The sequence below is a fragment of the Pedobacter sp. BS3 genome, from assembly GCF_008274585.1.
Lineage (GTDB): Bacteria > Bacteroidota > Bacteroidia > Sphingobacteriales > Sphingobacteriaceae > Hufsiella_A.
Genome location: NZ_VTRT01000004.1, coordinates 1 through 57671 on the forward strand (window position 1 = coordinate 1; position 57671 = coordinate 57671).

A 57671-nucleotide genomic window follows, 5' to 3' on the forward strand; every position below is an offset into this window, starting at 1 on the left:
TTAAGCCCGCCAGAGCCGATGGTACTGCCGTAACAGGTGGGAGAGTAGGTCGGTGCCACCCCTTTTTTTGAACGCCTTACAGCTAACCCTGTGAGGCGTTTTTGTTTGGTAAAAACGCTTTACCAAAAATCAGTTAAATAATGTTAATCACTTTTGCGCTTTAACATATTTGTGTATCTTTCAATATTTTCCTGATAAAAGAAATCAGGTTGTTAATAATACATTAAAACTATCATAATGATACTATACAGGCGTTTACTGCTTCTTTTTTTACTAATATATAGTCCTTTTATAAGCCGTTCACAAAGTAATGACTCGCCAAAACCAAACTGGCAGAATCTTGATCTTTCTCAGGATGGTGTTTTTGGTATCAGCACGGAAAAAGCCTATGAAACCTTGTTAAAAGGTAAGAAAAGTAAAACGGTGATCGTTGCCGTAATAGATGGCGGTGTGGATGTAAATCACGAAGATTTAAAGAATATGATCTGGGTTAATCCGAAAGAGGTTGCAAACGATGGTAAGGATAACGATAAGAATGGATATATAGATGATATTCATGGCTGGAACTTTATTGGTTCTGCTAAAGGCGATGTTCATTATGACAACCTGGAAATGACCCGCCTGGTTCGGAAGCTACAGCCTAAGTATGCCAGTGTGCTCAACTCAACTCCTCTTACTCCGGAAGAACGGAAAGAATTCGGTGAATACAAAAAGATAGTTACCGAATACATGGATAAGCTACAGAACGCACAGTTGGGCGAGGCCAATATTTCTGCTTTAAAAAAGTATAGCGATGAAATTAAAGCTAAGATCGGTAAAGATGAGCCAACACTGGCAGATTTTGAGGCTTATACGCCGGCGAATGATCTGCAATCAAAAGCATTAAAAGTAATCAAGTCATCTTTAAAGAAAGACCCGAGCTATAAGAAATTCGAGGAAGATCTGAATGATGCCTACAAATATTACACTGCAGAGGTAAATTATCATCTCAACATGGATTTTGATCCGCGGGATGCCGTGGGAGATAATTACGATGATAAGCTGGAACGCTATTACGGTAATAACGATGTAAAAGGCCCCGATGCCATGCATGGTACACATGTGGCCGGAATTATTGGCGCCGTACGCACCAACAACATCGGGATAAAAGGCGTTGCAGATAATGTGAAAATTATGTGCGTACGCACTGTTCCGGATGGTGACGAGCGGGATAAGGATGTTGCCAATGCCATTCGTTATGCTGTAGATAACGGGGCAAAAGTGATCAACATGAGTTTCGGTAAGTCCTATTCTCCCGATAAGGCCGTGGTTGATTCGGCGGTGAAGTATGCCGTATCGAAAGACGTGTTATTAGTGCATGCGGCGGGTAATGACACAAAAAATACCGATAAGGAATCTAACTATCCTAACCGTAACTACCTGGATACGGCCGGTGTGGTGAAGGGAACAGTAAATGATTGGATCGAAGTAGGCGCCAGTAGCTGGAAGAATGATGACAGCTTAGTTGCCGGATTTTCTAACTATGGGAAACGGGCGGTAGACGTTTTTGCACCCGGTGTAAAAATTAACTCTACTATTCCCGATTCAAAATATAAAGAACTGGAAGGAACCAGCATGGCCTCGCCGGTAGTAGCCGGATTAGCAGCGCTCATTCGGTCGTATTATCCAAAGCTCAGCGCAGCACAGGTTAAAGATATTATCTTGAAATCGGTAGTGAAAGTTGATCATAAGGTTAAGGTTTCTATAGATGGTAGCAATCAGCGGGTAAACTTCTCTGATCTGTGTACTTCCGGCGGAATTGTTAATGCCTATAATGCCTTATTGCTGGCATCAAAAACCAAACCGGAGTAAGTTCCTTTAGGTTCGGATGATAAATCCGCAGTTATACCATCCCAATTATAAAATCCGGATGAGCAGTGTGTCAAAATTTTGGCGTCATTTCGACGATGAATGAGAAGACCACGAAGTAGCTACGAAGTAAATCTGCTGCAGAAGTGCATTTGAATGAGATTTCTCACCGCTCCGCCAACTGCGGATCCGTTTCGAAATGAAGGCTTTTGGGACAGCCCCTTTTATCGTTTTAATGTATCCTCCGGGTTTTAAAACCAGATGCCGGCTTTCACATTGATATATTTGCCTTCATTTGAGATACCATAAGATCCGGAGAGAATAAATAATTTGTACAGGTTTAGCCAGAGGCCAGGGCCATATCCCGAATGCCATTTGGCAGATTCGGGTACATCGCTGTAAACTCTTCCCGAATCAAAAAAGCCGAATATGCCGATGTTGCCGCTTAACAGGTAATTCCTGAAATCTGTTACCGGAAAACGCAGTTCGGCATTCTCATATAAATAGCTCCGGCCAGAGAACCGGTAATTGCGGTATCCCCTGAGGTTGGTATTTCCGCCAAGTGCATTTGCCTGAAAGAATTTATAATTGCCAATATTGCCGGTACCGCCTAAACGAAGCGCTGCCGTTACCGGGAATTGAAAGTTTGGTGTAAAATAAAAGGATACAGCGCTTTTTAGCTGCAGGAAATGATTGTTGCTATGGCCTAATCCATGAAAATAGTTCACTTCATTGAGCCATTTTACGCCTGAGCCCGGAAACTGTGGATTATCCGTTACATCTAAAATAGCGTAATAACGACCAGTTAAGTATCGATGAGCGGATCCAACATCAGCTTTGTCGGGGAAAGTTTGAGCATTAACAAATCTGTTTGGCGTATTGATGATGTTAATATAATCAAATCCCGGCCCTATGCCCATACTAAAGGCTTTATTGAACCGGTATTGAATATAAGGCGATATACTGAAATTTTTGGAGCGTACCCGGTAAAATAGATTGGGATCGCCGGGATTAGCCGTAGAATTTCCCTCGCCGTAATAGTTAAACACATTTTTAGGCCCGTTTAAATGCGCATTGATAACCAGATCGGTATTCTGGCCAAAGAGGGAATAGAATAGACTACTACCTTCTATCACATAAGATGCATTTTTCAGGGAGATCAATCCTTTCAGCTTATGGATTGCAACATAGGGTTTATCCCTGAAACCATATTTTTTATAATTGTAGCCCAGGCCAAGTATCAGGCCGTCATCCTGGTTTAAATCGGCATCAGGAAGAATTGATGTCGCGTTGTACGAAAACGGATTAGTGGAATACTCAATAATATTCCGGTTGCTGGTTTTTACAATGCGGGTATCTGCTGTTTTCTGCAACGCCAGGTCTGCCGATTTTGAGGTGTAGACCATCATCCTGTTTTTATTTTCGGAAGTGATGATCTTACTCTTACCATCGCCGTCAACAATACGCACCTTAACGGGATGTGTATCAGAATACCCCTTAATAATAATGCTGTCTTTTCCTTTAAGCGGATAAATGTTCAATTGTGCGGTTTGCCGGTTTAGGAATGTCCGGTTATAAATTTCCCGGTCAACGTTTCTGTGCTTATCGATTTTATTTACGGTTAACTGCGTGGTACTGTCAGACCGGGTAATTGTAAATAATTCATTTTTGTCCGTACCGGCAACAGTAACCTCGCGGGCTAAAATGTTATAATATATTTCCGCTACTTTATCCAACCCGTTCCGGCGTGATTTCAGTTTCGTGATCAGTTCTTCGCCGGATAACCGGAATGCTTCTGCGGGCATTTTATGAACAGCATTACTGATCACTTCATCGGTGAGTTTGGTTTGCATATCCCGGCTGATACGCTGCCAGTCTTCAAGTGATAATTTGTTCAGAAAGTTGCGGTCGAGGTTTCGGGCGGCAATGGACAGCTTAGCAGGATCTTTGATCTCCGTTTCAAACGATTGCAGATCCGGAACAACATGGCTCATTAATCCGGGTAAAATGCCATCGTACTTTGCAAATGCCTGGTCTCTGTCGCGGGGTATCGGACGGTATATTGAACCTTTCTCCTTTTTAAATTCGGCCCAACGCCACTGATCTTCGTGCCGGTCCCAATCGCCAATCAGCATATCAAATAACCGGCATCGTAAAAACATTTCCTGGTCAACCTCGTCATCATTGTCATCCTGAAGCTTTTCGTACAGTTTGGGTGTTCCGATAGCGTTTTTGGCATTGCCGAATGAGTTGAAATCGGAAACATCTTCGTCCGGGCGGGCTTCGATATAGCCCAATTTACCCCCAACCTGTTGTATATAAGGACCCAGCAAAGGACTGTAAGGCATGTATACCAGCTTGGGTTCCGCATAGTAAATGCCGATTGCTTTTGCCATGTCGGGGATAATAAGCGCTCCATACGGGTGGGCTGACGATATCTGGTCTTGCATCAGGTCATCGGCAAATGTTTTACGTAAGCCCTCTGGTAAAAGCTGGGCCGGGTCTTTTTCAATCGAGCGGAACTGGTAAACATTGCCATCTTTTCCCTGCAATTGTAAAGAAGTGGTTTGATGGCCGCCGCCCATTTTAATGGGAGTAAGTCCACCGGCATAAGTGCTTAAATCGAGGTAAGGTACATTCACCGGAGCCGCCCAAACATCACGATAGTGCTTGCCGAGCCAGCGTTGTTTGGCTTTGCCGGCTTTATATTCCTTGCCGGGCGCTAAAATTTTGGAACTGTCTGCATAGTTGATGCTTTTTTCCTGTGCTATAGCCGTGGCTTTTTGTGGCGGTATGGCATACAGCGGAGCCCGGAATACCAGCTTGCCATCAGCGCCATCGCCAACAGGCTGCCAGAACTCTACCCAGCATTCGCCATTGTCGTAATAATTTAACCGTGAAAATCCTTTGGTGCCATAAGCGAATAAAGCGCCGTTGCCGTGAACTACATTGTTTGATTTGCTGCCGGCGCCACTAACAATATGGTTAATGGAACCGTAACGGTTTAGCTGTAAGGCATGCTCGTGGCCAGCCGCTATAACTATGCTTTTTTCGTCCTGCAAAGCGGCCAGTAATCCGCGTTTTAACTGCTGGTATTTTTTATTGGAAATATCCTGCCGTGAAACGCCATATTGACGCAGGAGCGGATAGACGGAGCCTATTACAGGTAATGGAATATACAGGTTATCGCGAACCAGCGTTAAGGGAAATATCCAGTCTTTAACACTGAAATGTCCGCCGTGTATGCCGTTGCTGAACAAAGGGTGATGTTCCGCAAGCAGGATGTTTTTGCCTTTATTGCGTCGTACAATATCTTTTACCTGGTTAATAATGTCAATTGGCGTGGTTGCTGTGCAGTCTGTAGGTTTCTGTTGCTTGCTTAGCCACCATTCGCTGTCAAGAATAATGACTACAAGGTTATCATTTACCGCTAATTCTACCGGGCCGGGACATCCGTTGAGCGGAAGAAAAACGTTTGGCTTATTGTTAAGGTAATTGGTGATAAATTCCTGCTCCCGAAGTACCGCTTCAAGACCTCCCGCCCGGCTTTCATTCCAGTCATGGTTGCCCGGAATAAAAATAACCTGTCCGCCGAAATTTTTCACAGCGTCCATTTGAGCTACAATGCGACGTTCTTTCTCTTTACGGTCGGGCGCATTGGGTTCGGGCATGCCGGTTTCGTAAATGTTATCGCCCAAAAACAGTACTAAATTTTTATTCGCTGATTTTGCCTCCTGGCTTACCGAATCGCTATAGCTAAGCTGATGCTGCAATAACTTTAATGTTGGCTCTTGTCTGCCTGCATCCGGATTACCGGCATCGCCGATAAGGAAAACAGAATATTTCAGATGAAGACTATCCGGGGGAACGGCCTGCTGCTGCCAGTGTTTATGGTTTTTATCATAATAGGGCTTCCGGCTGGCACAGGCACAGCATAGGCTGAGAAAAATGATAACGATACAGCGGAGGGTATTACTACTCATAGGCTATTTCAATAATATTTGCCGGATGCTTGTTGCCTTCATTAGAAATAAATAATCTTCCGTCTGAAGTAAACGCAATTCCTTCGGGCTGGCTAAATTCTTTGCCTGACAGTTTTATAATCTGATTGATGGTTCCATCGGGTTTCATTACTGCAATAATATTGTTAATGGAAGACAATATGAAAAGCTGCTGGGTCTCAGGATGTACTGCCAGCGCTGATGTACGGAAAATCTTGTTCATATTTTCATTGCCCAGGGCCTTCAGGAATTTTTTAGAAGCCTCTTCCAAACCGTCGCCTTTAAAAAAGGCGGCAATTTTATCCAGATCGATAGTATGTATCGGCGTAGTATTAACCTGATGCTGGGGCAGGCTGATCTCATAAACATCTTTTAATTCTTTCTTACCGGCAACCAGTCCCTTATCTTTCGGAGCAATTAACAGCCGGTTGCTGGCTCTATCGTATGTAAGTCCTTCAATATTGTTTTCATCGTTAAACGGAGTTTTAACCTCGGTGATCTCACTGTTGAACTTGCGAAAATCTTTAATCTGGTACAGCTTGCCATTGCTTTTTACCACGTAAATATCGTTGCCAACTACCGTCAAATCTTCATAATCGCCATCATTGGCAAAGGTTTTGGTGCCTGTAATTTTTTTGTCTTTGAGGTTATAGAAGTAAATTATTCCGTTTTCGTCCTCAACCGCGGCAATAGTAATACTGTCAATGAACGCGATGCCTGATATCTCTTTTAGCTCGGCAGGCATTTCATAAAGCTGTAAAATACGGGCTTCTTTTACAGCGCTGTTGCTTTTGCCGGCGAATATATCCTGTTTGGTATCCTTGTTTTTAGATTTGCTGCGAACGCAGGCCCAACTGAGCAATATTGCCATCAGCAAAAAAGTAAAGAGTCTGTTCATAATACCTAAGTGTAACAGCTATAACCAAGTTATTATTTATTGGTTTGATATATCAGCCTGATTTCTGAAAATAGTTGCCGTTGGGATATTTAACAAAAGCAATACCCTTATGATAAACTGATTGTCATATCAGGACATCATAAGGGTAATAATATCAGAATTTAACAGGCCGAATGAAACGATTACCGGATAAGCCTATTTGGCATTTTTAACATACTTCTCCAGCCATTCATTTTGTTCCCAGAGCATGTGCAGCAGGTTTTCTTTGCCACGGTAGCTGTGAGCTTCGTATGGTAGAAAAACAAAACGGACAATACCGCCATTTCCTTTTATGGCATTAAATAAACGTTCGCTGTTAATAGGGAATGTACCCGGATTATCGTCAGCATCACCATGGATTAAAAGGAGGGGCGTTTTTATTTTATCAGCATAGCTGAATGGACTCATTTCATAATAGAGTTGGGGAGCTTCCCAATAGGTACGGTCTTCGTTCTGGAACCCAAACGGTGTTAATGTACGGTTGTAGGCGCCGCTTCTTGCTATTCCGGCTTTAAACAGGCTGGTGTGGGCCAGTAAGTTGGCGGTCATAAATGCGCCATAGCTGTGTCCGCCAATGGCCATTCGGTTTTTATCGCCAACGCCAAGCTCTGATAGTTTGTTAATGGCCGCTTCGGCATTTAACCGCAGCTGTTCAACAAAGGTATCGTTGGGTTTTTTGTTATCTTTTGCCACAATAGGCATTTCAGCATTATCCAGAACGGCATATCCCTGGGTTACCCAGAAAATGGGTGAGGCCCAGCTGATGGTGGTAAACCGGTATTTTGAGCCTCTGACCTGTGCCGCATCAGCCGCCGAATGAAATTCTCGGGGATAGGCCCATATCAGCGTGGGAAGGGGGCCATCTTTTTCTTTGGAATAACCTTTGGGCAAATACAGGTTCCCGGTCAGGTCAACGCTATCGGTACGTTTGTATGAGATCTTTTGCCTGGTAACGCCTGCCAGTTGTGGATAAGGATTAGCAAAATCTGTTATAGGTTTGCCGGCTGCTCTTGAGCTTAAAGCCTTGATATAATAGTTGGGTACTTCGGTTTGCGATTCCTTCCTGGTAAGCAATACCAGTTTTTTAGGATCGATCACCTCGCTTACATACTCGTAATATCCTTCGGCACAACGCCACAGGATAGTATTTTTTTTAGTTTTTAAGTCAAACTTTGCCAGAAACGGAAGATCTCCCTTGGGCGAGGCGCCTGTAGTATTGTTCATTAGCAGCTTAGTATTGTTGTCGAGTGTTAAAATGACGTATCTGCCAAATTGATTTTTGGTTTTTACAGGCTCTCCCGGATCATGATAAGCATCGGTGGTGTTACCTTCATAAAGTGTTTCGAGTTTGCCTGTTGAAGGATTATAGCGGCTAACGGTATACGTTTGTTTGCTTTGCAGTCCTTCTTCAACCAACGCAAGCGAGGCATTACCCCATTGAGTTCCACGGTAGCGGGTTGTAGTTTTAAATAGCTCTTTGGGTGGGCCTGTAAATGGGGCGGATAAAGCATAAACCACATCATGGAACGGAACTTTTTGTTTTATCAGCCCGCTGTCTAAAGGCTGGCACCAGGTAATTGTTGCCGGTTCGTCATCACGCCAGTCGAAGCTGCGGGGTATATTCTGAACATTATCATATCCCGATGGTTTGCTTTCTGCAGAAGGAAGACGGGCCAGTGTTTTAACCGTCTTGCCGTTTATATCGGCTATGCTTACCACCGATGAGAACCCGTAAGCGGTAACCAGGTATGAAAATGGTTTTTGAAGGGTGCGTATAAGCAAATAATTTTTATCCGGCGATAAGGTTACCGAAGAATACATAGCCGGATCGCCAATTTTTGTCTCGATGCCATTTTTGTTTTGCACCAGTTGCGATGTAGCGTAAAATTCAAATAACTGCTCGTCGTAAGGGTTTTTGATCAGATCCTGGTACGTTCTGCTCGGAGCGGCCTTGCCCAGGTTTTGCTGGATAGCAGGGCCTTGGGGTACCGGCGGCCTTGCCGGAGCTTCCGAAGCATCTTTTATCACGGTTCTGTATATCAGCGTGTTATCGTCTATCCACGAAATGCCGCTGCTTAAAACTATGTTTAGCGGTTGTTTATTTATCCGCGTGGCGGTATGGGCAGCCACATCAATAATATACAGGTCAACCCTGTTCCGGCTTGTATTGATAAAAGCTATTTTAGTTTCAGACGGGCTCCAGCTAATATTTCCTGCATACAGGGGCGAGGGAAGCCCGGTTACCTGGAATACGTTATTGCTTTTTATGTTTTTTAGCGAAAAGTTATTGATAAAGGTTTGCCGGCTGGGAGCAAAATTGCCGGGATTGATACGCAGGCCGGCAATCCGGTATTCGGGCCGGGCCAGTTCTTCAACCGAAGGATAAGAATTACGCTCACACAGCAACAGCCATTCGGCCTTGCTGCCCACGCTGATCGAGGGGGTGGGCGGTGCAAGTAACAGATCGGCAATAACCTTTGGAGGCATTTGATAATTAACTGCATCCTGGGCAAATAAGCAGCTAAAAAAAAGCAGGAGAAATGTTGATAATATTGTTTTTTTCATAACACCGAATTAAATTATTCTAATAAAAAAAGTCCCGGAGTAAAGTACAGAATTGATATTTTTTAATAAGAAGCAGGATGTATTTTTAATACATCGTAAGCAGCGCTGTGCGATAAAAAGACTAAAGCATATCCGGCTAAACGTTACTGTTGCCCTGGCAGACTAACCGTAACAGCATGCAATTATACTAATTATTTCGTCCTGATAAAATGCACGGCGGAAAAAGGAATAAAAAGCGCTAATATCCAGGTTGTTCGTGGTGAACGTAATACGTTTTGGAGCATGTTTCAATTTCATAGATGCGGTTTGTGCATGGACGGTGAGAACATGATCTCATAAAATTTAAACAGTTTCTAAATACTATGCGGATATTGCTTTTTTTAGAATAAATAGTCATATTGCAGTGAGTATTTGTCCATTTAATGATTCAGCGGACTAAAGAGTGAGGTTAAGATGGGAGTTTATAATTTAACATTTGAAAAAAAACTCCTTGAACAGATTGCAGCAGGTGATCAGGCTGCATTTAAGCTTGTTTTTGATACCTATAAAGGCAAGATCTACACCTTTGTACTCAGCTTCATCCACTCGCCGGTAGATGCAGAAGAAATTGTACAGGAGGCTTTTGTATCGTTATGGCAACAGCGGGATAAGCTGCTTGCGGTTGAGCATCCCAGAAATTATATCTACACCCTGGTGCGCAATAAAACCCTGCGTTATATTGATAATGTTATACGGGATGAAAAAGCCCAGCGGGTGATCTGGGCCAATATGCAAATGGAGGTTAATTATACGCAGGAGGCCATAGAATTCCAGGAAAGTATGCGGTTAATTAACCAGGCCTTATCCATGCTGCCCGAGCAGAAGCAGAAAATTTTTAGAATGTGCCGTAACGAGGGGCTAAGTCATGAAGAGATAGCGGCACAAACCGGGCTCTCCAAAAGCCGGGTTAAAAACATCATGGTAGAGGTGTTAAAGTATCTTAAAGTCTTCATTGCAGATTCAGCAAAGCTGTTAGTCATCCTGCTGTTGAAATTTTTTTAAAAATATTTTCCTGCACCCGGTCCTTTCCCTAAGGTTATGTAACTATAAAAAACAGGTACATCAACGCAAGTTGTTATAGCGCAATTATGGATACACAACAGGAAAGGTTTACATTTCTTTTAGACAGGTATTTGAAGAAAGCATCGACCCTGGATGAACTGCGGGAGTTTTTTTCGTTGCTTAAACAGCAAAGGTTCAGGGACGAGTTTGAAGCTGCAATGAAAAACGGTTTTGATGCTGCCGTTCCCTGTGCCGAAGTGCATGCTGTTGACTGGGATGAAATGTACGCCAGCATCATATCTCAACCACATAAAACCGTGAAACCCGTATGGGGTAATTGGGCCAGGGTAGCAGCCGTGCTCCTGGTAATATGCGCTACATCCATAGTATTATGGCGTGTAAGGCAAAACACCGGACCGGTGAAAAAAGATATGGCCTCTGTACAAACGGATATAGAACCCAGTAATAAAAAAGCGATACTCCGTTTAGACAATGGGCAAACTATTATGCTTGATGGTAAGGGGGTGCTGGAGAGCCGGGGCGGAAACAAGGTCAGGAAAACAGCTTTAGGGATACAACTTTATTTTGATAACACTGCAGATAACAAGTTGGCCGAAGTGCATACCGTTACGTTAACCACGGCTACAGGAGGGCAGTATATGCTTATTTTGCCCGATAACAGTAAGGTGTGGTTAAATGCCAACTCTTCCATTTCATTCCCGTCGGCTTTTACCGGCAATGAACGCGATGTAGAGGTTAGGGGCGAGGCCTATTTTGAGGTTAGTAAAGATAAGGAGCATCCTTTCAGGGTAAAAAGCGGTAATTCTACTGTTACCGTTCTGGGAACACATTTTAATGTTATGACCTATGATGATGAGCCAAGGTCGGAAGTTGCCCTTGCCGAGGGTTCTGTCAGGTTAGATCTGGGTACAAGTTCATGTGTTCTTAAGCCCGGGCAGCAGGCATCGTTCAGTAACCGGTCCGATCATATCAGGATCAGCCCGGTTAGTATAGAGGATATTGCCGGGTGGAAAGACGGGTTATTCCAGTTTGATAATACGCCGGTAACACAGGTAATGCGCCAGCTACAAAGGTGGTATGATGTAAAAGTGGCCTACGAAGGTGGCCAGCCCGACATTGCAATTACTGCGATGATATCCAAAACCAACAAGATCTCTAAGATACTTGATCTGCTTACTGAATCCAGCGGATTAACTTTCGAAGTAAAAAATAAGATAGTCACAGTAAAATCACAAGCACGAAGGGAGGCCGGAATGAAAAAATAAATACATGGAAGCAATAGCGCTTTGCCTTATCATGAACCGATGAGCATGACATAGGCTGATCTATAAAACAGGAGCAAGTAATAAAAAACAAAGGGAGCGCTGGCACGCCCCCCTGAACAATTTGAGCCTGTTTACCTACAAGCAATTAACGGCATAATAAACTTTAACTCAAACAGTCAAATGTATGAAAATTTACACGCATTGTAAATGTGGCTTACGGTACAATAAACCAAACAAAACACTGCTGATTATGAAATTAACCCTTGTTTTTATGGTCGCGGTATTCTTACAGGCGCATGCCATAGGATATGCCCAAAAGGTGACCATTTCAAAGGAAAATACCAGCTTAAGAGACCTGTTCAAAGAAATAAGAAAACAGACCGGCTACGATTTCATTTTTAATAGTGAAGTAATTAACGAAAAAGGCTTATTCTCCGTACAGGTAAAGAACAAAGATCTTTCAGAAATGCTTACAGACCTGTTAGCGCCAAGTCATCTTACGTTCTCCATTAAAGATAAAAATATTATTGTAAAGCAGGCTTCGTATGTACAGCCCGATCGTGTTATTTCGGGTAGAGTGGTTTCAGAGAGCGATGGTTTGCCGCTGCCGGGCGTTTCTGTTAAAATAAAGGGAACCCTTACCGGAACGTCTACCAATGCTAACGGGGAGTTTAGCATCCGGGTATCAGATAACGATGTGCTGGTGATCACCATGATCGGTTTTAAAACCAAAGAAGTGCTAACTGCAAATGTAAACACGTTTAACATTAAGCTGGCAGAAGAATCTAAGGCCCTGTCTGAAGTGGTTATTACAGGGTATCAGAATATCGAGAAAAAACTGTTTACCGGGGCCGCCACAAGTATTAAAGGTGCCGATGTAAAGCAAGACGGTGTTGTAGATATAAGCCGTATGCTGGAAGGCAAGGTAGCCGGGGTATCGGTACAAAATGTTTCAGGAACATTTGGCACGGCTCCTAAGATACGCGTTCGTGGGGCAACATCCATTTCCGGCGAGAATAAGCCCTTGTGGGTAGTTGACGGCGTGGTGCTTGAAGATATAGTCAATATATCGAACGATCAGCTTTCGAGTGGCGATGCCCTTACCCTGATCGGCTCATCGGTTGCCGGTATCAATGCCAATGATATTGAGAGCCTAAATATCCTGAAAGATGCCTCGGCAACTGCCTTATACGGTGCAAGGGCCATGAATGGTGTAGTAGTTATTACCACTAAAAAAGGCCGTTCAGGTAATACCCAGATCAACTATAACGGAAATTATTCTACATTTCTTAAGCCCGACTACAGTACCTACAACATCATGAACTCTGCAGACCAGATGTCTTTATATGCAGAAATTTATCGTAAAGGCGGGTTAACAGCAAATATTGTAAATGGAAGAGACGGAGGCGTATTTGCCAAAATGTACCAGGAAATTAACCGTTACGATGCTACTACCGGCCAGTTTGGTGTAGAAAACACGCCCGAGGCCAGGGCCGCATTTTTGCAGCGTTATGCCAGGGCCAATACCGACTGGTTTGGCTTACTTTTCAGAAATTCATTTGTGCAGGAACACTCGCTAAGTATTACATCAGGTTCTGAAAAATCACAGCATTATTTCTCTATGGGATATTATGATGACAACGGGTGGTCTATTGCAGATAAAGTTAAACGCTATACCATGAACCTGCGGGGAAACTATAACGTGTCTCCTAAAATAAACGCCGGTATACTGGCAACAGGGGCCTTCAGGCAGCAGCGGGCTCCCGGTACGCTGGGCAGAACAAGCAATGTGGTAGAAGGTAAATACACCCGCGATTTTGATATAAACCCCTTTAGCTATGCCCTGAATACCAGCCGTACCATGACCGCCTACGATGAAAATGGTAACCTGGAATATTTTACCCTGAACTATGCCCCCTTTAACATCATCAATGAACTGAACAATAACTACATTGACCTGGATATGCTGGATATGAAGCTTCAGGGAGAGCTCAGCTATAAATTTATTAAAGATTTCCAGTTCAGGTCGCTGGGCGCCATCCGTTACGTAAAAACCACGCGTGAGCATAAGATCACCGAATATTCTAACATGGCTACAGCATACCGGTATGCACCAAACAGTACCATTGCCAATGCCAATATCTTCCTGTACGATGATCCCGATCACCCGGAAATTACCGACCGTGAAAGTGTATTGCCAAAGGGTGGCTTTTACAATCGTAATGATGATAACCTGCTTAATTTCAATGTGCGCAACCAGGTTGACTGGAGCCATAAATACGGCAAAAATTATGTAAGCGGATTTATAGGGCAGGAAATAAAGTTTACTAACCGCCAGAACTCTTTTAACAACGGGTATGGTTACCAGTATGATAAAGGCGGTATTCCGTTTACAGATTATAGAATTATCAAGATGCTTTTAGAGGCAAACTATAATTATTACGGAATGAGCCAGCTTTATGACCGGTATGCGGCTTTTTTCCTGAACGGGCAGTATGCCTATAACTCGAAATATATATTTAACGGAACGTTCAGGTACGATGGCAGTAACCGTATGGGCGAAAGCCGTACCGCAAGATGGTTGCCAACCTGGACAATAAGCGCTGCCTGGAATGCCGATGAAGAGCCGTTCATAAAGAAGATCAAACAGATAAGCTACCTTAAAATAAGGGCTGGTTATGGTTTAACGGCCAGCATGGGTAGTGCCACAAACTCTTCTGTTGTGCTTACCAACAGTACTACGCTGCGCCCTAACCTGTCTGAAGTTGAGCCCCGTATTGTGCTTAGCAACTTAGAGAACTCTGAGCTAACCTGGGAAAAGCAATATGAAGCTAATGCGGGTTTTGATATGGGATTGTTAAACAGCCGCTTAACACTCAGTGTAGATTATTATAACCGCCGTGGTTTTGACCTGATCGGCGATGTGCGAACATCGGGAATAGGAGGCGAATATACCAAAGCAGCTAACTATGCCGATATGAGATCGCATGGTATTGAATTTACAGTGGGAGGCACAGCCGTAAAATCGGCCAATTTTAGCTGGTCGCCGCAAATAACCTTTGGTTACAATACCAATAAAATAACCAACCTGAAAAGCACACCGCGTATTTATGATCTGATCATCCCGGAAGGGGGAGCAAAAGAAGGCGGCGCTGTCCGCGGATTATACTCCATCAATTTTCAGAAACTACAGCAGGTTGGAGTGCCTACATTTATTGATGAGAACGGCGATATCTCAAGCAATGTATACGTACAAAGTGTAAACACAGATTACCTGATCTACGAGGGGCCGGTTGATCCTACCATTACAGGCGGATTTAACAATAGCCTGAAGTATAAAAATTTTTCACTGTTGTTCAATATCAGCTACCAGGCCGGTAATAAGATCAGGCTGAACAATGTATACAGCACCAGTTACGACGATGTGGATGCATTGCCCAGGGAATTTTTAAACCGGTGGACGCTTCCACTGGACGAAAATTATACCAACTCGCCTTCGCTGGCAGATTACCTGCTGAAAAAGGAATTGAAGGACATCTATCCGTATACAGCTTATAACTATTCGAGCGATCGTGTTGCCGATGGGTCTTTTGTCCGGTTAAAATCAGCAGCGCTGATGTATAATTTCCCCGCCAAATTCACTAACCGTATTGGTTTACATACCGCCTCGCTTAAATTTCAGGGTAATAACATCTGGCTGATCTATGCAGATAAGAAGCTGAAAGGACAGGATCCCGAATTCTTTAGTTCTGGTGGAGTAGCCTTGCCTGTTCCGCGTCAGTTTACCTTAACGCTAAATGTTGGAATTTAAAACTAAAAGAAAATGAAAAAAACAGCGCTATATATTCTTGTCATCATGGCCTCTTTTAGTACAGGATGTGAAAAATATCTTGAACATGCGCCAGATCAGCGTACTAAATTAAATACGCCCGAAAAGGTATCTGAGCTATTGGTTACAGCCTATCCGTACGGAAGTTATATTTTACTTGCCGAGTCTATGTCAGACAATCCTTCATTTAACAGTACATCGGGCGATGACCGTGAAGTTATCCGTGAGGGTTATTTCTGGAGAGATATTTCAAGCACAGCACAAGATACCCCAACGTATTACTGGAACGGCTGCTATGACGCTATAGCAGCAGCCAACCAGGCCCTGGACGCCATCAGTAAGGCTCCCGATCCTGAAAATTATACGGCACAAAAAGGTGAGGCCCTGGTTGCAAGAGCCTACGCCCATTTTATGCTGGTAACATTTTATGCAAAAGTGTACGATCCTGAAACTGCAGCCACCGATCCGGGTATACCCTATGTGCTTACGCCAGAGTCGGTTGTGTTTAAGCGTTACGACCGTAAAACCGTGGCTTATGTATATGAGCAAATTGAAAAAGATCTGCTGGAAGGTATTCCCCTTATCCGGGATAATAGTTACACCGTGCCGGCATATCATTTTACCAAAAAAGCTGCTTACGCCTTTGCCACACGTTTTTATCTCTTTAAAAGGCAGCCTGAAAAAGTGATAGAATATGCTAACCTGGCTTATCCCGGTAACAATTTTGCAGCCAATGTAAGGCCGTGGTTATCGTATGCCGGTTTTGCCGGCTCAACAGAGATCAAGCAGGCCTTTACCAGTGCCAGTAATCCCGGTAATATTTTGCTGGGCGAAACAATTTCATGGGCGTCCAGGTATTATCCGCAAGCGATATATTCATTCTCACAAAACAGGTTAAACAGCATTACAGCCCCGGTAGGTGTGTCGTTCTCAGCTTACCGTAAATATTCATATTCCAGTACCTTTTACTATGTACCTAAGCTGTATGAGCATTTTGTTCGTACCAGCATTAACGCTACTACCGGTAAAGGGTATAATATGATACCACTGTTAACAACCGAAGAAGTATTGATGAACCGGGCCGAAGCATATATTATGCAGGGAAATTATAGCGATGCTTTAACTGATTTCAACACACTGATCAGCACCCGCGTAACAAATTACTCGCCAGGCACGCACAACCTTACCGATGCGAAGATAAAAAGTTATTATGCCTCAAAAACAGAAGATACCAAAGAGGCTTATACCATGGCTTTGCTGGATATTAAACGGGCAGAATTTATATCAGAAGGTATGCGGTGGATGGATATACTGCGCCATAAGCTGCCGGTAACCCATATTATTGACCCGGATGGTCATTCCATTGAGTTAGGTGCCAATGATAACAGGCGGTTATGGCAGTTGCCGGCAGAAGTAGTATTATCTGGTGTTGCCCAGAATCCACGTTAATTATTAATCGTTAACTTAAATAGTAATGAAAAGATTTAGCTTAATATTCGCGGCAGTGGCCATACTGGTTTTTCATGGCTGTAAAAAAGATGAAAATCTTGATCGTGAAATAGTAGGCCTTGGCGGCGATACCTGGCCGCAAACGCCGCTTGATGAATGGTTATATGCCAATTTTACCCAGCCTTACAATATTGGTGTCAAGTATCGCTGGGATGGTACAGAATATGATAACAGCAAAACCCTGGTGCCCCCAGAGGTATCAAGAGTACAACCGTTAATGGAATTGGTAAAAACAGCCTGGATCGATCCCTATGTTGATCAGGTTAATCCCGATTTTATTAAAACATACGCTCCTAAAAACTATGTGTTGGTTGGCAGTTTACAATATAATGCAGGTGGTACGGTAACGCTGGGAGAGGCTGAGGGAGGCATCAAGGTTACATTATATAATGTAAATAACTTTACAAACACTGATCGAGCAGTTTCCAAGCGTGTGCTTAAAACCATTCATCACGAATTTACACACATATTAAATCAAACCATTATGTATCAGAAGGAGTTTCCTTACATTACTCCCACAGGATACACTGCAGATTGGAACAATAGTTCTGCTTATGCGGCAAATGGCTTTATTTCACAGTATTCGCAGGCATCTCCTGTAGAAGATTTTGCCGAGATGACCTCGATTATGCTTACAGAAGGGAAATTAGGTTACGAAACGCTCATAAAATCATATTCATCTACAGCATTAGCTTCTGTCAGGAAAAAAGAAGAGCTGGTAATAACTTATTTTAAACAAGTTTGGGGAATTGATTTTTACGCACTGCAGAACCGGGTGCAGGCAGCTTTGAACAGCACCGCTCCCGAAGATATTACCGCCTATTTGGGAGCAGGCAAAATGTACACACTGCTAACGCCTAATACCACCATTGGTATGTCGGCAGACTTCACACAAGTATATAATGCGACTAAAACCGGTTTATTTGGCTATGGGAGCCGGGTATTCAACAACTTTACCCTGGTTTATAGTAATGCCGGCCAGGTAATATTGCGGATAAATTATACCAACTCTTCCGGCTCAGTTTTAAATGCCAACTTTACGTACGATATAACAACCAATGCCAATGGTCGCTTTACGTTAACATTAAACAGCCGGGATGGTAATGCCAACGGTATTGCCCCGTATGTTACGGCCCTGACCGATTATTTAACGCAAAACCAGTTCGTATACCGGTACTTCTACAGTAACGATTATGTGAACATGTACATAGGTTTGGCAAAAGCCAATGACAGCAGCTCATATTTTTACGGAACAGCAGGAAATTAAACAGGTTATTATGAAAAAATTAATATATATCATGCTGGCTCTATTTGGTTTTATAGCCGGCTGCAAAAAAGATGAAGATCCGATATTTGACGACCCGGATACCAGGCTGGCTGCGGCTCTTGCCGATCACCAGGCAGAACTGCTGTCTGCTTCAAACGGCTGGAAAGCTACTATTTATCCCAAAGGAGGGAAAGGGTTCTTCTATTACTTTAAGTTCACGGCCGATGGTAAAGTAACCATGCTTTCTGATTTTAATACCACTACGGCCACTACCCCGAAAGAAAGTACATACCGGTTAAAAGCGCTGCAGCGCCCCACCCTGATCTTTGATACCTACAATTATATTCACCTCATTGCCGACCCCGACGCGAATGTGAGCGGCGGAAGCAATGCCACCGGGCTGACCTCCGATTTTGAATTTGCCTTTACCGGCAGCTCCGGCGACAGCCTGAAGTTTGAAGGTACGTTTAATAAAAATGCTATGGTAATGGTTAAGCTCAGCAGTGCCGAAGAACAAAATATTCTTGGTGGAGGGATTAAGAAGATACTGGATGAAAGCACTTTGGCGGTTTCAGGTAAAATACTTTACATTATGCTTAATAACAAGCAGGTGCCCGTTTCTATGAGCATGACCGGCAAAAGCTTTTCCATTGCCGGGCAATCCAGTTCTCCATTCTCATTTACGCTTGACGGATTAGAATTAAAAACACCTGTTACTTATAGTGGTATTACATTCAATAAAGTTTATTGGAATGCAAGCGGTAAATATTTCTATTTGTTAAATGGAACAACGGAAATTAAAATAGAGATATCTCCGTCGCCATTACCTTTAGATATTACACCTGCCCTGCATACGGTAATAAAAACTCGGTGGACTTCTATGCGAATAAATGTTGCTGATCTTCCGGATCTGTCAGCAGATTTTATGACCAAGTATAATACAGCAAATGCCAGTCTGGGTACATATCAGAATAATGCCGGCAGATATATTGAGTATATCAATATTCTTTTTAATGCTGATGGAACGGTTACGTTTGAAATACGTTACAAAAACCCGGCGTCGCCTTCATCTTATTATCTGGCAGATTTTATCTATAACATGACATTGAACACAACGACGGGAATTGCCCGATTTACATTAGCCGCGGCACCAACCGGAAATGCCAATACCATTAAGAGTTATGTTACCGCGTTAACAGATTATTTTGCTAATAATGATTTCAAGATAGTCTACATCTCTGCTGCCGCCCCGGCCGGTTCAACAGTTGGCGGTTTCTTGAGTCAGAATGATCCATCATCGTTCTTTTACGGTATACTGTTACAATGAGATGGGGTGTAGGTTGATCTGATAAGATCGTCTCCGGTGCTTACGTAGTTAAACGCCGGAGACGATCATTCTCTCACCTGGATCCAATGTAAATTCATGTATCTCAGATCTTAATCAATGGGTATGATCTCCTTGGAATTATTAATCTATATACTCCTGGCTTGCTGGCTCGTAAGCTTCGGTTTCGGAAGGTTTGAATGGTCTGTAGTTAGAGGCAAACGTAAATTTTATAAAATTTACCTGGCTTTAGCGCTTTCTTTTTATGCGGTCTTACTGATCTGTTTTTGCCAGGATCTGTCAAATTTCAGAAGAGTTATTATCGGGATAATGATTTTTACTCTTGGTATTTTAAGATTGATCAGGATCAATTACCTGGTACATAACAGGCCTTTGCCGGGATCTTTTAACGGGTAAACAAAGCCGTTATGTATGGTGGCGTTATCGTAGTTATTCACCTTTGCTATGATATTTTCAGCCCGCTGCTAAAATAAGCAGGTCTTTCAGGAAACCGTCTAAAAAACGGCTCATCGTCATTGTCACTTTTTGCCCATGCTTCCCGGTTAAAGATATAGCAGGTTTTACGCATTAGTGATTTTGCTGATAACCGGCAGATTTGCCCTGCACTTGCCTGAGGGTATTTCTTAAGCCATTTGAGGGGATAATGTGCAGGAAGCCGGCTAAGTATAAACTACACAAAATCTTCCGGCATAAAAAAACCGCCCTGTTGGGGCGGCTTTATAATAAATTTTTTTTAATCCTTAAAAAGTGAAGCGGATGGCCAGACCCACATCGCCGGTCCAGAAATCCACATCATCAACCAGTTGTAATCTGGGGCGCCAATCTAAGGCCAGGTTAATAGGAGCACCGGTAAATTTATAGTCCAAGCCTAATACGCCATCGGCGCTTAAAAAGAAACTTCCATCAGCATACTTGGGTTTAGAAGAGCCAAGTGAAGCACCACCTCCATAATACCATCTTAACCCTGGAGCATTCTGTATATTGTTATGTATTTCATACAGACCAGTGATAAAAACGTACTTGTAATCATCGTGGCTTCGGAAGTTCAGGTTGAAATCCAGCGCATTTTGCGCATTAAGGAAAGTCTTAAAATTGATGCCATTATACGCTCCTACGCGTACACCAAGCGCATGTTTGTAATCCTGTGCCTGGGTTTTGTTTACCAATAAAAATGCAAATACTGCGATAAATGATAATGAAGTAATTTTTTTCATGTCGAATAATAATTGTTTGTTGCCAAATAACAAATACAATGCCATAACGTCTGTAAAGGTTAAATTATTATCGTTTTATTGGTATTTTTAACCTAAAAAATCCAAAAAATATCTTATGAAACCGCATGATTAAACTCCGCAAAGTTTCATTGATACTATTAAAAAATAAGAGGGTATTGTAAACATTAAACTCCGAATTACTCGGAACAAGTGTTGGGATTTGCCCGTACTGCCTGTCCCGAGAGGAATGATTCGGGATACGGACTCAACTTTTGACTTATCAGTAGTACAACTCTAAAATATAATTCGTTAATTAGACATAACCAATAACACGTTAAATAATATAATGCACACCCTGAATCGCATCATTGATTTACTGGATAACCTGGACACTGTATACAAAAATGAACCTGTTGTTGCGGGTAAACGGCGGGGCGAATGGCAACATTATACCGCGACCAGGTTCAAAGATCACGTTAATATACTGAGCCGCGGCCTGCTGGCCCTGGGTATTAGTCCGAAGGACAAAGTGGCGATCATGTCGGAAAACCGGCCTGAATGGAATATATGCGATTTTGCAATTATGCAGATCGGCATTACCCAGGTACCGATGTACCCCACGCTTTCAGAGCACGACATCGAGTTCATCCTGCAGGATGCCGGTATCAGGCTGTTATTTGTATCGGGCAGCGATACACTGTATAAAGTGCAGGACGTTTGTCGTAAAACAGGCACACAGATCTATACATTTGATAAAATTGCCGGCGTTCCGCATTGGCTGGATATAACAGAGGCCGGTAAAAAGCATACAGATGCAAACTTACAGGAATACCGTAACCGCATTACGCCGGATGATCTGCTTACCCTGATATATACCTCCGGCACAACCGGTACGCCCAAAGGAGTAATGCTAACCCATCAGAATGTGGCGAGCAACGTGGCAACCTGCGCCCGGTTATATCCTGCGGGCTTCACCCGTGCATTGAGCTTTCTGCCCATATCGCACATTTTTGAGCGTATGGTTATTTATATGTATTTGTACCAGGGCATTTCCGTGTATTATGCCGAAAGTATGGATACCATTGTTGCCGATATTAATACCGTGAAACCGCATGGTTTTACCACGGTGCCGCGTTTGCTTGAAAAGGTATACGATAAGATCGTTGCCAAAGGCGAAGTGCTGCCCGGTATTAAACGCCGTATATTTTTCTGGGCACTGTATTTGGCATTACGTTATGAGATGGACGGTAAGAACGGCTGGTGGTATGAAATGCAGCTTTTAATTGCCAGTAAGCTGGTTTTTAACCAGTGGCGCAAAGCGCTTGGCGGAAACATTAAAGCCATTATATCTGGCGGAGCCGCTTTGCAGCCCCGGTTGGCACGGGTATTCTGGGCAGCCCGGATGCCGGTATTGGAAGGTTACGGGTTAACCGAGACCTCGCCGGTTATAGCTGTTAATTTCCTGGGTAAAGGGAATGCCGCTTTCGGTACGGTAGGTAAACCCATAAAAAATGCCGTTATAAAAATTGCCGAAGATGGTGAGATCCTGTATAAAGGGCCTAACCTGATGAAAGGTTACTATAACCGGCCCGACCTGACAGCCGAGGTAATTGATACCGAAGGCTTTTACCACACGGGTGATATCGGTAAGCTGGATGAGGCCGGCTTTTTAATCATTACCGACCGTAAGAAAGAGATGTTTAAAACGGCAGGAGGTAAATATATAGCGCCGCAGGTGCTTGAAAATAAGTTTAAAGAATCTGTACTCATTGAGCATATCATGGTGCTTGGCGAAAACCGGCGTTTTCCATCTGCCTTGATCGTACCCGCCTTTGACGAGCTGAAAGCCTGGTGCGCTAAAAAAGGTATTCCATACACCTCTGATGAAGAAATGGTTAAAAATGAGCAGGTCATTGCCGAATACCAGCGTATAGTTGACCAGTACAATACAAATTTCGGGCACTGGGAGCAGGTGAAGAAATTTGTGCTGATGCCCCATGAATGGAGTATTGATACCGGTGAGCTCACCCCGAAGTTAAGTTTCAGGCGGAAAGTAATTCTCGAAAAGCACAAAGACCTCATTGAAGAAATATACGCCGAAGAACATCATGAGGAATAAGGGATGCCATTAGTGTATTAAATCACGATTCATCTGTGCGTCATCCTGACGCAGGTCATCCCGAAGCCTCGTGGCAATGACGTCACATTTTTTAAATACGTTTGCCTGAAGAACCTCCCGCTGCTAAGAAAAATACTTCAGCTCCACCGTCTCGCCGTCAAAAACCGCGTAGGAATTATAGCTCAGCCATTCGCCGAGATTGATATAGCGGCTGCCCCGGCTTAACGGAATATCGAGCGGTAAATGCCGGTGACCGAAGATCATGTAATCAAAATATTCTGTTTGCAGCAATTGCTCGCAGTAGACAACCAGCCATTCCTGTTCCTTGCTTTTAAATTCCGTTGTGCGTTTTCCGCCCGCCGCCCGGCTGCTTTGCGACCATTTCAACGCTATGCCAATACCCAGGTTAGGATGTATGCGGGCAAACAGCCACTGGCAGAAACGACTTCTGAATATCTTTTTTAGCAGCTTGTATTTGGCATCGCCAGGACCAAGGCCATCGCCGTGATGCAGGTAGAAGCGTTTGTTATTTCGTTCTATGATTAATTCATCCGGTACAATGGTGATACCCATTTCTCGGGTAAAATACCCGAACATCCACATGTCATGATTACCCTTAAAGAAGGTGATTTTAATGCCCTCGTCAGATAATTCGGCCAGCTTTCCCTGGAAACGGATAAAACCCTTTGGTACAACCGTTTCATATTCAAACCAGAAATCAAAGATGTCTCCCATCAGGTAAATCTCGGCGGCATCGGTTTTAATCATGTCGAGCCACCGCACAATGCGGTCTTCGCGTTCACGGCTTTGCGCATAACCGGGAGCCCCCAAATGGAAATCGGATGCGAAATAGATTTTGTGGCCTGCAGACATGGCCGTAAAAATACATATTAGTGTTAAGTCAAAAGCCAAAATTAAAAATTAAAAAAAACCATGCAATCGTCCACGTTTATAACGTGGATTGACGGAGAACAGAGATTGTATCGCTTTACGCCCTGTTGTTTAAATATCAACGTTCAAATAGTTTTGTAAATTAGCCCAAACACATATTAAACATGAAAACCGCCATCGTTACATCAGCCATTTTTGTAATTGTTTACAGCGGTTATAGCCAGACTATGAATACTATTGCTTATCCCCAAACAAAGAAAGAACCCGTAACCGATACCTATTTTGGAACCGCAGTTTCCGACCCGTACCGCTGGCTGGAAGACGACCGGTCTGCCGAAACCAAAGCCTGGGTACAGGCCGAAAATAAAGTAACACAGCATTATCTCGAAGCCATTCCTTACCGGCAGGATATCAAAAAGCGCCTGGAAACCCTGTGGAACTACGAAAAATACAGCGCTCCTTTTAAGGAAAGCAAATACACCTATTTCTACAAAAACGACGGTCTGCAAAACCAGGCTGTATTGTACCGGCAGGTTGATGACGGAGAGCCGGAAGTTTTCCTCGACCCCAACACTTTTTCTGCCGATGGAACTACATCACTGGCCGGCATCAGCTTTACCAAAGATGGTAGCCTGGCAGCCTATCAGCTATCAGAAGGAGGTTCCGACTGGCGCAAGGTTATCGTGATAAAAACCGGAGACAAAGCTATCGTGGGCGATACACTCATCGATGTTAAATTTTCCGATATCGCCTGGCATGGTAACGACGGCTTTTATTACAGCAGCTACGATAAGCCCAAAGAAGGCAGCCAGCTATCAGGCATGACCCAGCATCATAAGCTCTATTACCATAAGCTCGGAACGTCGCAACGCGAAGACAAGCTGGTGTTTGGCGGCGAAACCACGCCCCGCCGTTATATTGGCGCCTGGCTTACCGAAGACCAGCGTTTCCTGGCCATAACGGCGGCAAATTCCACCTCCGGAAATGAGCTGTACATTCGCGATTTAAGCAAGCCCGGCAGCCCGATAGTTCCGGTCATTACCGGTTTTGATACCAATAACGAGCTGGTAGATAACCAGGGAAGTACGCTGTACATCTACACCAACCTGAATGCGCCTAATTACCGCCTGGTTACCGTTGATGCCGCTAATCCCGGTCAGCAAAACTGGAAAGACCTCATTCCGCAAACCAGGCAGGTGCTTACTATCAGCACCGGCGGCGGCAAGCTGTTTACACATTACCTCAAAGATGCCATATCGCAGGTAAAGCAGTACGATATGAACGGCAAGCTGGAGCACGAGATTCAGTTACCCGGAGTGGGAACCGCATCTGGATTCCATGCCAAAAAACATGAAAAGAATTTGTATTTTACCTTCACCTCGTACATTTATCCGGCAACCATTTTTAAATACGATATCGCCACCGGCCGCTCCGTGCTGTATAAAAAATCAGGAGTAAAGTTTAATCCCGGTTTGTACGAATCCAAACAGGTATTTTATACATCGAAGGACGGAACCCGCATCCCGATGATCATTACCCACAAAAAAGGTATCCCGCTAAACGGGAAAAACCCAACGCTGCTGTACGGCTATGGCGGTTTTAATGTCAGCCTGACACCGGCGTTCAGCGTATCAACCATCATTTTACTGGAGCAGGGTGGCGTGTATGCCGTGCCCAACCTGCGTGGCGGCGGCGAGTACGGTGAAGAATGGCATATTGCCGGAACCAAGCTGCACAAGCAAAACGTGTTCGACGATTTTATTGCCGCGGCCGAATATCTTATCAGCAATCACTACACGTCGTCCGCTTACCTGGCTATTTCCGGCGGTTCCAACGGCGGCTTGCTGGTGGGCGCCGCCATGACACAGCGTCCCGAACTGTTCCGCGTGGCTTTGCCCGCCGTAGGCGTTTTAGACATGTTGCGGTATCATCAGTTTACTGCCGGCGCCGGCTGGGCTTACGATTACGGCACGGCCGAAGATTCCAAAGAGATGTTTGACTACCTATACCGGTATTCGCCCTATCATGCGCTCAAAAACGGCGTTTCTTATCCCGCCACGCTGGTTACCACTGCCGACCACGACGACCGGGTAGTGCCGGCGCATTCCTTTAAGTTTGCTGCCCGCTTGCAGGAATACCAGCACGGAACGGCTCCCGTACTTATCCGCATAGAAACCAAAGCCGGGCACGGCGCCGGTAAATCCACCGCACAAATCATCGACGAGCAAACCGATAAATGGGCCTTTATGCTGCACAATATGGGCCTTGATTTTAAACAGCAGGATTAAGATTTGAAGCGGAACGGTTTCTGCAGCTATCGGGCTTTCCTCCCGCTGTCCATTCATACGCCTGCAGCCTTAGCCACAGGCCGGTATCCATTCCCATCGGGGCTATGGTGAGAGGTTAGTGGTATAAAGTATTTTCGTAAATGATGTTAGGCAGGGGCCTCTCATAAGCACTACGCATTTATGATAACATCCTACAAAAATTGGCTAATAACTCACAAAATCCGGACATAGTTGCAGGTTAATTTTGATCTAACCAATGCTAAACCGGTTTTATGAAATTTCAGAGATACCTTTATCGTCTTGCAGCAATTGTTTGTTTATTGTGCCTGTTTGGTGGTAACCTGGCAGCACAGGTGCCCTTTCCCGGAACGGTAATAGCGCAAAGTCCGGCGCCGTTAACAAACAGCTATGCATCGCCAAGTATAGTCATCCTGCCGGATAGAAGCTATGTAGCTTCGCATGATATCAGCGGTACAATTACGGCGATATACCGTTCTGCAGATAGCGGGGCGCACTGGAGCTTCGTTGCCCTGGTATCCGACAGCCACTGGGCGACGCTTTTTGTGCATAACAACATCCTCTACCTGATGGGCGTTGCAAAATCTTTCGGCAATATCGTTATTCATAAATCGCTTGACGGCGGGTATAGCTGGACAAAACCAGACGATGCCAATACGGGGTTGCTGGTATCGGGTAGATTTCATACGGCACCTGTCCCGGTAGTAAGGCACAACGGACGTATATGGCGAGCTTACGAGGAAAGTCCCGACCCGGATAACGAGCGGGATTTTCACGCTTTTGTGATGTCTGCTCCCGAAGATGCAGATCTGTTAAAAGCCTCCAGCTGGACAAGGACGAATACGGTAGCGTTAAATCCGGCCTGGCTTAACGCGGATATACCCGAATGGTGCGAAGGTAACGTGGTAGTTACTCCCGATGGTAAGATCGTGGATTTCATCCGCCTGAAGACCGACCAGGCCGTAAACGGAACATTGGAAATGCAGGGGCCGGCTGCCGGTATCCCACGTTACGAGGTGGGTGCCAAAATAGAAATCTCTGATGACGGACAAACGGCAGCATTTAATACATCAACCGGTTTTGTTCATTTTCCGGGAGCAATGACCAAGTTTACCATTCGTTATGATCCCGTTTCGGGCAAATATTGGTCGTTGGTAAATAAAATCACTACGGTGTTTTCCGGGTGGGGTAACGGCTCAAGCAATGCGCCGTGGAACCAGCGTAATGTACTGATGTTATCCAGCTCTTCAGACTTGTTGAATTGGGAAGAACGTTATAAAATAATACGCTGGAACGAAGGTGAAATAATAACCCGGCGGGCAAACTTTGGCTTTCAGTATGCCGACTGGCAGTTTGATGGCAACGATATTGTAGCGGCAGTGCGTACCTCATGGTATGGCGCCGACTGGCACGATGCCAACACCATTACGTTTCACCGGCTTACTGATTTTCGTAATTTAACCATGGCCGATTCGCCTGCTGATATAGGCCCGCTGACACAAAGTCCCGGTAATATCCTGTCGTGGCAATTTGGGGTACCGCAAGCTACGGGTTCTGAAACTTTGGTAAACTCAACGGAAACCAATCCGGGGTTAAATGTTTCGGTGTTATCCCGCGGCAGCGGACTTAATGCGGCCGGTTTTGTACGTTCGTTTAACTCCACCTGTGGCACGCAGCATAATTCAAAAGATAATGCTATTGCCCGCAACGAATATCTCCAGTTCGAGGTTCAGGCAAAAAGCGGATACAGCGTATCGCTGGCTACTATTGACGCTAAACTCTCAAGAACTTCAGCCGGGGCGAAGAGCTACCAGTGGGCTTACAGTAAAGACGGCGTTAACTTTACCGATATCGGTACGGGCCCTGTTTTCAATTTAACAGATACCGATGGCGAAGGCGTTGTGCAGTCTGCCATCCACCTGGAAATGTATAAGGATTTGCAAAACGTGCCGTCGCCGGTAAAAATTACCTTCCGGATGTATATATGGGGCTCTACCAGCTTGTCGGGGAGATTCTCCGTTGGCCGGTATACTTCCGGCGATACAACGCCCAGCCTGGTTGTCGGCGGAGCTGTGGTGCCGACCCCGGTAAAAGAAACACCGCTGGCGGGTTGGACATTATCAGCAATTACCGGTAATACCACGGGCAGCTTAAACGCCGAGGTCAATAGCGGCAATCTGCTTAGCTCAACCTTATCCCGCGGCGGCGGTTTAACGGCAGCCGCACTTAACTACGGCTACTATTCCACGCTGAATCCAGGTAACAGCAGTGCGGAGGCTATTGCGAATAATGCTTATTATACATTCAGCATTCAGCCGGCATCAGGGCATTATGTATCCTTATCACGGCTCGAAGCCAAATTGCGGCGAAACAGTGCCGGGCCGGTTATTTACCGGTGGTATTACAGTAAAGACGGTGTGAATTTTGCACCCATAGGCGATACCGGCGATGTGCCTTTCCTGAGTACAGAGAATAATGGCCTGGTGCAGGCTCCTGTAGATTTATCGTCTATCGCGGAAATGCAGCATGTGGCCTCTACGCAAAGTATAACCTTTAGATTATATACCTGGGGCGCAGCAACATCAAGCGGGGGCTTTGGTTTTGCACGGTATACGGCTGATGATGATTATTGCCTGGCGGTTTATGGAACCACTTCGGATGACATTGTTACCGGCTGGAAGTTTGACACGGGTATTAACGGGAAAGAAGTTAGCAGTAACGCGACCACGGTAAATGCCGGAATTGAACAACCTGTTTTAACCCGTGGCAATCATGTTGCGGCAACCGAAGGCTCGACGGTATCGTTTGTAGGTAATTTTCCGGTAATGGCTACCAAAAGCGCTGCCATAGCCGACGGCAATTATTTCCAGTTTGTGCTGAAAGCCAAACCCGGTTTTGCCGTGTCGCTTACATCATTAGATGCCCGTATCCGGATACAGGAAAATGCTCCGCATCATTACTGCTGGCGGTATAGCCTGGATGGAACAACGTTCAGTGATCTTGGCCCTGCAGATATTACGGCGGCTACAACAGTGAATAATGGCGAAGCGCAGCCGCAGATCAACCTTTCGGCTTATACAGATCTGCAGAATGTGTCTTCTGATAAAAGTATTACCATCCGGTTATATGCCTGGGGCGGTACGGCAACCACCAGCAATTCGTTTGGGATTGGTAAATCATTATCCGGCGCAAATGCGCTGGTTATCGGCGGAACGGTAACAAACGCACTTCCTGTAACGCTATTGTCTTTTACCGGCAGGCCGGAAGGTAAACGGGTAAGACTGGATTGGACAACCGCGTCAGAGCAGAACAATTCTCATTTTGAAGTGCTGCGGAGTAAGGATGGTCAGCAATTTTATGCATTGGGAACCGTTGGCGGCCGGGGAACAACAACAAACCTAAGTAAATACAATTATGTAGATAATGATCCGGGTACAGGCATAAATTATTACCGGTTAAAACAGGTGGATCTTAACGCCAGCATAAGCTTATCGGATATTGTACCGGTAAAAATGGACTTAGTGGATTATAGCTTTAAAATTCATGCTGCTGCCGGCGATACACTAACATCGTTTTTTATCAATAGTCCATATACACAGCATGCGGTTATTTCTATAACAGACCTTACGGGAAGGCAATTGGCCGGTCAGCCTGTTATCCTGCAGCAAGGTAGCACGGTTTTCCGGTGGAATTTGCTGTTATCAGCAGGTGTTTATATCGCCAGGCTTGTACCCATAAATGAAAAAGCATTGACCGTAAAGTTTGTGAAATAAAACATATCCCAAACACGCATATACAAACACCCAATACTATGATAATATCCTACAAAAATTAGGTAATAATCGCCAATATATGGGTTAAAAAGCGCCGTAATTTTAGATAACCAATTATCAGGAATACTAACGCTTTACCTGGAGATAGGTTATGATTTAAGTGTTTTCAAGGCAGATGTATAACATCCTGGTAAGAAAGAGTTAACCAATTAAACTAAACGAAATATGAAGCCGGTTTATTATTATGTTTTTGCCTTAATTGTTTCTGTATGTTTAACTAATGAGGGTTTCGGGCAGATAGTTGCCTGGCAATTCGCCTTGCCGGAACCATCTACAGGAAGAGAGAAAACGGCAGCAGCCACCACCAATCATGCCAATTTAGAACAGTCGGTTTTAAGTCGTGGTCCGGGCGCCGTGCCCAAGCAGGGAAATCTACGCGGTTTTAGCGGTAATTTCCCGGTAAATGCTGATCAGGAAGCTGCAAAAATCTCGGGAGCTTATTACCAGTTTACAGTCAAAGCCAAACCGGGGTACCAGGTATCGCTGAGTTCGCTCGAAGCTACCTTACGGCGCCAGGCAGAATCGGCACATATCTACCGTTGGATGTACAGCCTGGATGGCAAGACATTCAAGGAAATTGGCGATCAGGATATTACCATTACCGATTTAACGAATAATGGAGTGAAGCAACCTGCAATCAGTTTAACAGGATATAACGATCTGCAGCATGTTTCGTCTTCAAAAACAATTACGTTCAGAATATACGCATGGGGCGGTACTGCGACCGAGGGCAGTGCCAGGGCTTTTGGTTTTGGTAAATCAGATAGCAAAGGCAGTAATGCCCTGGCACTTGATGGAACGGTAAGCCCGGTTAAATAAAAGCAGGCTTTTTATAAACTGATTAATAAAATACTTAAAACGAAAGATTATGAAAAAGATTTACTTTATTACAATGGCACTCATTGCAGGGTTAAGCAATGCCCTCAGTGCGCAAGATTTATTAGCTGGCTGGAGTTTTAGAAATCCAACCGTTTTTACGGGGAAGGAAACGGAAGCAACCGCAAATAGCAGTACCGGTACCACGTTTCAAACTCAGCCAAAAATAACCTTTGGGCCAAATCTAACTACTGCCGGTACGGGTAATTCTGGTGGTTTTGGAGGGGATATAAGCAGTGCAGGAACAATACCAACTACATTTGCCCAGGCGGTTAGTACAGGTACTTATTATGAAATCATATTACAGCCAAAAACCGGGACAACGGTTTCCTTAGGTACTCTTGATTTTAGAATCAGGCGAGAATTCAACAAATCGCCAAATATGTATGTCTGGACATATAGTATAAATAATACAGATGCAGCATCTTTCCTGGCGAATAAATTGCATACTGAAAAAGATATATCTAATGAATATTATAATCAGGTAAGTGGGGATGCCTCAAATAACGGTGTTATCCAAACAACAGTAGCATTAACCGGGCTAACTAACCTTACATCGACCTCTACTGTATATTTACGTTTGTATTTTTGGAATACATTAGACTTGACAGGTATTACCACATCAACAGCGAAAGGCTATAATTTTGCTTTGGGTAAAACAACAACAGCTACAGAAGGCAATTATGAAGCACTTAATATAAAAGGTACCACCACCCTCCCCGTAAAACTCACCTCCTTTACTGCTCAAAAAGAATTAAACGGGGTGAAATTAAACTGGCAAACCGCATCAGAAGAAAATAATTCTCATTTCGAAATTTACAGGTCAGGAAATGGTAAGCCTGATGAATTATTAGGAACCGTAAAAGGTAATGGTACAAGCTCATCGGTTAATGTCTATCATTTTACAGATTATGCACCTCTGGCAGGCACAAATTATTACCAGTTACGCCAGGTAGATGCAGATGGTAAGTACGAAGAATCAGCTATCCTGCCTGTAAATACATCCTTACAGGGAAATGTCCTGAAAGTATATGCAGGGGCAAGCGGATCGGAAGTGAAAATATGGGTTACACAGGCAGATGCAGGCAAAAGCGAATTGCAGATAACCGATCTGTCTGGGCGCAGCATCTACAAACAAGCGGTTGATCTGCATGCGGGGGAAAACCTGTTCAGTGTACCATTTAACAGTAACAAAGGAATTTATGTGGTTTCTCTCATTTCCGGTAAAGGAGAGCATTTGAATACAAAATTTATGAGGTGAGATTGCACGGATTAAAGGGATTACACAGATAAAGGGGATTACACAGATTGAATGGCATGCACAGATATTGGTTGATGTAACCTCTTTAATCCATGTAATCTAAGCAATCCGTGTAATCATTTTAATCGGTGTAATCAATTAATAAACTAAATATGCAGGTAAAAAACAAAGTACAGGCTGCTATATTGCTGTTACTGTTCATATTACCCCATTTTACGGTACAGGCACAGCAGGCGGGCCGTAAGCTGGTAAGTGGTATTGTAGTAGACAGCGAGGACAACGAGCCTCTTATAGGAGCGCACATTCGTGTCAGAGGAGACGAAAAAAGAGCGGCAGTTACGGATAAAGATGGCAAATTCAGCATCCGGGCCGCCAATACGGAAGTATTGATCTTTAATTATGTGGGTTATAATTCCCGGCAAATATCGGTCAGCAATCTTACAGGTACTATAAAACTGACATCCAGTACAACCGCATTGAAAGAAGTGGTTGTTATAGGCTACGGTACGGTAAACAAAAAGGATTTTACAGGCTCGCTTTCGGAGGTAAAGGTAGAAGATATCAACAAAGCACCTGTACCCAATATTGCCCAGGCTCTCGCCGGCAGGGTAGCCGGTTTACAGGTAAATGCCTTGTCGGGGCAACCCGGAGAAGAATCGGATATTGTCATCAGGGGAGGCAATTCTATTACCCAGGATAACTCGCCTCTTTATGTCGTGGACGGATTTCCTATAGAAGGATTTAGCCTTTCATCTATTAACCCCGAAGAAATTGAAGATTTCAGGATACTGAAAGATGCTTCCGCGACCTCTATTTACGGTAGCAGAGCTGCGAACGGTGTTATTATTATTGAGACAAAAAAGGGGAAAGAAGGACTTCCTACTGTTACCTACAATATGAACCTGAGCCTGCAACAGGCTAACAAGTTCATGGATATGATGAACCCTTATGAATTTGTCAAATACCAGCTGGAATTAGATCCGGCAGATGCACAAACAATCTATTTAGATAAACCGGGCCGTACGTTGGACGATTACAAGAGTATACCAGGGCACGATTGGCAGGATATGCTGTTCAGAACGGCGCTCATGCACAATCATAACCTGTCCTTAAGAGGAGGAAGTAAATCAACTAAATATGCCTTTTCAGGTAACGTGATTAACCAGGACGGGGTTATCATTAATTCCGGTTTTGCCAGATACCAGGGACGGGCAAGGGTTGACCAGGAAATTAATAAGAATTTAAAGGTTAATTTGAATCTGAGTTACTCAAAAGATAAAAATTATGGCCAGTTAACTAATCAGCAGGCATCCGGCAATAACTCTTATGCTACATACATCATGTACAGAACCTGGGGTTACAGACCGGTATCTACCTCCGGAGACCTGACCGATATGTTGTTTGACGATGATGAGGAAGGAAGTGAGACACTGCTTGTTATGAACCCCATTATTTCAACCAAAAATGAATTCAGGCAGCAGAATCGGACATTTTTTACCGGTAACCTGGGCATTGATTATACGTTGCCCTGGAACCTGAAACTGAATATCAGGGGTGGTTACACCTCAAGGATGACGAGAGACGAATCTTTTAACAATTCCAATACCTATAGGGGATACCCTTCGGCGAATAATGCAAACGGCGTAAACGGTGGATTTTCTGAAAAGACAGTGGTAGACTGGATGAATGAAAACACTCTTACGTACACTAAAAAATTTAATAAAAATCATCAATTAGATGCTTTGATGGGTATTACCGTGCAGGGGCAGAACTCAGATCAATACGGCTTTACATCTATCCAGATTCCCAATGAGGAATTGGGAATCAGGGCATTGAGTTCGGGTTATATCAAAGATCCTATCTCTCTCGCCTCAGCCAATATGCTTTTATCTTACCTGGCCCGCGTAAACTATAATTACCGGGGAAAATACCTGTTGACTGCAAATTTCAGAACAGATGGCTCATCAAAGTTTGCTCCGCAGAACAGGTGGGGATATTTTCCGTCGTTTGCCGCGGCTTGGAGGTTAGGTAAGGAGGAGTTTTTTAAGAACATCCCTTTTATCAGCGATTCCAAGCTTAGGGCAAGCTGGGGAGCTACCGGTAATAACCGCGTAAACGATCTGGTTACTTCTGATATAGTGACACTGGGTGATTATTACGGTATCGGCACAGGAAGCGCTATTCCCGATTTTGCACTTATCATGTCGAATTTTGGAAATAAAGATCTGAAATGGGAAACTACTTATCAGTTGGATGTTGGTTATGAGTTGTCGTTATTTAAAAGCAGGTTAAACTTTGTTTTCGATTACTATAATAAAGACACCAAAGACCTATTGCTGTATTCAAATGCGCCTTATACCAGCGGATATGCAAAAATATACAGGAATGTAGGTTCTATCCGCAACAGAGGTTTCGAAGTGGAGATCAACTCGGTAAATATCAATACCAAAAACTTTAAATGGAGCTCTAATTTTAATATCTCATTTAACAAAAATACCGTATTGGGCTTAACAGACGACGAAAAAACGATGTTCTCTAACCCGGCCTTTACAGCAACCTGGAACTCATCCAATCTTTACATTACACAGGTTGGTATGCCGGTTTCATCATTTTATGGCCTGATATGGGATGGCGTGTACCAGCTATCAGACTTTGATCAATTGTCAAATGGTAATCGTGTGCTTAAAGATGGCGTAGTGTCCCTGTACGAAGACAGAAATCTTACCCAACCGGGCGATATTAAGTATAGGGATATTAATGGCGATGGTATCATTGATGATAAAGATAAAATTGTTATGGGGCGTACCCTGCCCATACATTATGGCGGTTTCAATAATAATTTCCAGTATAAAAATATCAGCCTGAATGTGTTTTTCCAATGGAATTATGGAAATGATATCATGAACGCCAACCGTTTGATGTTTGAAGGTAACAGTACGGGAAGAATAGCCTTGAATCAGTTTGCGTCTTACACAGACAGGTGGACAGTAGATAACCCTTCCAACGAACAGTTCAGAACACGTGGATATGGGCCAGCAGGTTATTTTTCAACCAAACAGTTAGAAGATGGGTCATATCTTCGTCTCAAGACCGTTGAATTGACCTATCGTCTGCCTAAAAAATGGTTGGGCAAAATATCGGGTATTGATTTGAGTGTAGCCGCTCAAAACCTGTATACCTGGAGCAAGTATTCGGGATTGGATCCGGAGGTGTCCACACGGAACTCTATATTGACACCGGGCTTCGATTATTCGGCTTATGCCCAGAATTTCACCATTGCTTTTGGAGCTAAGGTTGTTTTCTAAATATCTAAATAGGTACAGAAATGAAAAATATATTTAAAAAAATAGCCATAATAGGGAGTCTTTTTTTAACAGCCTCCTGCAACGATATTTTGGACGTAAATCCTTCCAAATACGTGATGGAGAAAGATACGTACTACAGTACGGAAGCCGAACTGAATTACGCCTTAAATGGTGTTTACGCGGCATTGGCAGATGGTAACCTGTATGGCAATAATATGCTGGGCAGAATGGGACTTGAAGCCGACGAGGCTTATGAAGATTACAGCTCGGATGAAAATTCCGTGGGCGATTACAACGTGGAGTCTACAGAACCCAAGATACAGAATTACTGGCGATCATGTTATACCGGTATTGACCGGGCCAATAATTTGCTGGCTAATGTAGATAACGCTGATATTGCTATTGATAATAGTAAACGTGATGACATCAGAGGGCAGGCATTATTCCTGCGTGCTTATTATTATTTGATGCTGGTCACCCGTTTTCAGGGCGTTCCCATAATTTTAAAGCCAATTGCAAATGCGAATGCAGCAGAGCTGCAGCAACCACGGGCCACAGGGAGGGAAGTGTATGCCCAGATTCTGGAAGATATGGAAAAAGCGGCAGCCTGGGTAAAGCCGGCCAGTCAGGTAGGTACAGGCGGACGCGTTTCTAAATCTGCTGTATGGGGGCTGTTGGCCAGGGTAAACCTGTACCTGGCCGGATATCCCTACAATGAACAGGAGCGTTATAAAGATGCGATGGTATATGCAGGCCGGGTTATTGATGAGCATTTTCATGCGCTGAACCCTTCGTATCAGCAGGTTTTTATCAATTACGCCCAGGATAAATATGATATCCGCGAAAGTATTTTCGAAGTAGAATTCTTTAGTGATGGTACAGGAGTATATCCTGCATCCGGTATGGTAGGAAGAAATAACGGGATAAGAAATCCCGTTATTGATGATGTTATTGGCTATGCCCAGGGTGTTTTGCGGTCTACAGATTACCTGTATGGTTTGTATTCCGCTTCAGATGTGCGGAGAGATTGGAATGTGGCGCCGTTCTACTACGTAAATAATAATGATGTTGCAACCGTTACAAATTGGGGAGCTACAGATTCGAAATATCAGCGGTTTTGTGGGAAATTCAGAAGAGAATACGAAACCGTTCTGCCAAAGCTGCAATCGCAAACCCCTCAAAACTTCCCGATCTTACGGTATTCAGATGTACTGCTGATGTATGCCGAAGCGTATAACGAATATTTTAAAGGTGCTGATAATAATGCGCTGGAATACCTGAATATGGTAAAAAGAAGAGGACTTGGATTAAATCCGACAACGGCAAGTCCAGGCACAGACTTTACAGATAGAAGTTATACCGCTTTTCAACGGGAGGTTAGAGAAGAAAGACCTCGTGAATTATGCTTCGAAATGCTTCGGAAAAATGATGTGGTTCGTTGGAATGTGTTTTACGATAATATGGTTGTACGGGAAGCGGAGACACCTCAAACCTTTACCTCTTCATACTATGTCAGGGCAAGAAGATATTTCAGGAGTGTAGAGCCTAAAGATATGTGGTGGCCAATTCCTTCGTATGAAATGGGAGTTAACAAAAAATTAGTTCAAAATCAGGGATGGTAATGATGAGCCCGGCATTGATCAACATAAGCATTAAAACACAGATAAATGTTTATCGTGATCATCAGAGGTTCCATCAACCAAATAAAATAATAAACGGATGAAAAAGTATTTAACAGTTGTAAGCATGTTGCTTACCATGGCTGCATGTAAAGATCCTTACGAAGTAACAGAGCCCGTTTTCAATGTATCCACAGAGCAGACGGTTTATGCGGTAGGCGAAAGGATCAAATTCACGATAGAAGGCAGTCCGGATATGATCAACTTCTATTCGGGCAGTAATGGCAACGATTATGCCTATCATGATAAAGAGCGCATTTATGATATTGTGCCCAAGCTGAGTTTCAGAGCGGCAAAGTTTGCAGGAAATAATAGCGATTGCGCCGAATTGCTGTACACAACCGATTTTGACGGAAATTATACCTATGATAACGTTAAAGCGGTAAACTGGATCAATATATCAAACAGGTTTACTATTCCGCCTATTGTGGGTACGGCCGCTTCTTTTTCTGATGCAGGCACTGCAGATATTTCTGACTTAGTAGTAGAAGGAAAACCGATCTGTTTTGCCTGGCATTGCAAAACCAATGAAGCTTCGCAGCGTACCAGATTCCAGGTTACAGATTTTAATGTAAACGGTGAGAACCAGAACGATAGTGATCTTTCAGGCGTGTTATATTCCCAGGCTCAGCTTAGTTTTCAATGGGTTTTAAACGCAGATGCAGCAAATCAGGCATCCAACAAACCCAGCGTTACAAACACATTGGTTTATTGGGATGGAATATTCGACAATACGGCAGGTCCTTTAAAAGAGGGATATGCGGTTAGCGCTCCCGTTACTATCTCCGATCAGATAAACTTAGGGCTTGATAAACCCCAGGTTATTAAAAGTATACAAAACGAAAACATGACCGAATTTTATTACACGTTTGATAAAGCCGGGGAATATGAAGTAGCCTTTGTTGGATACAATGTAAACTACAAAGGAAAGAAGGAAGCCGTTAAAAAAATAAAGCTAACCATTCAGTAAAAGCTATTATGAAAGATCTTATAAAAATATACCTCATTGCGGGGCTATGCGTATCAGCTATGGTAGCCTCATGTAATAAAGATCCGGAAGGAGTTATGGATCGTCCTAAGATCGATGTTGAAGATCCAACCAGCCAGGGGCCGATGAGCTTTGATGTGCGGGTAGATGAAAGCAGCACGTTAAAAGTAGGTGATACCGTTAAATTTATCATGGAAGGTAACCCGGATATGGTTAGTTTCTATTCAGGAGCCATTGGTAATGATTATGCTTATAAAGATACAGAGCGTTTTTATGATATTGTCGCCAATCTGAGCTTTAGGTCAGGGAAAGCCCCTAACAATAATACGGAAGCTAACTGGGATTGCGCCCAGTTGGTATACTCTACGGATTTCAATGGAGACCGAAGCAGCGGGAATGCGTACACTAACGTACAAGCAGCAACATGGACAAATATTACAAACCGCTTCGCTTTGCCAACTGTACCAGGTGACATCGCTAATTATGTAAATTCAGGTGCGGGGGATATATCCGATATTTTTGCAGCAGGAAAACCGGTTTATTTAGCCTGGCACTGTACTACACAAGCGGCTTCTAACAGGGTACAGTTCAGAGTTATCGAATCCAGTATTCAAGGTATTGTGATAGGCAATAGCTCTTTATCCAGGGAGTTGTATACACAGAGCCAGCTGGGCTTTCAATGGGTAGAGAATCCGGCATCAGCAGCACAGGCAAGTAACAGGCCTACTGTTTCCTCTACGCAGGTAATGTGGAATGGCATATTCAATAACCTGACCGGTCCATTTAAAGAAGGCTATGCCATCAGCGGGCCTTTAACGTTGCCTCAGTTCAACGCCGGGAAGGATATGCCAACGGTTATTATCACCAAACAAAATAAAAATGCGCTGGTGCACAAATTTGTTTATAGCAAAGCTGGTAACTACGAGGTTGTCTTTATTGCTGCCAACACTCATGTCAATGAGCAACCGGAGATCATTAAGAAGCTCAATATAACCATTACACCATAAGAACATTCTCTGCTGTTCGGGATCTGTAATCCCGAACCCGTTAATGCCGGATTTGTAATCCGGTAAGTCTAATTGAAAATAATAAGGTTGTAATATGCTAATATCCTACAGTAATTAGATAATTATCACCAGTATACGCACATAGTAAGCGTTAACTTTGCATACAGTTTACTATCTTGGTTTAAGAATTATAAACTATTAACCAATTTTTAATTTAACAGAAATCATCAAAATGAAGCCCAGAATCAGTTTATTGTTAGTATTAATTGCAGCTTTTTCCATCCGTGTACAGGCTAACGTTACGTTGCCGGCCATATTTTCTGATGGTATGGTTTTACAGCAACAGTCAGATGTGGCCCTGTGGGGTAAATCCGACGCCGGTAAATCCGTAACCGTCACCACATCATGGAATAACAAAACGTACCAGGTCAATCCTGCTAAGGGCGGCAGGTGGAAGGTAAAAGTTAAAACTCCGGCCGCAGGTGGCCCTTATACTGTCCGTATCAGCGATGGCAGTGAGATCGTGTTATCCGACGTTTTGATTGGTGAGGTATGGCTGGCATCCGGCCAGTCCAATATGGAAATGCCCTTAAAAGGCTTTAAGAATCAGCCGGTAGCCAATTCAGAGCAAGTGATCAGCGCATCAGAAAATCCGCAGATCCGTTTTTTCAATGTAGAGAATGTGAGCTGGAAAAAGCCGCTTACCGGTTGCCAGGGCTCCTGGAAAAAGGCTTCGCCTGCTAACACGTCCAATTTTAGTGCAACAGCTTATTTCTACGCAAAGGCACTGCAGGAAAAATTAAAGGTTCCTGTTGGTATTGTAGAATCCGACTGGGGCGGAACCCGCGTACAGGCCTGGATGAGTGCCGATGCGTTAAAAGCATTTCCAGAAGTTAAGGTAGCGGCAGAAGCTAATACAGCCTTTAAAGATAAAAATGAGGCTACCGGTCTGTTTAACGGGATGATCAATCCTATCCTCGGTTATGGCATTAAAGGCGCTATCTGGTACCAGGGAGAGCAGAACAGGAACGAGCCTGAATTATACGGCCGGCTGTTTCCGTCTATGGTGAAACAGTGGCGTCAGGATTGGGGAATTGGTAAATTTCCGTTCTATTATGTACAGATTGCACCTTACATTTCGGGTACTGCAACCTTGTCGGCATCGCTTAAAAAACTGGAACCTTTTGTACCTGTTTTACGCGAAGCACAGTTACAGGCAGAAAATAAAATCCCCAATTCAGGTATGGCGGTGTTAACCGATATAGGTGCGCAAAATACCATCCACCCGCCCGATAAAGAAAGCGTCGGCAAACGCTTGTCTTACCTGGCGCTGGCTAAAACCTATGGTCAGAAGGATGTAGCCTATTCAGGACCAGTATACAAAAAAATGAAAATTGAAGGGAACAGTATCCTGTTAAAGTTTGATCATGCAGAAGGATTAAAATTCAATAATGGTCAGTCCGGTAACTTTGAAGTAGCCGGTAGCGATAAGGTGTTTCATCCTGCCAAAGCTGAGATCACCAAAGATGGTATTAAAGTGTCATCGGCACAGGTTAATAAACCGGTAGCAGCCCGCTATGCCTTTAAAGCATGGGTAAAAGGCGATTTATTTAATCAGGATGGTTTGCCGGCATCGTCGTTCAGAACGGATAGCTGGCCGGTAAAATAACAAATGTGCGTCATTGCGAAGAACGAAATGCAGTGGAGTGATGAAGCAATCTTTTCGATAAGGTTGCTTTACATTGCCATTCTTCATTGATAATAGCGATAAACTTAGTGTAAATATTTCAGAAGAATATTTTTATATAAGCTAAATCTAAGCCTTAACTATCCATTCCATATCATGAAACAAAACCGTCATAATAAATTTCTACTTCTGTCAGGCGTTGTATTGCTTACGTTATCGGCATTTAATTTACAGCGGGATAATCCTGTAAAAAAAGCAGATGAAAAGCCGGATTTTAAACTGTTAAAATACAATAATCCCGGCCTGGTAGTTGATTTAGGTGTAGGATTATGGGGCTGGCCCATTCCGCTTGATTATGATAACGATGGCGATATGGATTTGCTGGTTTCCAGTCAGGGAAAGCCATACAATGGAGTTTACCTGTTTGAAAATACCAGTGGCGATGCTAACCCGGTATTTGCCAAACCCGTATGGCTGGCCAAGTCGGTAAAAGACATCCAGGTATCATACATTAATGAAAAGCCCCGTATAACAGTTCCAGGGGCCGAGTTGCTTAATTTCACTAAAAGTTTCGGTAAAGAAAAGAAGGAGCTGTTTCCGGCAGATTCTATTTTGAAAGATATCAAAGGAAGAAACCGTTTTAACCAGTGGAAACTGGTGGATTATGACGATGATGGTGATGTGGATATTGTTGTGGGGGTTGACGACTGGAACGATTACGGCTGGGATAACGCCTATAACGCGAAAGGAGAGTGGATTAACGGGCCGCTTCATGGATACGTTTACCTGATTGAGAACCAGAATGGAAAATATGTCAACAAAGGCCGTATCCAGGTTGAAGGTAAAGATCTGGATGTTTTTGGAGCGCCTACCCCCAATCTGGCAGATTTTGACGGTGATGGTGACTTAGATCTGGTGTGCGGCGAGTTCCTGGATAAGCTGACTTACTTTGAGAATACCGGCACGCGGGAGAAGCCGGTATATGCTAAGGGCCGTTACCTGGAAAATGAATCGGGCATCATTAAGATGGATCTGGAGATGATCGTTCCGGTAGCCGTAGACTGGAATAAGGATGGATATGTTGATTTAGTGGTAGGTGACGAGGATGGTCGTGTTGCATTGATTGAAAATACAGGGAAAGTGAAAAACGGTATGCCGGTATTTAAGTCGCCGGCGTATTTCAGGCAGCAGGCCGGTGATGTAAAGTTTGGTGCTTTGGTAACACCCTATAGTGTTGACTGGGATAACGATGGTGATGAAGACCTCATCTGCGGCAATTCGGCAGGCTACATCGGTTTTATTGAAAATCTGGGTATGAATGGCGATATGCCTAAATGGGCCGCTCCAAAATTGCTGGAGGTTAATGGTAAGCCCATCCGGATACAGGCAGGGAGTAATGCATCTATTCAGGGGCCGGCAGAAGCGAAATGGGGATATACTACTTTGTCGGTAGCAGATTGGGACGGAGACGGATTGAAAGATATTGTGATTAATTCGATATGGGGTAAGGTAGAATGGTATAAAAACATCGGTACAAAGAAAGTGCCTAAGCTGGCGGATGCGGCTCCTGTAAAAGTGGATTGGGAAAAAATGAATCCGCCAAAGCCGGAATGGATTTGGTGGACACCCAAGCCCAATACCTTATCTCCCGAATGGCGCACTACACCTTATGTGATCGACTGGAATAAAGATGGCCTTGCAGATTTGGTTATGCTGGACCATGAAGGTTATCTGTGCTATTTTGAACGGTTTAAAAAAGGAGCTGAGCTTTGGCTGAAACCGGGTAAACGGATTTTCTATGGAACAGACTATAGCGGCTACGATGGCAACCATGCCGTAAAAGACAGCCTTCCCGGGTTGCTGCGCATGAATGTAAATAAATATGGCGCCAGCGGCCGGCGTAAATTCTGCATTACCGATTGGGATGGCGATGGTAAGCTGGATATACTGGTAAATAGCAAAAATGTAACCTTAATGAAAAATACCGGGACTAAAAATGGATCAGTGCAACTTGAAAATAAAGGTCTGTTGGGTAAGCTGATACTGGCCGGTCACGATACCAGCCCTACAGCGGTAGACTGGAATAAAGATGGCATCCCGGATCTGCTGGTAGGAGCGGAAGACGGGTATCTGTATTATTTGCCGAATGGAAGGAAAAAATAATACGGTTGAAATAATTAAGGCTGCCTAATAGGGAGCCTTAATTATTTAAGAAGTTTATCATTGAAATCATCACATATCCTGGATTAGAAATAATCGATAGTGCAAGGATAACTGTAAGCTGCTCTGTTTGATCCCTTATGCAGGAAGGGTTTTATAGTGGAAGCTAATGGTTTTTGCAATCTCTTGAACTGAATTCCTGTAAGAGAAACTTAGAATATATCGGAATGGGTGCCCAAACGGATTAACTTAATATTTTTATCATCTACCTCAAACCATATAACTAATAGATCAGGCTTAATGTGGGCCTCCCAATCTCCATTATATTCACCCTTTAAAATATGGGGTTTAAATTTTTTATCCAACAGATGTCCTTTTATAGACAATTCATTTAACAAAAAATCTGAAACTACTTCAAAATCTTTTTCGGAGCGTTTTTTAATAAGTTTTAAGTCTTTTTTAAACTGATTGGTATATTCAAGATTAAACATCAGATGCTTTTTAAAAACGCTTCCAAATCATTGATTTTTTTTGTTTTCCCGTTATGTGCATCTTGTATAGCTTTTAGTGTGGTGGCATTAGGTGTGCGGTGTACCGGTTTCGCGGCCTTTACCGAAATAGTTACAGCGCCCAAGTCTCGCAAAAATTCTTTTGCTATAGCTAATTTTTTATCAGGTAGTTGTACAATTAAAGTTTTCATTATATAGGCCGTTTAAATATACAAATATATACACAATTGTAAATAATGTATAAATCTCTTAACAGCTTTCTCAAGCAACAACGGCTTGACCTGGTTGGGCTGGGCATTTTTAAGCGTTTGTTTTACCGGTAAGAGAAGAAGTAACTGTTAATCAGAATGATGGATCACCAATCAGGTTACAGCAAGACGTGAAAATTATCATGCACTAAAAGAGGGTGTCTCGAAAGTCCCCTATGGTCATCCTGAGCCTGTCGAAGGATTGGTTCATTATGGCTACAGGCGCTTCCCCCGAGACTTCGGGGTCAGCGTGACTGTAAATAGATGGTTTTACTGACTTTTGAGACACCCTCTCCTGTTTCTGCATTGTAATCCTTAAAAATAACACAGAGAACTATATATATGTTGAGTTAGGAGCGGTGTTGTGGCCTTGCCTGTTCAGGGCGGTTATTTCCTTTCCGGGAATCTGGTGTATGGCGATTGTGATCATTACGTTCTGTATAACGTTCATTACGACTATCACGAATAGTTGCCTGGTTACTGCGACCTCTGAAAGAGGCGTACCTGGACCTGATCTCGTTAGCCCGTAACCAGGGAGTAGGCTCATTGATCACAACCTTATAGCCTTTGTACAGGTTGTAATGGCTATACCGTGCGGGAAGTACAGTACGTGTAACCCAGCGGTTGCCTTCCTGGTAAATGTAGGTACGGTCGGGTATATGGTAATATACGTCAATATCCGGCAGGTAATAATAATCGGCATTGGTATACCCGGCAGGGCCCCATTCAGGTTGATTACCTATGCTGATATTTATATTGATCTGAGCGTCTGCTGCTTTATATATAAAGCTGGCGAAAACCAAAACAGACAGAATAACTAACTTTTTCATTTTCGTATCAGTTTTGTTTATATGACTGTCTGTATGCCGAAAAGTTAACGGAGAAGAATGTTAAAAAAGGTTAAATGGAGTATAAGAGGATTGTACGTTATGTTTCCGCATGTGGGATAAATACATAAACGCCTGGTTTGTGTCTTCATGAACCGGTATAAGGGAAGCTTCGTGAAGACACGAAGCTTGGCATAGTCGAGTCGTCGGTCGTTTAGGCTTGCTTATAGCTATGAACTATAAGCACAATTATTCTTAGCTTTGATAAATGAAGAAAAAATACCGTGGATTAAGTTTTGCCGTTCCGTTACTGGCAGTATATATTCTGGCTAAATTTATAGTGCACGTTCAATACAGCGTGGAAGTTATGTTGTTAGGCGCATTGGTACTATCAATTATATTTGCTGTAGGGCAATATTATCAGTATAAAGACAAATAATTAAAGCCTAATTAAACAAAAAAAGCTGCCTTCGTAGCAGCTTCTTTTGTTATAAAGTCATGAGCACAAGGTTTAGCTCATTTTAAGTTTTTTCTGGATATCCTGAACGTAGGCTTTAAATTTCTTATCGGTATCAATCAGGTCTTCTACGGTTTGGCAGGCATAAATTACGGTAGAGTGGTCGCGACCGCCAAAAAATGCGCCAATAGATTTTAAAGAGGTTTTGGTATGGTTTTTTGCCAGGTACATGGATATTTGCCGGGCCTGAACAATTTCGCGTTTACGGGTTTGTGATTTTACCATTTCTACGGGCACTTCAAAATATTCGCATACCAGCTTTTGAATGTATTCCATCGATATCTCCTTGGAAGAGTTTTTGATGAAATTCTTCAGCATTGATTTAGCAAGTGGCAGGTCTATCTCTTTTTTATTGAGCGTGGACTGGGCCAGCAAAGATACCATGGCGCCTTCAAGCTCACGTACGTTGTTATCGATATTGTGGGCCACATATTCTATTACTTCGCCGGGCAGGTCGATACCATCGGTATACATTTTCTTTTTCAGGATAGCCATCCGGGTTTCCAGGTCCGGAACCTGTAAATCGGCTGATAGGCCCCATTTAAACCTGCTGAGCAGGCGCTCTTCCAGGCCAGCCAAATCTTTGGGGGCTTTATCAGAAGTGAGGATGATTTGTTTGCCCGATTGGTGCAGGTGGTTGAAGATATGGAAGAAAATATCCTGTGTTTTTTCTTTACCGGCAAAGTTGTGTACGTCATCCATGATAATAACGTCCATAGCCTGGTAAAAATTCACAAAATCATTAATGGTATTGTTCTTTAATGAATCAACAAACTGCTGGCAGAATTTTTCGCACGAAACGTAAATAACCAGCTTATCGGGCAGGCTGCGTTTAATTTCATTTCCGATAGCCTGGGCAAGATGCGTTTTCCCCAAACCTACACCGCCATAAATCATTAGCGGGTTAAACGATGTCCCTCCCGGTTTTCCGGCAACGGCAAACCCGGCAGAACGTGCAAGCCGGTTGCAATCGCCTTCAATAAAGTTATCAAACGTGTAATTGGTGTTTAATTGCGGATCAACCTGCAATTTCTTTAAACCAGGTATTACAAACGGATTTTTAATATCTTTATTCAGGGCCACAGGCATAGGTATAGATTGATTTTTGCCCTCGGCCCCATTACCGTTAGACGGCATATTGGTGGTAAAAGGCTTTACATTAGACGATTTATCTACCACAATATTGTATTCCAGGCGTCCATCTTCGCCTAATTGATTTTTAACGGTTTTGCGCAGCAATCCTACATAATGCTCCTCAAGCCATTCGTAAAAAAATAAACTCGGTACCTGAATGGTTAATACATTCCCTTCTAAACGTAAAGCGGTAATAGGCTCGAACCATGTTTTAAAACTCTGGGCCGGAATATTATCTTTTATAATTTGAAGGCAATTATTCCATATCGTGGTACTGTTTTTTTCCATATAGCTTCTTCTAAAAATCTGATTTTCAAGTCCTGGGAGGGGATTTTTACATCACCTTTTGGAACATCGAATATTCGAAAAAAAAACTATTAAAAAAACTAAATTTTAAAATTAACGGCAAGTGGTTGTAAGGCAGGGTTATATAATTTTTTCTTCGGCGTGTTTTCTCCGTTATCGTAGTTTTTTATTTTGTTGATGCCGTTCAGCATCGCGGATGTTTTTCTTTGCAAGATTTTTATGAAAAGCTTCGGTTAAGTTGATGCCGGTTTGATTGGCCAGGCAGATCAGCACAAACAACACATCGGCCATTTCGTCGCCCAAATCAACTTTCTTGTCGGATTCTTTGAAAGATTGCTCGCCGTATTTTCGCGACATAATGCGGGCAACTTCGCCGACTTCTTCCATCAGGATTGCCGTATTGGTTAGTTCATTAAAATAACGTACACCGGTGGTATTAATCCAGTTGTCAACTACTTTTTGGGCTTCTTCTATTGTCATGTTTAGTTGGTTTGTTAGCCCACCTTAGCCCTCCCTAAGGGAGGGAGTAAGGTTGTGCTGTCTATCTTGTTTCTTTTCTCTATTTAGTTGCTTCCGCTTTCCTTTTAATCACTGAAATCACTTTATCAGTTTCTTCGATGTGCGGATAATGGCCTGCGTGTTCCAGTTCTACAATTTCAACGTTGCTAAGGTACTCATGTATCGCTTTAATTTCATCCGGTATGGAGATAATACGATCATGTTTGCCATAGATAACTACGGCCGGAATATCCGTTTTAAACGCAGGTTCGCTTATTTGCGCCCGTACATTAAAAAAGCTTTCAGGGTCAATGCTGTATTCATCCTGATAATATTGCAGGTATTGCTGCATCAACTGCTCATCGTGCCAATAAAAATTGAACAGATAGGGGCAGCTGGCAGCTAATTCCCAGCCTTTTTCCGTATTTGCGTCGTATTTACCCGAATAGTTTGCTATTATTTCCTCCATCTGACTGGCTTTGCCGGTTTCCTGGTGAAGCCTGAACTCATTAAGCAGATTATTGAAAATGCTGCGTTCTGATTTCTCTATATGGAAATCAGGGCTGATAATGCATAGCAGTTTTATTCTTTCAGCGTGTGTGGCAATGAGATGGTTTATAATATAAGAGCTGAAACAGTAGATTATTACGATAGCGGGATCTTCATTGCTGGCATGACTGTTCAGGAATTCCGCAGCGCTTAACCGGTAATTTTCAAACGCTTTTTCCGGCTCAAACGGGTAACCGCCAGGACGCAAAGATGAAGGCTCATCCCAGCATAGCAGTTCAAACCCGGCTTTTTTTAAAGGTTCGGTGAGTAAGTGCCTTTCCGGGTTGCCATTCATTCCGGGACCGCCGTGGTAGAATATAATTTTTTGCATGGTTTGAAAAAGTCAAAATTTAAAAATCAAAAGTTTACAAAGGTTATCAGAAGCTGATGGTTTTGAAAAATGAATAAATAAATGTTGCGGTGTTTGTTATATATAATAAGGTATAAATTATTTTAAATCTCATGTCTTAAATCTCACATCTTATATCTATAATCAATGTCAAATCAGGTTGCTTCTGCATGCAAAGGCTATTAATTCGGCCACGTTTTTAGTATTGGTTTTCTTAAGCATATTCTTCCGGTGATTAGCTATGGTGTTTTCGCTTAATTTCAATTTAGAGGCTATCTGTTTACTGCTCCATCCTTCGGCCATATACTCTAAAATGCAACGTTCATGTTCGGTTAGCAGCTTGTCCTCTTCGTAAGGATAAAAATAATTGGTTTCAATGGTCTGTTTGGTAATATAGCCATTTACTTCTTCGGTTTTTTCTATGGTATGATAAATTGTCCGGTCGGTTTTAAAATGCGAAATATCTATTACCATTCCCAGGCTGTATAGAGGCAGGTGGGTTTCTTTGGATGTGATATAACATCCCCGTTGTAAAATAGGTACGTACCGTCCGTTTTTATGTCGCACACGGTAATTGTATGAAAAAATATATTGATGATGTTCTTCCCTCGGCCGGCCCTGCAGAAATCGAAGATTAGCTGTAAAAACCTGTTCGTTATATATTCTGAAATCGTCTTTCTGAAAAACATCAATCAGTAATGGAATGCCGCCTTCCAGGAATTCGCGGGGATCATAATCGGTGATCATTTTGGCAGCTTTGGTCATGACAATATATTGCGATTTAGTATAATCTATCAGGAAAAGCATAGGTACTGTATAATGCATGGCTACGCTTAACCGTTCAAATTTTGAAAGCAGCTCCATGAGCTCCCGGTCCTCGATCATGTCGTTAGCGTAGTATATATTCTGCAGGTGCTTTTGGTATGTAAAATCAATAGGTCGGCCGAGCTGCATAGGTAAAGGTTAAAAGTTGAGTTAAGCGAAATCCCCCGAGTAGTTCGGGGTCCGGGATTAAACCCCGCCAACTGGCGGGCTCATTTATACCTTAGTAAAAAAATAAAAAAGCATCAATAATTCAAAGTTAAAATCCGCATAAATTTAAATATCTCCATTGCCAAAAGCCTTTCCTCATGTCAAAAAGGCCTCCGTTAGCCCTTCGCAACGGCTTGTCCTGGTAATGCGGGGGAAGTAAATAATTTGTTGCCATATTCATATTATTTTTTTTCTGATACAATAGGTTGCCAGTTCGATACCATTTTTAGTGTTCGTTTTTTTCATCATATTTTTCCGGTGACAAATAACGGTGGCTTCAGAAATTTTAAGTTTGTCGGCAATTTCTTTTGTGGCCAGGCCTTCTGTCATATATAATAGTACCTGCTTTTCTTTGCTGGTGAGCAAGGTGTCTTCCTGGTTTGGAAAAAAATAATTACAGGCGATGGTTTGAAAAAATAGTTTTTGTCCTGTTCCTTTTTCTATGGTATGAAGTATACTGGTTTCGGTTTTTAATGGTGTAATATCCATGCACATACCTAATGAATATAGCGGTAAACCAGTTTGATGTGAAGTGATATACCCGCCTCTTTGGAGTAATACCAGTTCCTGGGCATTCCGTGATGCTTTGACTCTATACGTATGCGAAAAGATATAATTTCCATGCTCTTGTTGCGGCACAGCCTTTAATACCTGGCAGTTATGGGAGAAAATCTCACGGTTGTAGATGTTAAAGTCGTCTTTATTGCAGACATATTTAAGTATATCCATACCGCCATCCAGGAAATCTTCGGGCTGATATCCGGGCAGCACGTTATTGGTTCCCGCATGTACCAGGTATTGCTGCCTGGTATAATCTATAACAAAAAAAAGCGGCATGGTTCCATGATATAAGCCGTTGAATTGCTTAAAATAGTGTAGTTTTTCTAAAACCTCATTCTCGTCAATAAGATCCTTATTGAAATAGATATCTTTCAGGTAGCTTTCAAAAGTTTGGGTTAATTTTTTTGAAGCCATGATTTAGGATGACTTTTAAATAACTTCACAATAAAGTTATTGGGTTTTCCAATAATATCCTAAGAAATAAAAGCATAATTTTTATTGTATTTTTCTGACTTTAATACCAAAGCTTTCTAAGAATAGAAAATATTAAAGCACAATAGCTAAGCGGCTTTCTTTATACATGCTTATCCTGTACACGGCTTAATCCATCTAAACATATCTCAATACGCTACACTAATTTATACAGCTATTATTTCTACCTGTTGAGTGTATTCGGGATATTTTGTCCCGAGATACCTTTTTATGAAAAATCGGACGGGGGAATTCGAAAAGTTGATTAATGATGAAGCTAAGGGTGATTTTCTGATAGTTGGGCCGATTTTATCGGCAAAAAAAATGAAAAAATCAATAGCCATTTATGGCTATTGATGGGGGTATAATGCCTGTGTAATTTAGTTCAAAAATAGGTTAAGACTAATGAGAAAGGTGCATGTTATCAGTCGCGTATTTATCATCTCAGATTTTAGGGGTTTAATTCAATGCTAATAATAAAAATATGAATAAAACATTACTTTTTGTGTTTTGTAGCATGATATGCTATAACGTTTTTGCCCAGGATGTTATCATTAAAAATGATAAAACAGAAATTAAAGCCAAAGTACTGGAAGTGCAGGAAAATGTAATTAAGTATAAAAGTTTTGATTTCCAGGATGGCCCTACCTATAATATTAACAAGCGTGATGTGTTTATGATTATTTACAAAAACGGTAAGCGTGAAACGTTTAATAGTACTGCAGAATTACCAAAATCGGCTCAGGTAACCCATAATGATGCAAATAGTATAAAACCTGTGTCACAGCTTTCATCAACAACCGATTTGGTGGATTACCGGCCTGTAAGATTACTCGCCTCGTTGGGCAAAACAGATGAGAATGTTACAACTAATTTTACCATAGAGTTATCTGGTGAAAAGAGACTATTGAAAAATTTTAACTATTTAAATTGGGGAGTGTCCGTGTTTTATGGTCGTTTAGAATCTTCTTATGGATGGAATGAAGGGTGGAATGACACGTATCCTCAAACTGTAAATGAGCTTAATACATTTGGCGGACGAGCCTTTTTAAGCGGTTATTTACCTATAAACTTGTTATGGGGGAAAACGGAGCAAAAGAATAAAGGCCCATTTCCATTTTTTAGGGCAGGGGTAGCGATGGCTAGTACATCGGGTACAACATATATTACCATGTCGGCCGGAGACGATCAAACCAGCACGAGCGTGTCTGGAAGTAATACCGATTTTGATTATGCAGCGGGGCTTGATTATAAAATAGGAAATGGGTTTGGAATTACTGTATTAACTGAAAAGTTTAAGGCATTCTGGTGGGGCGTAAATTTCCAATTTGGAAACAAGAAATAGAGAGCTGCTTGTGGGGTATAGTATTAAGGTTTGATCAAATTTAAGTAAGCAATGAAATTCTTCCTGACTTTTGTATTTGCAACTTCAGTCTGGAGCCTTATCCATGCTCAGGATGCCAAGGAAAATGAATATTATGTATCTACATTTCCTAACCAATCCAATACACAAGTTCATGTGCAGATGTACACGCGTAAGCGTTCATGGGGAATGGGGCAGCAATTTTTTGGTATACAAATCCGTAATCTTACACAACATAAATTGAAAATAACCGGTTATTATTATGCCAAATTAACCTGCGGTAACCAAACAAATGCTGATATTGATATTACGTTAAATCCCGGCGAGACTAAAGGCGGAAACAGCTTTATAATGGACGCTACCGGTCTTACAGCTTCTGCCGAAAGTGAAGCTTGTCCCGGTAATCCTATCTATCAAAATGGTAAACAGATAGGTGTAAACCGCATTAGTAATGTGGGCTTTCAATTTACCTCGGTTAAAAACCTTGATGCCGTAAGTACAACTAACGCAGTTCACCAAAACACAACAGCTTCTACTGTTAGTTCCTCAAGTCCGGGACGGGGCAGTACAACATCTTACACACCCTCATATACGCCCAAAAGCACCTATTCTCCATCGGCAGGATTGCTTGCTTTACAGCAAACGCAAAATTACATTAATCAGCAGAACCAGCAGCGGGAACAGTTAACCCAAACCATAACAGACGGTATCCAGTCTATTGGAAACATTTTAATAGAAGCACAGGAAAGGAAGGCCCGGGAGCGTGAAGAACGTGCACAACGGGAGGCCGAACGAAGGGAACAGGCAAGGAAAAGTGCAGAAGAGCGAAAAGAACGTCTTGAACGCAACGCAGCCAAAGGGTATATCGATGATATTGTTTCATTAGCAGATATCAAAGTTGCAGAAGGGTACGATTTAACTACAGCTCATTCCATGTACGAAAGGGTAGCTAAGCTAAATAATGCAAAGGCCATGTTTGGCTTAGCAATGGACTATGCCCAGGGACGTGGAACTTTCAAAAATGACAGCTTAGCAACATATTGGCTCAATAAAGCTGCCAAATATGGCAATACAGATGCAATGATGCGGATTAATACTCCCAAATGGAGAAGTTACGCGTTGTTTTTGGATGGTAAGTTAAAGGTAAACGGCAATGATAGGGAAGTTTTAGAAGCCAGCGCCAAGTTTTATGAAACACAAGGTACGTTACAGGGTTTACAGGCGGCAAAAGTATGGTGGCAAAAATATGCCGACTGGGGCGAATCGCATCGTGGATATAATTACGTCAGAAAATATGGAAATTATAATGTCAAAAGAATTGATAAGCTCATTAAGGAACATAAATACAAAAAAGATGAAGAAGCTACACCAAAGACGTTTACCGCTGAGGATTGGTTTGTGAAAGGTATAGATAATTACGCGTTACTTGGAAAGCCTGATTCGGCATTGGTATTTTTTAATAAGGCGGCGGGTATGGGAGATGAAGAGGCCATGATTGTGATTGCAAAACTTTATCTTGAAAAACAGCAGCATACGCCTGAAAACGATGAACAGTTAATCAACCTGTATTTAAAGGCAGATAGTAGCAGGAAAGCCTATGCCTGTCAATATGCTATTCAGGTTTTGAATAACCGGTCGGTTGAATACCTGAAAAATGATAAAAATGATGTGGCGATAGATTATCTAAAAAAGGCTGCGTCAATGGACGATGTGCAGGCGCTGATGCGGGTAACAACTTTATATAAAACCGGTAATTTTGAGTACTACGACAGCAACTATAACCGGCTTACAAAGAAAGTAGCAGATATAAACGCTAAGGAGGCAGAAAAATGGGAAAGACGCTGGAATATAGCTTTAGAGGAGCGGAAATTGCCTGAATTTAGAACAGATTATGCGCTTAACAGGATAATTTATAATGGCATTACGCCCGCTTTATCTCAGCAGATTGACTACCTGAAAGAAGAACATAAAATCACCGGAATAACCATGAGCCCTAATGGTGGATATTGTATGGTATACGATGGTAGTAAAATAAAAGCTAATAAGATAAATGCGGAGGCAATAAATAAATTAAATTCGCTGGTGCGTGAAAACAGAAGCATTAATCAGGTGCTAATTACAAGTAAAGGATACGTTTTTATAATAGATAACAATAAAGGTTATTCTTATAATAATATTCCAATGGCTATGGCGGCAGCAATTCAGAAATGTTATAAATCAAATCTTCGTATATCCAATGTTGCTATTTCCCCTTCAGGAGGCTGGGTAGTTATTAATGGCTCTAATGGATGTGATTTTGATGGTATCCCGAATCAACTGGCCAATAAAATCAGAGAACTGAATGCCAGCAAATCAACTATTAATTACATAACATTTACCACCAATGGTGGCTGGGTAATTGTTTTTGATGACTATGGATATATGTTTGATAATATTTCTAAACAGGCTGCAGAAGAATTGAAAAGATTTAATGATAATGCGACAAAGGTTAATTTTATCAGCTTCGATAGTCATGGAAATTTTGTCATGAATTAGCTGGACTATATGTTAACCATCAAGCCTACTATCCATGGAGAAAAAACAACTCTACCTGTTTTTCATTATAGTTTGTGTATTGCATGGTCTGATACTGGCTTTGTTGGTTTAACGTGTTAAAAATACCTATAAGATTTTAAAAAACACTATTTTTTAGGATAGCTTTGTACTTGCATGGCTTTAAACTGGCATAGCTGATTTTTGAGGTGTAATGCCATCAATAAATAATAAACAACGACACTGCCGGACTATGTGAGACCTACCTTGTGCCCCAGGCTTTCTGTTCTGTGAGAGAAAGCGTGTACGGGAAATGTTTATTTTTGAGAAAGACAAAAGTGGAAATTATGAGAACAGTATTAAATGATTCGCATTTAAATGAACAACAACTGGATATGCTACGATTGTTGCGCAAGCCTTTGCCGGAAGAGTATTTCAAACAATTAAAACACCTGGCTGTGCAACTTTTAGGCAGGCAGTTGGACGATGTGGTTGAACGTTGGGAACAGGAAAAAAATATCACAGAAGAAGATTATGATAAGATGATCCATGCCCACCACAGAACACAGCATAAAAAATAAGCATGCAGGTTGTTATAGATTCAAACGTATTGCTCGTTGCATTGGAAAGCGAAGCCGTTTTAGGCCCATTTGGAATGCTTTTATTAATGGAGATTTTCAATTGATTATATCTGAAGAAATTATTCATGAATATGAAGAAATATTAAATGAATATTCTGCTCCCGGTGCCGCAGATTTGGTAATGGGAATTTTGTCCGAATCGCCGGATGTTGTTTACAAGCGTATCTTTTATGCCTGGCGTGTGATTAAATCCGATGCTGATGGTAATAAGTTTTTTGACGCCGCTATCGCAGGTAGTGCCGATTATTTAATAACGAATGACGCACACTTCAATGAGGCAAAAGATTTAACCTTTCCTGCCATGAGGATAATTAACGCAGATAAATTTTTAGAGATAATTGAAAATTTAAAGAAATAACCTAATCCTGTTGTCTGAAGCGCTCGCTTCACATCCATCTCATTCCTTATTCTTTGTGTCTATTACGATGGTTACCGGGCCGTCATTAATAAGCTGAACTTTCATGTCGGCACCAAAAATGCCGGTGGAGATGTTTTTATGAGTAAGCGATTCAAGGGTCTTGATCATAAGCTCATACAGTGGAATAGCTTTATCGGGTCTCGCGGCACGTATAAAGGATGGGCGGTTTCCCTTTCTTGTTTGTGCAAATAAAGTAAACTGAGATATCAGGAGGATACGCCCATCAACATCGGCGAGGGCTTTGTTCATTAATCCCTGTTCATCGCTAAAAATACGAAGGTTTACAATTTTCTGAGCCAGCCATTCCACGTCTTGCGGAGTGTCGGCATCTTCAATGCCCAACAATACCACAAAGCCGTGCTCGATAGACCCGGTAGCCATATTGTTTACAATGACCGATGCTTCGCTTACCCGTTGTATTACTGCCCGCATAGTTAGATATTAGATATTAGATATTAGATATTAGATATTAGATATTAGATATTAGATATTAGATATTAGATATTAGATATTAGATATTAGATATTAGATATTAGATATTAGATGTGAGATTTTAGATTTTAGACAAAGATAGGTAAAAGGTGGGAAGGTAGGAGTTGGCTTATAGTTCATGGTTCATTAGCCGGATAGTCCGGAAGACGGGAAGATCCGAAAAGACAGAACGAATAAATGTGTTACGAGTTGTGAGTTATAAGTTATGTGGCCCGTAATACGTAACTCATAACAATATAGCAATGCAACAATTAAACAATCTGAACTCTGCTTGCGCTCGTTTGCAAAACGGGTGCATAGATCTCCGGCGTTTGTAACGCCGTAAACGCTATAAAAGTTCCAAAAACCGTAAACTAACCACTAATCACTAATCACTAATCACTAATCAACCAGCTAATACCGTTCAATCTCGTAGTCAGACAGGCCACCTTTTAGCCGGATGATGATCTTTTTGGTAGCCGATGCATAATTCGCGGTAGTATATGAGCCGTCGGCTTGTTTGGTAAAACCATCAAAATCGCGTGAGCTGATACCGGTTTTTACCCATATCTGGCAACCTGCTTCTTTCGGGACAGATACTTTCACTTCGGCCATGCCGGTTTCTGCCGTAATGTTGGTTACGGTTTGAGGCATACCCAGCTTAAGCTCGAATGACGCAGCGCCACCTTTTATAGTGATATTCTCAACCTTAAACGGCCGAAGGTCAAGCTCAGCTTCACCGGCGCCCAGTTTCAGGTTAATATTCCAAAGCGGATCGGTATTTAGCAGCATGGTTACGTTGTTTTCGTCCATGTCGCTCATGTTCCAGTTGTGGTTTTTGCCCTGCATCCTAAATTCCAGTATTTCCAACGAATCCCTGCTCGTACGTTGTAACGAATAATTACCGATATGCTGTTTTACATCGGCCTTAAATAAATCGGTGGTAGTATCTTTTAATTTATAATCAGAAGCGCCGCCCGTTACAGTTAGTTCGGCACGTTTAACCTGGACATCGAAAGGTTCGGCAAAGGTTTGATGGGTAGATTTACGTAACGTATCGTTATCGTTCCAGTTGCCATTATCCTCATACCTGAACCATAAAGGTGAGCGGTATTTATTGGTGAGGCCCTGATAAGCGACAAAGGCTAACACACATACGGTAGCAACAACGGCCAATGCGGCGCCGGCAGCTGAGTGCGATCGCGAGAACAGCATATTCGCTCCTGCCAGGATCAATATCACGGGCCAGAATTGCCATATAGCTCCCCAGCTAAAATCAATTACACCAAAGTTATTGAGCAGCATAATACCGCCAACAAACAATAAAACAAGTCCCCAAATTACATTCTCTGTTCTCATAACGTTTTAATTTATTGGTTTGCTGCCATTGTTTTTTCCTGCTTTAAGCAGGATGATAATTCCCGGTATGATCAGCACCAGCGGCCACAATTTTTCAAACGTGAACCAAAACGGCAGAATATCAAACTGATCGGTAAGGAAATAAAGTCCTAAAAATATCAGGATACATCCGCCGATAACCCGGCCCTTAGATGGCTTATTGGGCAGGTTGGGCTGCGTTTCGGCAGTTTTCTGTCCGGTAAACGGTGTGTACGGCCTAACGGGAACCACGATCCACATCGCTATATAGATCCAGAAACCTAACAGCCCGGCCAGTGTGGTAATAACAAAGGCAAGCCGTATCCATGTGGGGTCAATGTCGAAATATTCTCCCAGCCCGGCAGCTACCCCGGCAATCATCTTATTATTCTCATCACGCTGAAGTTTCTTTTCCATAATTTTTTTATTTTCATGCAAAGCCATTGCCTTCGGTTTCCGGCTTTACGGTTAAAGCGATGCACGTGTCCCGACCATTCGGGAATCGCTGTTTTCTGCCATCCGCGTTACAAACGCGGGCAGTCTGTTATCAAACCTCGCCTTTAACAGGCTGTATTATTATTTCATCTACATTGCAGCCAACGCTCATAGTTAAACAGCCGGACACCGCCAACGCCACATCCTCGGCCTGCACAAAGCGCTCTGCCGGAATTTCAGTGCCTTTCCACGAATCGGTTAACGTTGAACCGGGCAGAATTGCCGTAACTTTTATTCCGTGAGGCATCAGCTCCTGTCGCAATGCTTTTGTTAGACTCAGCAAGGCCGCCTTTGTTACAGAATATGAACCGGCCCGGGTAACCGGGTTTAGCGCAGCTACAGAAACAATGTTTATAATGTGGCCCCGCCGCCATGACCGCATTATTTTACCAAACTGTTTTGACAGGTAGTACGGCGCC

The 57671-nt window shown here is 42.8% G+C and carries 40 protein-coding genes (1 of these 40 running past the window's edge); 23 read left to right on the forward strand and 17 right to left on the reverse strand.

Features of this window, described 5'->3' with window-relative positions:
- Positions 1-237: 237 nt before the first annotated feature.
- Entirely contained in the window at positions 238-1851 is a 1614-nt protein-coding gene (locus FW774_RS11830; RefSeq protein ID WP_149348412.1) for a S8 family peptidase, read from the forward strand.
- Between the two features lie 248 nt (positions 1852-2099).
- Here the strand turns inward: FW774_RS11830 and FW774_RS11835 are convergent, their stop codons facing one another.
- The 3 genes from FW774_RS11835 to FW774_RS11845 all read right to left on the reverse strand — a co-directional run bounded on the left by FW774_RS11835 (position 2100) and on the right by FW774_RS11845 (position 9351).
- Complete coding sequence (locus FW774_RS11835; RefSeq protein WP_149348413.1) at positions 2100-5831, reverse strand: BamA/TamA family outer membrane protein; 3732 nt, start codon at positions 5829-5831, stop codon at positions 2100-2102.
- Positions 5824-6747 carry an SdiA-regulated domain-containing protein gene (locus FW774_RS11840; protein ID WP_149348414.1) on the reverse strand — a complete coding sequence of 308 codons (924 nt, stop codon included), beginning with the start codon at positions 6745-6747 and terminating at the stop codon, positions 5824-5826. Before FW774_RS11840 ends, FW774_RS11835 begins: the two co-directional genes overlap by 8 nt.
- Positions 6748-6942: 195 nt before the next feature.
- Positions 6943-9351 carry a prolyl oligopeptidase family serine peptidase gene (locus FW774_RS11845; RefSeq protein ID WP_149348415.1) on the reverse strand — a complete coding sequence of 803 codons (2409 nt, stop codon included), beginning with the start codon at positions 9349-9351 and terminating at the stop codon, positions 6943-6945.
- Positions 9352-9804: 453 nt separating this feature from the next.
- On the opposite strand from FW774_RS11845, the gene FW774_RS11850 reads away from it, so the two are divergent.
- The 6 genes from FW774_RS11850 to FW774_RS11875 all read left to right on the forward strand — a co-directional run bounded on the left by FW774_RS11850 (position 9805) and on the right by FW774_RS11875 (position 19610).
- Positions 9805-10392, forward strand: coding sequence for an RNA polymerase sigma factor (locus FW774_RS11850; RefSeq protein ID WP_149348416.1), 588 nt, complete (start codon positions 9805-9807; stop codon positions 10390-10392).
- Between the two features lie 86 nt (positions 10393-10478).
- A complete protein-coding gene (locus FW774_RS11855) occupies positions 10479-11678 on the forward strand; it encodes a FecR family protein (RefSeq protein WP_149348417.1) in 1200 nt (399 codons plus the stop codon).
- A 250-nt stretch (positions 11679-11928) separates the two neighbouring features.
- Positions 11929-15489 (forward strand): SusC/RagA family TonB-linked outer membrane protein, encoded by a 3561-nt coding sequence (locus FW774_RS11860; protein ID WP_242457808.1) that lies wholly within the window; start codon positions 11929-11931, stop codon positions 15487-15489.
- Positions 15490-15501: 12 nt separating this feature from the next.
- Positions 15502-16956, forward strand: a complete 1455-nt coding sequence (locus FW774_RS11865) for a RagB/SusD family nutrient uptake outer membrane protein (protein ID WP_149348419.1) — start codon at positions 15502-15504, stop codon at positions 16954-16956.
- Between the two features lie 25 nt (positions 16957-16981).
- Positions 16982-18283 (forward strand): putative zinc-binding metallopeptidase, encoded by a 1302-nt coding sequence (locus FW774_RS11870; RefSeq protein WP_149348420.1) that lies wholly within the window; start codon positions 16982-16984, stop codon positions 18281-18283.
- A 10-nt stretch (positions 18284-18293) separates the two neighbouring features.
- The gene (locus tag FW774_RS11875; RefSeq protein WP_187774883.1) at positions 18294-19610 is read left to right on the forward strand and encodes a DUF4302 domain-containing protein; all 1317 of its coding nucleotides are present in this window, start codon (positions 18294-18296) and stop codon (positions 19608-19610) included.
- 758 nt (positions 19611-20368) lie between these two features.
- Here the strand turns inward: FW774_RS11875 and FW774_RS11880 are convergent.
- Entirely contained in the window at positions 20369-20842 is a 474-nt protein-coding gene (locus FW774_RS11880) for a hypothetical protein (RefSeq protein WP_149348422.1), read from the reverse strand.
- Positions 20843-21188: 346 nt separating this feature from the next.
- Between FW774_RS11880 and FW774_RS11885 the strand changes: the two genes are divergently transcribed.
- Positions 21189-22961 carry an AMP-dependent synthetase/ligase gene (locus FW774_RS11885; protein WP_149348423.1) on the forward strand — a complete coding sequence of 591 codons (1773 nt, stop codon included), beginning with the start codon at positions 21189-21191 and terminating at the stop codon, positions 22959-22961.
- A gap of 123 nt (positions 22962-23084) precedes the next feature.
- Here FW774_RS11885 and FW774_RS11890 read toward each other — a convergent pair whose 3' ends face one another.
- On the reverse strand, positions 23085-23834 hold the full coding sequence (locus FW774_RS11890) for a UDP-2,3-diacylglucosamine diphosphatase (protein ID WP_149348424.1): 750 nt from the start codon (positions 23832-23834) through the stop codon (positions 23085-23087).
- 245 nt (positions 23835-24079) lie between these two features.
- Between FW774_RS11890 and FW774_RS11895 the strand changes: the two genes are divergently transcribed.
- The 10 genes from FW774_RS11895 (at position 24080) to FW774_RS11940 (ending at position 42957) form a co-directional block, all read left to right on the forward strand.
- Complete coding sequence (locus FW774_RS11895) at positions 24080-26140, forward strand: prolyl oligopeptidase family serine peptidase (RefSeq protein ID WP_242457828.1); 2061 nt, start codon at positions 24080-24082, stop codon at positions 26138-26140.
- A gap of 272 nt (positions 26141-26412) precedes the next feature.
- On the forward strand, positions 26413-29931 hold the full coding sequence (locus tag FW774_RS11900; RefSeq protein WP_149348426.1) for a hypothetical protein: 3519 nt from the start codon (positions 26413-26415) through the stop codon (positions 29929-29931).
- A 225-nt stretch (positions 29932-30156) separates the two neighbouring features.
- Positions 30157-30810 (forward strand): hypothetical protein, encoded by a 654-nt coding sequence (locus FW774_RS11905; protein ID WP_149348427.1) that lies wholly within the window; start codon positions 30157-30159, stop codon positions 30808-30810.
- A 49-nt stretch (positions 30811-30859) separates the two neighbouring features.
- A complete protein-coding gene (locus FW774_RS11910; protein ID WP_149348428.1) occupies positions 30860-32128 on the forward strand; it encodes a T9SS type A sorting domain-containing protein in 1269 nt (422 codons plus the stop codon).
- Positions 32129-32280: 152 nt separating this feature from the next.
- The gene (locus tag FW774_RS11915) at positions 32281-35433 is read left to right on the forward strand and encodes a SusC/RagA family TonB-linked outer membrane protein (RefSeq protein ID WP_149348429.1); all 3153 of its coding nucleotides are present in this window, start codon (positions 32281-32283) and stop codon (positions 35431-35433) included.
- 20 nt (positions 35434-35453) lie between these two features.
- Positions 35454-37055 carry a RagB/SusD family nutrient uptake outer membrane protein gene (locus FW774_RS11920; protein WP_149348430.1) on the forward strand — a complete coding sequence of 534 codons (1602 nt, stop codon included), beginning with the start codon at positions 35454-35456 and terminating at the stop codon, positions 37053-37055.
- A gap of 97 nt (positions 37056-37152) precedes the next feature.
- The gene (locus FW774_RS11925; RefSeq protein ID WP_149348431.1) at positions 37153-38082 is read left to right on the forward strand and encodes a DUF5017 domain-containing protein; all 930 of its coding nucleotides are present in this window, start codon (positions 37153-37155) and stop codon (positions 38080-38082) included.
- An 8-nt stretch (positions 38083-38090) separates the two neighbouring features.
- Entirely contained in the window at positions 38091-39107 is a 1017-nt protein-coding gene (locus FW774_RS11930) for a DUF5017 domain-containing protein (RefSeq protein WP_149348432.1), read from the forward strand.
- 232 nt (positions 39108-39339) lie between these two features.
- Positions 39340-40776, forward strand: coding sequence for a sialate O-acetylesterase (locus FW774_RS11935; RefSeq protein ID WP_149348433.1), 1437 nt, complete (start codon positions 39340-39342; stop codon positions 40774-40776).
- Positions 40777-40950: 174 nt separating this feature from the next.
- A complete protein-coding gene (locus FW774_RS11940; RefSeq protein ID WP_149348434.1) occupies positions 40951-42957 on the forward strand; it encodes an FG-GAP repeat domain-containing protein in 2007 nt (668 codons plus the stop codon).
- Between the two features lie 209 nt (positions 42958-43166).
- Here the strand turns inward: FW774_RS11940 and FW774_RS11945 are convergent, their stop codons facing one another.
- From FW774_RS11945 to FW774_RS11955, 3 genes are all read right to left on the reverse strand, one after another.
- Positions 43167-43445 carry a type II toxin-antitoxin system YafQ family toxin gene (locus tag FW774_RS11945; RefSeq protein WP_149348435.1) on the reverse strand — a complete coding sequence of 93 codons (279 nt, stop codon included), beginning with the start codon at positions 43443-43445 and terminating at the stop codon, positions 43167-43169.
- Positions 43445-43654 (reverse strand): hypothetical protein, encoded by a 210-nt coding sequence (locus tag FW774_RS11950; RefSeq protein ID WP_149348436.1) that lies wholly within the window; start codon positions 43652-43654, stop codon positions 43445-43447. Before FW774_RS11950 ends, FW774_RS11945 begins: the two co-directional genes overlap by 1 nt.
- 407 nt (positions 43655-44061) lie before the next feature.
- Complete coding sequence (locus tag FW774_RS11955; RefSeq protein ID WP_149348437.1) at positions 44062-44541, reverse strand: hypothetical protein; 480 nt, start codon at positions 44539-44541, stop codon at positions 44062-44064.
- Positions 44542-44806: 265 nt separating this feature from the next.
- On the opposite strand from FW774_RS11955, the gene FW774_RS20425 reads away from it, so the two are divergent.
- On the forward strand, positions 44807-44977 hold the full coding sequence (locus tag FW774_RS20425; protein WP_187774884.1) for a hypothetical protein: 171 nt from the start codon (positions 44807-44809) through the stop codon (positions 44975-44977).
- A 72-nt stretch (positions 44978-45049) separates the two neighbouring features.
- On the opposite strand, the gene dnaA is transcribed toward FW774_RS20425, so the two are convergent.
- The 5 genes from dnaA to FW774_RS11980 all read right to left on the reverse strand — a co-directional run bounded on the left by dnaA (position 45050) and on the right by FW774_RS11980 (position 49898).
- The gene (dnaA, locus tag FW774_RS11960; RefSeq protein ID WP_149348438.1) at positions 45050-46477 is read right to left on the reverse strand and encodes a chromosomal replication initiator protein DnaA; all 1428 of its coding nucleotides are present in this window, start codon (positions 46475-46477) and stop codon (positions 45050-45052) included.
- A 171-nt stretch (positions 46478-46648) separates the two neighbouring features.
- Positions 46649-46975, reverse strand: coding sequence for a nucleotide pyrophosphohydrolase (locus tag FW774_RS11965; RefSeq protein WP_149348439.1), 327 nt, complete (start codon positions 46973-46975; stop codon positions 46649-46651).
- A gap of 79 nt (positions 46976-47054) precedes the next feature.
- The gene (locus tag FW774_RS11970) at positions 47055-47873 is read right to left on the reverse strand and encodes an alpha/beta fold hydrolase (protein WP_149348440.1); all 819 of its coding nucleotides are present in this window, start codon (positions 47871-47873) and stop codon (positions 47055-47057) included.
- 168 nt (positions 47874-48041) lie between these two features.
- On the reverse strand, positions 48042-48845 hold the full coding sequence (locus tag FW774_RS11975; protein ID WP_149348441.1) for a LuxR C-terminal-related transcriptional regulator: 804 nt from the start codon (positions 48843-48845) through the stop codon (positions 48042-48044).
- A gap of 255 nt (positions 48846-49100) precedes the next feature.
- The gene (locus FW774_RS11980; RefSeq protein ID WP_149348442.1) at positions 49101-49898 is read right to left on the reverse strand and encodes a response regulator transcription factor; all 798 of its coding nucleotides are present in this window, start codon (positions 49896-49898) and stop codon (positions 49101-49103) included.
- Positions 49899-50439: 541 nt separating this feature from the next.
- On the opposite strand from FW774_RS11980, the gene FW774_RS11985 reads away from it, so the two are divergent.
- The 4 genes from FW774_RS11985 (at position 50440) to FW774_RS12000 (ending at position 54849) form a co-directional block, all read left to right on the forward strand.
- Positions 50440-51300: a hypothetical protein gene (locus tag FW774_RS11985; protein ID WP_149348443.1), complete on the forward strand. Its 861-nt coding sequence runs from the start codon at positions 50440-50442 to the stop codon at positions 51298-51300.
- A 51-nt stretch (positions 51301-51351) separates the two neighbouring features.
- Positions 51352-53853, forward strand: coding sequence for a tetratricopeptide repeat protein (locus FW774_RS11990; protein WP_149348444.1), 2502 nt, complete (start codon positions 51352-51354; stop codon positions 53851-53853).
- A 344-nt stretch (positions 53854-54197) separates the two neighbouring features.
- Positions 54198-54431 (forward strand): hypothetical protein, encoded by a 234-nt coding sequence (locus FW774_RS11995; RefSeq protein WP_149348445.1) that lies wholly within the window; start codon positions 54198-54200, stop codon positions 54429-54431.
- A complete protein-coding gene (locus FW774_RS12000; RefSeq protein ID WP_149348446.1) occupies positions 54400-54849 on the forward strand; it encodes a PIN domain-containing protein in 450 nt (149 codons plus the stop codon). The genes FW774_RS11995 and FW774_RS12000 overlap by 32 nt, the downstream gene beginning before the upstream one ends.
- A gap of 39 nt (positions 54850-54888) precedes the next feature.
- Here FW774_RS12000 and dtd read toward each other — a convergent pair whose 3' ends face one another.
- The 4 genes from dtd to FW774_RS12020 form a co-directional block, all read right to left on the reverse strand.
- Positions 54889-55341: a D-aminoacyl-tRNA deacylase gene (gene dtd / locus FW774_RS12005; protein ID WP_149348447.1), complete on the reverse strand. Its 453-nt coding sequence runs from the start codon at positions 55339-55341 to the stop codon at positions 54889-54891.
- Positions 55342-55794: 453 nt separating this feature from the next.
- Complete coding sequence (locus tag FW774_RS12010; protein WP_149348448.1) at positions 55795-56739, reverse strand: LiaI-LiaF-like domain-containing protein; 945 nt, start codon at positions 56737-56739, stop codon at positions 55795-55797.
- 6 nt (positions 56740-56745) lie between these two features.
- The gene (locus FW774_RS12015; RefSeq protein ID WP_187774885.1) at positions 56746-57174 is read right to left on the reverse strand and encodes a PspC domain-containing protein; all 429 of its coding nucleotides are present in this window, start codon (positions 57172-57174) and stop codon (positions 56746-56748) included.
- Between the two features lie 130 nt (positions 57175-57304).
- On the reverse strand, positions 57305-57671 hold the 3' portion of the coding sequence (locus tag FW774_RS12020; RefSeq protein WP_149348450.1) for an SDR family oxidoreductase. The gene runs 335 nt beyond the window's last position; the window shows 367 of its 702 coding nt (coding positions 336-702); its start codon lies beyond the right edge, outside the window; its stop codon occupies positions 57305-57307.

Coding starts and splice junctions, on each gene's coding strand:
- FW774_RS11830 (WP_149348412.1), top strand. CDS start 238: ATGATACTATACAGGCGTTTACTGCTTCTTTTTTTACTAATATATAGT.
- FW774_RS11835 (WP_149348413.1), bottom strand. CDS start 5,831: ATGAGTAGTAATACCCTCCGCTGTATCGTTATCATTTTTCTCAGCCTA.
- FW774_RS11840 (WP_149348414.1), bottom strand. CDS start 6,747: ATGAACAGACTCTTTACTTTTTTGCTGATGGCAATATTGCTCAGTTGG.
- FW774_RS11845 (WP_149348415.1), bottom strand. CDS start 9,351: ATGAAAAAAACAATATTATCAACATTTCTCCTGCTTTTTTTTAGCTGC.
- FW774_RS11850 (WP_149348416.1), top strand. CDS start 9,805: ATGGGAGTTTATAATTTAACATTTGAAAAAAAACTCCTTGAACAGATT.
- FW774_RS11855 (WP_149348417.1), top strand. CDS start 10,479: ATGGATACACAACAGGAAAGGTTTACATTTCTTTTAGACAGGTATTTG.
- FW774_RS11860 (WP_242457808.1), top strand. CDS start 11,929: ATGAAATTAACCCTTGTTTTTATGGTCGCGGTATTCTTACAGGCGCAT.
- FW774_RS11865 (WP_149348419.1), top strand. CDS start 15,502: ATGAAAAAAACAGCGCTATATATTCTTGTCATCATGGCCTCTTTTAGT.
- FW774_RS11870 (WP_149348420.1), top strand. CDS start 16,982: ATGAAAAGATTTAGCTTAATATTCGCGGCAGTGGCCATACTGGTTTTT.
- FW774_RS11875 (WP_187774883.1), top strand. CDS start 18,294: ATGAAAAAATTAATATATATCATGCTGGCTCTATTTGGTTTTATAGCC.
- FW774_RS11880 (WP_149348422.1), bottom strand. CDS start 20,842: ATGAAAAAAATTACTTCATTATCATTTATCGCAGTATTTGCATTTTTA.
- FW774_RS11885 (WP_149348423.1), top strand. CDS start 21,189: ATGCACACCCTGAATCGCATCATTGATTTACTGGATAACCTGGACACT.
- FW774_RS11890 (WP_149348424.1), bottom strand. CDS start 23,834: ATGTCTGCAGGCCACAAAATCTATTTCGCATCCGATTTCCATTTGGGG.
- FW774_RS11895 (WP_242457828.1), top strand. CDS start 24,080: ATGAATACTATTGCTTATCCCCAAACAAAGAAAGAACCCGTAACCGAT.
- FW774_RS11900 (WP_149348426.1), top strand. CDS start 26,413: ATGAAATTTCAGAGATACCTTTATCGTCTTGCAGCAATTGTTTGTTTA.
- FW774_RS11905 (WP_149348427.1), top strand. CDS start 30,157: ATGAAGCCGGTTTATTATTATGTTTTTGCCTTAATTGTTTCTGTATGT.
- FW774_RS11910 (WP_149348428.1), top strand. CDS start 30,860: ATGAAAAAGATTTACTTTATTACAATGGCACTCATTGCAGGGTTAAGC.
- FW774_RS11915 (WP_149348429.1), top strand. CDS start 32,281: ATGCAGGTAAAAAACAAAGTACAGGCTGCTATATTGCTGTTACTGTTC.
- FW774_RS11920 (WP_149348430.1), top strand. CDS start 35,454: ATGAAAAATATATTTAAAAAAATAGCCATAATAGGGAGTCTTTTTTTA.
- FW774_RS11925 (WP_149348431.1), top strand. CDS start 37,153: ATGAAAAAGTATTTAACAGTTGTAAGCATGTTGCTTACCATGGCTGCA.
- FW774_RS11930 (WP_149348432.1), top strand. CDS start 38,091: ATGAAAGATCTTATAAAAATATACCTCATTGCGGGGCTATGCGTATCA.
- FW774_RS11935 (WP_149348433.1), top strand. CDS start 39,340: ATGAAGCCCAGAATCAGTTTATTGTTAGTATTAATTGCAGCTTTTTCC.
- FW774_RS11940 (WP_149348434.1), top strand. CDS start 40,951: ATGAAACAAAACCGTCATAATAAATTTCTACTTCTGTCAGGCGTTGTA.
- FW774_RS11945 (WP_149348435.1), bottom strand. CDS start 43,445: ATGTTTAATCTTGAATATACCAATCAGTTTAAAAAAGACTTAAAACTT.
- FW774_RS11950 (WP_149348436.1), bottom strand. CDS start 43,654: ATGAAAACTTTAATTGTACAACTACCTGATAAAAAATTAGCTATAGCA.
- FW774_RS11955 (WP_149348437.1), bottom strand. CDS start 44,541: ATGAAAAAGTTAGTTATTCTGTCTGTTTTGGTTTTCGCCAGCTTTATA.
- FW774_RS20425 (WP_187774884.1), top strand. CDS start 44,807: ATGAAGAAAAAATACCGTGGATTAAGTTTTGCCGTTCCGTTACTGGCA.
- dnaA (WP_149348438.1), bottom strand. CDS start 46,477: ATGGAAAAAAACAGTACCACGATATGGAATAATTGCCTTCAAATTATA.
- FW774_RS11965 (WP_149348439.1), bottom strand. CDS start 46,975: ATGACAATAGAAGAAGCCCAAAAAGTAGTTGACAACTGGATTAATACC.
- FW774_RS11970 (WP_149348440.1), bottom strand. CDS start 47,873: ATGCAAAAAATTATATTCTACCACGGCGGTCCCGGAATGAATGGCAAC.
- FW774_RS11975 (WP_149348441.1), bottom strand. CDS start 48,845: ATGCAGCTCGGCCGACCTATTGATTTTACATACCAAAAGCACCTGCAG.
- FW774_RS11980 (WP_149348442.1), bottom strand. CDS start 49,898: ATGGCTTCAAAAAAATTAACCCAAACTTTTGAAAGCTACCTGAAAGAT.
- FW774_RS11985 (WP_149348443.1), top strand. CDS start 50,440: ATGAATAAAACATTACTTTTTGTGTTTTGTAGCATGATATGCTATAAC.
- FW774_RS11990 (WP_149348444.1), top strand. CDS start 51,352: ATGAAATTCTTCCTGACTTTTGTATTTGCAACTTCAGTCTGGAGCCTT.
- FW774_RS11995 (WP_149348445.1), top strand. CDS start 54,198: ATGAGAACAGTATTAAATGATTCGCATTTAAATGAACAACAACTGGAT.
- FW774_RS12000 (WP_149348446.1), top strand. CDS start 54,400: ATGCCCACCACAGAACACAGCATAAAAAATAAGCATGCAGGTTGTTAT.
- dtd (WP_149348447.1), bottom strand. CDS start 55,341: ATGCGGGCAGTAATACAACGGGTAAGCGAAGCATCGGTCATTGTAAAC.
- FW774_RS12010 (WP_149348448.1), bottom strand. CDS start 56,739: ATGAGAACAGAGAATGTAATTTGGGGACTTGTTTTATTGTTTGTTGGC.
- FW774_RS12015 (WP_187774885.1), bottom strand. CDS start 57,174: ATGGAAAAGAAACTTCAGCGTGATGAGAATAATAAGATGATTGCCGGG.